This window comes from Rhizobium sp. PDO1-076, assembly GCF_000247475.1.
Classification (GTDB): Bacteria; Pseudomonadota; Alphaproteobacteria; order Rhizobiales; family Rhizobiaceae; genus Allorhizobium.
This window is the reverse complement of sequence record NZ_AHZC01000133.1, coordinates 1-48,409: the sequence shown is the minus strand read 5'-3', so window position 1 is coordinate 48,409 and position 48,409 is coordinate 1. Positions and strand designations below refer to the sequence as shown.

The window sequence follows — 48,409 nt, the reverse complement described above, 5'->3', positions numbered from 1 at the left end:
GGCGACATGGGCCGTGGCGGCACTTTCCATATCCAGCACCTGCGCCTCGAAGGTTTGGAAGGTGAACTCGCGGAAAGCGGCATTGTCGACAAAGGCCGATCCCGACACGCCATTGCCGCCAACGACAACCTTCGGCTGGTGGGAGAGGCATTTGTCGGCGCCGGCGCATTTTTCCAGAGTCACGCTCCCGGCCACCTGACGCGCCGTCTCCAGCAGTTTGCCGTCGACCGGGAACCAGAATCGATCTTCCGGTTCAGTAGAGCCTTCGCGCACCACTTCGCTCTCATTGGGGTGGATCATGCCGAAATTCGGAAACTGCGTATCCAGGAACGGCGGAATGGCGAACGTCCCCTTTTGCGTCTCCCGGGCAAAGATAGCCTCGAGATATTGTCCCCATTGGCCGCTGACGACGACATCGCCGATCGACAGCTTGGGGTCGACACCGCCGGCAATACCGGAGAAAACGATCGTCGTGATGTCGAAATAGTCAATTGCCTGCTGGGTGGTCATGGCGGCATTGACCATGCTGACGCCGCTCAAGAACAGCACGACATCCTTGCCAGCCAGCGAACCGGTGACGAAGCGCCGGCCATTGACGACATGCTCCTGCGGGTCTTGCAGCACCTTCAGTAGTACCAGCCATTCCGGCTCGAAGGCCGACATGACCGCAATGCGCGGCTTGTCGTCGAGCCGCGGGGCAGCCGTTGCCCCAGGAGTAGCGGCGCTCAAAAGTCCGAGCGCCGTCACGATAGAACCAATCAATCTCATGGAAAATCCTCATTTGAAAACAAGGACTTTGAAAGCAATAAGCATGCCAATCATTGTTGATGATTACGATCTACAAGTCGACATCGCCGGATAGGACGATGCATCCGCCGACCCATGGGTCCGTCCTGACGACACCGCTTCTCAGAACGGAATGTCGTCATCCAGATCGCGCGAAAAGCCGCCCGACGGGGCACTGGAGCCACGACCGGCCGAGCCGCCGCCACGCGGTGCCGAAGGCGCCGAACCGTAGTCGTCATAACCACCGCCTGAACCGCCAAAGTCGCCACCGCGCGATGCACCGCCGCCGGCGCTGTCGCCGCGACCACCGATCATGGTCAAAGTCGAGTTGAAGCCCTGCAAGACAACTTCGGTCGAATAACGATCCTGGCCGCTCTGGTCCTGCCATTTGCGGGTCTGCAACGCGCCCTCGATGTAAACTGTCGAACCCTTCTTCAGATACTGCTCGGCAACCTTGCACAGGCCCTCGTTGAAGATGACGACCGTGTGCCATTCGGTCTTTTCCTTGCGCTCGCCGCTGTTCTTGTCGCGCCAGGTTTCCGATGTGGCAATTCTCAGGTTGGCAATCGGCCGGCCGTCCTGGGTCCGGCGGATTTCGGGATCGGCACCGAGATTGCCGATCAGAATGACCTTGTTGACGCTACCAGCCATGACACTCACCTTACTGCCGCGCCGCCGCGGCGTTCAAAATCCAATCAAATGCCACCATATCCCATTCTGCGGGGACGATGGGGCGTGGAGGAACCGTCATCCACAAGGAAAAATGTTCTTTATTTGTTCTATTCTTTCGCTAGGATGCTGTCAACAGAATCGAATTGTCATCCCGCGATGACGGCAAGTGCTCGACACGCGCCGTCGTTAGACTACATAAGGACAGTCCTCCTCCCGGGATCTCCTGTCCACTGTCCGATCCGAGCCATTTGCCATGTCCGAACTGAAGACCATCTCCATCCGCGGCGCCCGCGAGCACAATCTCAAGGGCATCGACCTCGACCTGCCGCGCAACAGCCTGATCGTGATGACCGGTCTGTCGGGCTCCGGCAAGTCGTCACTCGCCTTCGACACGATCTATGCGGAAGGGCAGCGGCGTTATGTCGAGAGCCTGTCGGCCTATGCCCGCCAGTTCCTCGAGATGATGCAGAAGCCGGATGTCGACCAGATCGAAGGCCTGTCACCGGCGATCTCGATCGAGCAGAAGACGACCTCGCGCAATCCGCGCTCGACGGTCGGCACGGTGACCGAGATCTATGACTATATGCGCCTGCTGTTTGCCCGCGTCGGCGTGCCCTATTCGCCGGCGACCGGCCTGCCGATCGAAAGCCAGACGGTCAGCCAGATGGTCGACCGGGTGCTGGCCTATGAGGAAGGCACGCGTCTGTTCATCCTGGCGCCGATGATCCGCGGACGAAAGGGCGAGTATAAGAAGGAACTCGCCGAACTGATGAAGAAGGGCTTCCAGCGCGTCAAGATCGACGGGCAGTTCTACGAGATCGCCGACGCGCCGACGCTGGACAAGAAATACAAGCATGACATCGACGTGGTCGTCGACCGCGTCGTCGTCCGTCCGGACATTGCCAGCCGCCTGGCCGACAGCCTGGAGACCTGCCTCAGGCTTGCGGACGGGTTGGCGGTTGCCGAATTTGCCGACAAGCCGCTGCCGCCGGAAGAGACGTCCGCGGGCGGTTCGGCGAACAAGTCGCTGAACGAGACGCATGAACGCGTGCTGTTTTCGGAAAAGTTCGCCTGCCCGGTCTCAGGCTTCACCATTCCGGAAATCGAGCCACGGCTGTTTTCGTTCAACAACCCGTTCGGCGCCTGCCCGACCTGTGACGGCCTGGGCAGCCAGCAGAAGATCGACGAGGCGCTGATCATTCCCGAGACGCAGCGCAAGCTGAACGACGGCGCGATCGCGCCTTGGGCCAAGTCGGCCTCGCCCTATTACAACCAGACTCTGGAAGCGCTCGGCAAGGCCTTCGGTTTCAAGCTGACCGCCAAATGGGCGGACCTGCCGGAGGCGGCGCAGAGGGCGATCCTGCATGGCACGGAAGACAAGATCGACTTCCACTATGCCGATGGTGCCCGTTCGTACACGACGACCAAAACCTTTGAAGGCATCGTGCCGAACCTCGAACGGCGCTGGAAGGAAACCGACAGCGCCTGGGCGCGCGAAGAGATCGAGCGGTATATGTCGGCGGCCCCCTGCCCGGCCTGCAAAGGCTTTCGGCTGAAGCCGGAGGCATTGGCTGTCAAGATCAACGGGCTGCATATCGGCCAGGTGACCGACATGGCGATCCGCAATGCCGGCGCCTGGTTCGAAGTGCTGCCGGGTAAGCTGACCGATAAGCAGAACGAGATCGCGGTGCGTATCCTGAAGGAGATCCGCGAGCGGCTGCGCTTCCTCAACGATGTCGGGCTCGACTATCTCAGCCTGTCGCGCAATTCCGGCACGCTGTCGGGCGGCGAAAGCCAGCGTATCCGGCTGGCATCGCAGATCGGTTCAGGTCTGACGGGCGTGCTCTATGTGCTCGACGAGCCGTCGATCGGCCTGCACCAGCGCGACAATGCGCGTCTGCTCGAAACGCTGAAGCATCTGCGCGACATCGGCAATACGGTTATCGTCGTCGAACATGACGAGGACGCCATCCTGACGGCCGACTATGTCGTCGACATCGGTCCTGCCGCCGGCATCCACGGCGGCCAGGTCATCGCGAAAGGTTCGCCGAAGGACATCATGGCGAGCCCCAAATCGCTGACCGGAAAATACCTGACAGGCGAACTCGGGGTAAAGGTGCCCGAACAGCGCCGCAAGCCGAAAAAGGGCCAGCAGATCAAGGTGGTTGGTGCCAAGGGCAACAACCTGAAGAATGTCACGGCGGCGATCCCACTCGGCGTCTTTACCGCCGTCACCGGCGTGTCGGGCGGCGGCAAGTCGACCTTCCTGATCGAGACCCTGTATAAGGCGGCCGCGCGTCGCGTCATGGGCGCGCGCGAAAACCCGGCCGAACATGAGCGGATCGACGGTTTCGAATTCATCGACAAGGTGATCGACATCGACCAGTCACCGATCGGCCGCACGCCGCGCTCGAACCCGGCGACCTATACCGGCGCGTTCACGCCGATCCGCGACTGGTTTGCCGGTCTTCCGGAGGCAAAGGCGCGCGGCTATCAGCCGGGTCGTTTCTCGTTCAACGTCAAGGGCGGCCGCTGCGAGGCCTGCCAGGGCGATGGCGTGATCAAGATCGAGATGCACTTCCTGCCGGACGTCTATGTCACCTGCGACGTCTGCCACGGCAAACGCTACAATCGCGAAACGCTCGACGTGCATTTCAAGACGAAGTCGATCGCCGACGTGCTCGACATGACGGTCGAGGAAGGCGTCGAGTTCTTCCAGGCGGTGCCGGCGGTGCGCGACAAGCTGCAGGCGCTGTTTGATGTCGGGCTTGGCTATATCAAGGTCGGCCAGCAGGCCAATACGCTGTCAGGCGGCGAGGCACAGCGCGTCAAGCTGGCCAAGGAACTGTCGAAGAAATCGACCGGCCGCACCCTCTACATCCTCGACGAGCCGACCACCGGCCTGCATTTCCACGATGTCGCCAAGCTTCTGGAAATGCTGCAGGAGCTGGTCGATCAGGGCAATTCCGTCGTGGTCATCGAGCACAATCTCGAGGTGATAAAGACGGCCGACTACATCATCGACTTCGGCCCCGAAGGTGGCGACGGCGGCGGCGAGATCGTCGCCCAGGGCACGCCGGAAGAGGTAGTGAAGGTCGAAAAGTCCTATACCGGCCAGTTCCTCAAGGAACTGCTGGAGCGGCGGCCGATGAAAAAGGTGCAGGCGGCGGAGTGAAAGCGGCGCTTACCAGAGGCACTCGACGTCGAATACGTTGAATGCCTTGTCGGCGGTGACAAGCGTGAGGCTTTCAAGTTTCGACTGTGCGGCGAGCAGGCGATCGAAGGGATCTTTATGATCTCCGGTCAGTTGGCCGGCAAGGAGAGCGTGGGATGGTTCAACCGGTAGCAGGACGAAACGTTCGGCCATGACATATGTGACGAAATCGGCGCAGAGCGTGCCCACTTCCGGCCACTTGCCAAGGCGATGCTTGGTTGCGATTTCGAAAGCGGAGACTGCACTGGCGGCGACCTCATTGTCGCCGTTGGTAAGAGCCGCGCGTGCCGCAGCGCTGAGACGAGGATCATCCATCAGCCACCAGACCAGTGCGTGTGTGTCGAGCAGATATTTCATTGGCCGTTGTCGCCGGGGAACGAATATTTGCCTTCCCAGGCGGCCAGTTCGTCATCCGACATCGGCTCAAGAAACAGGCCAGAGGGGATCTTGCCGCGCAAATGTGCCAGTGCGCCGGCCTTGCGTGGCGGATTTTTCCTATCGGCCGCTGTCAGGGGCACGAGTTTCGCAACCGGTTCATCACCGCGTGCAATGACAATTTCCTCTCCGGCCTCAACGCGGGCAAGGAGTTTTGAAAGTTCCGTCTTGGCCTTGTGAATGGTGACAACCGTCATCGCTCGCTCCATGGCAACATCTTTAAATTAGCTAATTGCTTAGCTAACTTCAATGGGAGGCATTTGATGACCCAATCCGGCACAATCCGCACCGGTATCGGCGGCTGGACCTTCGATCCCTGGGAGGGCACGTTCTATCCGGAGAAACTTGTCAAGAAGAAGCAACTGGAATTTGCCAGCCGCGAACTGACGGCGATCGAAGTGAACGGGACCTATTATTCCAGTCAGAAGCCGGCGACATTTGCCAAATGGGCGTCCGAAGTGCCGGACGGGTTCGTATTTTCCTTGAAGGCGAGCCGGTTCTGCACCAATCGCAAGGTGTTGGCCGAGGCCGGCGAATCGGTCGGCAAGTTTCTCAATCAGGGGATAGCGGAACTCGGCCCGCATCTCGGGCCGATCCTCTGGCAGTTCATGGGCACGAAGAAGTTCGAGCCCGACGACTTCGAGGCCTTTCTCGCCCTTCTGCCGAAGACATTGGACGGATTGCCGCTGCGCCATGTGGTCGAGCCGCGGCACGGCTCTTTCCAGGTGCCGGAATTCATCGATCTTCTGACAAAATACAATGTCGCGGCCGTTTGCGCCGACCATCACGATTATCCGATGTTTGCCGATCCGACGACGGGCTTCGTCTATGCGCGGCTGCAGAAGGGCAGCGATGACATTGCCACTTGCTATCCGCCCGAAGAGCTTGACGCCTGGGCTGAGCGATTGAAGATCTATGCGGCCGGCGGCATGCCGGGGGATCTGCAAAAGATTGCGCCACAGCACAAGATAAAGGCGGAGCCACGCGAGGTGTTTGCCTTCTTCATCACCGGCGGCAAGGTGAATGCACCCACCGCGGCACGCAAGATGCAATCCCTGGTCGCCGAGAGCTAGAATACTCGTATTCATCTGCAAATTGTGACATTGGCGAATCTGGACTAGGCTCGGTCGCAGAGTCGCCGTCATCCGTCAGGAAATGGTCGACAGTGTGTGAACATGGGGATGTGCGGACCAGCCCTCATGGCTCTTATCCGGTCTCGGGGCGTTTCCATGTCAGGCATAGCAGTCTTCATCAATCTGGCAGGCGCGGTCGCGTTGCTGCTCTGGGCGACACGCATGGTGCGGACCGGCATCGAGCGGGCCTATGGCGGCGTGTTGAAGGACAAGCTGCGGCTGGCGGTCGGTAACCGGTTTTCGGCGGCCTTTGCCGGATTCCTGTTTGCTGTGGCATTGCAGAGCGCGACCGCCGTCGCCCTGATCATCGCCTCGTTCACCGCTGCCGGCTATGTCACCGCGGCGATCGGCATCGCCACCTTGCTGGGTGCGGATTTCGGTTCGGCGTTTGTCGTGCGCATCCTGCGCTATGACCTGTCGCTGCTGGTGCCGATTCTCTTGCTGCTTGGCACGATCGCCTTTCGCGCCTCGGAAGAGCGCCACTGGCGCCAGCTCGGTCGGATCCTGTTTGGTCTCGGCCTGCTGCTACTGTCGCTGAAACTGATCGGCCAGGCGTCGGATCCGCTGCGCAGCAGCCAGATCCTGCCGGTTCTGTTCAATTACCTGGCGAGCGACTGGATCAGCGCCTTCCTGCTCGCCGCATTGCTGGCGTGGTCATTCCACTCCAGCGTCGCCGCGGTGCTGCTTGTCGCGTCACTGGCCGACAAACATCTGCTGCCGGACGCGTTGATCATCCCGCTGGTGCTAGGGATCAATTTTGGCGCGGCCGTGATCGCGGCGCTGCTGACCAAGAACGCAGAGGCCAACGCGCGTGTCGTGCCACTCGGCAATGTCGTCATTCGCGGCCTGATGACACTTCTGGCGCTAGCGCTGCAGTTCATCTTCCAGATCGCACCCGGGCAGCTTGCCGTTCATCCCGGCGACGCCGTTGTCATGGCGCATCTGGCAATGAATGGCGCGGTTCTGGTGCTCGGCCTGCCCTTTGCGGCAGTCGTCGCCAGGCTGCTAGAACGGTTTCTGGAGCCGACCGCCGGACAACCGGCCAATGACGACCGACTGTCCGCCCTGAATTCGGCCGATCTACTGCATCCGCAACAGGCGATCAGCAATGCCACGCGCGAAGTGCTGACCGTCTGCGACAAGACGGAGATCATGCTGAACAGCATTTTCGAGCTTTACGAACATTGGGACATAAAAAAGACCCAGCGGATCGAGGCACTCGACGACCAGATCGACACGATCCATCGCGACATCAAATTCTATCTGGCCCGCATTTCGCAAACGGCGCTGGACGAACAATCGGCCGAGCAATGTCAGAGCCTGCTTGGCGCGACGATCAAGATCGAGCAGGCGGCCGACATCATTTCGCAGAACATGCTGACCCGGGCGCGCAAGAAACACGAGCGCAATGCGGCGTTTTCGGCCGAGGGCTGGGCGGAGCTGTGTGCCATGCATCACGAAGTGGTGCAGAACGCCCATCTGGCATTCAACCTGCTGGTCAACCGCAATGTCGAATATGCCCGCCAGCTCGTGGCGCGCAAGGAGGTCGTTCGGCAACTGGTCAAGGCCAGCGAGGAGCAGCATCTGCAGCGCCTGCGTCAGGGCAATGCCGCGAGCTTCGAATCCAGTTCGCTGCACATCGACACGATGCGGGATCTGAAAGAGATCAATTCGCTGTTCGTCTCGATCGGCTATCCGCTGCTGGAGGGAGAAGGCCTGTTGCGCGGCAGCCGGCTGCTCTGAAGGCATTCCGTTGGACGGGTGTGCCGGCCGCGACCTCTTTTGCGTAAAACCGGTATGCAGCTTGTCCGGGTTTACACCAAGCCTACGTTAGCGGCCGGACAGAGGCGGCCAAGTCTTCCGCCGTCATCCCTGACCCGGCGTGAAACGCTGCCTCGCCGTGCAGGTACACGCCGGCGCTGGCCGCTTCGAAAGCGGGCAGGCCTTGCCCCATCAGCGCAGCAATGATGCCGGCCAGCACGTCGCCGGAACCGGCCGTTGCCAGTTGCGGCGGTGCGGTCTCGTTGATCGCGGCGCGGCCATCCGGGGCAGCGATCACCGTATCGGCCCCCTTGTAGACCACGATCCCGCCCAACTCGCTGGCAGCTGTGCGGGCCTTCTCGACCTTGCCGGCCGGCATTGCCGAAACCTCGGGAAACAGCCGGACAAACTCCCCCTCATGCGGGGTGACGACGAGGCGCGTCCCGCCATCCGAAAAGGCGGTGCGGAGCGTCTTCACATCGTTGCGGAACGCCGTTATGCCATCGGCATCCAGGACGACCGCTCGCCCATAGGCACCGAGAGAAAGGGCGTAGGTTCGGGCTGCGGCAAAGTCGCCGAACCCCGGGCCGAGCACAAATGTCGTTCGGCGCGGATCTTTCAAATAGCTTTCAAGATCGGCTTTGCCGTTGATTTCCTGCAGCATGATCGCCGTCAGATGCGCGGCGTTGGCAGGCAGTGCGCCGGCTGGCGATGCCACGGTGACGAGCCCTGCCCCGGCCTTCAGCGCTGCCACGGCCGACAGACGCGCCGCGCCAGTCGCCGTTGCGCCACCGGAAAACACTGTGAGATGGCCGCGGCGGTATTTGTGGTCACCGGCGGCCGGTGCCACCTGGTGGTTTTGCCAGAGCGATGGGCCATTGACAAAGAGCCGCTCGGCCTCGGCATCGACCAGACGCCTCGGAATACCGATGTCAAACACCTCGATTGCGCCGCACAGCAGGCGGCCAGGCAAAAGCAGGTGACCGGGCTTTCGGGTCATGAAGGTCACAGTCGCAGTGGCCTGCAAAGCGGCACCACGGACAAGGCCGGTCATGCCGTCAACGCCGGACGGTAGATCGACCGCCAGCACCGGAAGCCTTGCCTCGGTTAGCCGCGCCACCAGTTCGGCCATGTCCTGCGGCACATCACGGGCAAGGCCGGCACCAAATACGGCGTCGATGATCACGTCGCCCGGATCCGGCGCATAGGACGACAAGGGCTGCGATGGCAATGATGCCGCGGAATAGGCTCTTGCTGCATCCCCCTTGAGGGCTGAAGGATCACCGAGATGGTGGACCGTGGTGGACGCACCGGCACGCACAAGTGCGGCTGCTGCGACATAACCATCGCCGCCATTATTGCCGGGACCACACAAGACGACGAAGCGCAAAGCGGCCGGGAAGAGACGCAAAGCGCAAGCCGCGACCGCCTCGCCGGCACGTCGCATCAGCCCATAGCTTTCCATGCACGATGCCGCTGCCGCGTCGACGCGGGCCATGGCCGAGGGGCTCAGAAGGATTTCTGCAGGTTGCACTGTCATGCATAACGTTAAAGCAGAATTTTCAGCGCAAACCTAGCGGTACAAAAATAGGCAGAAACAAAAGCCCACAAAATAAGCAATTGCATACTTCATGATCACAGAAACTTAAAATTCCGCAATAGCGTCGGCATGTTAGCGAAAAAGCCAAAAAAGAAAAAATCGAGACAAAATCCAGATTGGGGACGAATTGGGCTGGCTTTTCCGGTGAAATTGCGGGAGATTTGCTCCGCCGGGTGGAGGAAGCAGCAAAATCTGCGAAATTCTGGCGAAGACTGGCACGTTCCGTGCATTCTACCTGGCGGGCGGGACTAATCCTGCCGCAATGAGGGAAGCGGAGAGAAATTTTCTCATGAAAAAGATCGAAGCGATCATAAAGCCGTTCAAGCTCGACGAAGTGAAGGAAGCCCTTCAGGAAGTCGGTCTGCAGGGCATCACTGTCACCGAAGCCAAGGGCTTCGGACGCCAAAAGGGCCATACAGAGCTCTATCGCGGCGCCGAATATGTGGTGGACTTCCTGCCTAAGGTGAAGGTCGAGGTGGTTCTGGCGGACGAAAACGTGGAAGCCGTTATCGACGCGATCCGCAATGCCGCGCAGACCGGCCGGATCGGGGACGGAAAAATCTTCGTGTCGAACATCGAAGAGGTCGTTCGTATCCGCACAGGCGAGACCGGCGTCGACGCCATCTAACTACGGCCCGGCACCTAGGGAGGTCGGGCTTAAATCGTCATCTCACGCGAGGAAAACAATAAAATGACGACCGCAAGCGATATTCTCAAGCAGATCAAAGACAATGACGTGAAGTTTGTCGACCTGCGCTTCACGGACCCAAAGGGCAAGCTGCAGCACGTCACGATGGACGTGATCTGCGTTGACGAAGACATGTTCGCCGATGGCGTCATGTTCGACGGCTCTTCGATCGGCGGCTGGAAGGCGATCAACGAATCCGACATGGTTCTCATGCCGGACCCTGATACGGTCCATATGGACCCGTTCTTCGCTCAGTCGACCATGGTCATCATCTGCGACATTCTCGACCCGGTCTCGGGCGAAGCCTATAACCGCGATCCGCGCGGCACCGCCAAGAAGGCCGAAGCCTATCTCAAGGCATCGGGTATCGGCGATACTATCTTCGTTGGTCCGGAAGCCGAATTCTTCGTCTTCGACGACGTCAAGTACAAGGCTGATCCCTACAACACAGGTTTCAAGCTTGATTCCAGCGAACTGCCATCGAACGACGACACCGATTACGAGACCGGCAACCTCGGTCACCGTCCGCGCGTCAAGGGCGGCTATTTCCCGGTTCCGCCGATCGACAGCCTGCAGGACATGCGTTCCGAAATGCTGACCGTTCTCGGCGAAATGGGTGTGGTCGTTGAAAAGCATCACCACGAAGTGGCTGCTGCCCAGCACGAACTCGGTATCAAGTTCGACGCGCTGGTGCGCAATGCCGACAAGATGCAGATCTACAAGTATGTCGTGCACCAGGTCGCCAATGCCTATGGCAAGACGGCGACCTTCATGCCGAAGCCGATCTTCGGCGACAACGGCTCGGGCATGCATGTGCATATGTCGATCTGGAAGGACGGCAAGCCGACCTTTGCCGGCGACGAATATGCCGGCCTGTCGGAATCGTGCCTGTATTTCATCGGCGGCATCATCAAGCATGCCAAGTCGATCAACGCCTTCTCCAACCCGTCGACCAATTCCTACAAGCGCCTGGTCCCGGGTTATGAGGCTCCGGTTCTGCTCGCCTACTCGGCCCGCAACCGCTCCGCTTCGTGCCGCATTCCCTTCGGCTCCAACCCGAAGGCCAAGCGCGTCGAAGTCCGCTTCCCGGATCCGATGGCAAACCCGTATCTGGCCTTCGCAGCGATGCTGATGGCCGGCCTCGACGGCATCAAGAACAAGATCCATCCGGGCAAGGCCATGGACAAGGATCTCTACGACTTGCCGCCGAAGGAACTGAAGAAGATCCCGACCGTCTGCGGCTCCTTGCGCGAAGCCCTGGAAAACCTCGACAAGGATCGCAAGTACCTGACGGCCGGCGGCGTGTTCGACGACGACCAGATCGATTCGTTCATCGAACTGAAGATGCACGAAGTGATGCGCTTCGAAATGACGCCGCATCCGGTCGAATTCGACATGTACTACTCGGCCTGATTGGCCACCCGTTGATACCCGAAGACGCCGGCGATTGGTTCGCCGGCGTTTTTTTTGTTGCCACGACGCCACTCGCCGATTGCTGAATTATCTTACGTAACGTCATATAAATTACGTTAGGTGAGCGCTGCCGCGTTGCCGACCTCAATATCAAGAGACAGACGGCCCATGCCGCACACCACATCGCCGCCGCCTCGCCTGATCGACTGGACGCTGTTTCTGCTGGCGCCGGTCTTCTTCTCGTCGAACCTGATCTTCGGTCGCGGCATTACCGGCGATATTGCGCCTTACACAACCGCTTTCTTGCGCTGGGCCGGATCGGCGCTGATCATGTTTCCGTTTGTCTGGCGCGAGCGCCAGATCTGCCTTGCGTTTCTGCGCCACCACACCGCGCTGTGGCTGGCGCTCGGCATTCTGGGCATGGGTATCTGTGGCGGCGTTGTCTACTGGGCCCTGACGCTGACGACGGCCTCCAACGCGACGCTGATCTACACGACGTCTTCACTGTTCATCATTGTCTTCCAATGGCTGTTTCAGGGCCGAAGAATCAGCCTGATCGAGTTTGCCGGCATGATGATCGCTTTTGCCGGTGTCGCGGTGATTGTGCTGAAGGGCGACCTAGCCGCCCTGCTGAATCTGAGCTTCAACATCGGCGATCTTGCGATCCTGGCTGCGGCCATCGCGTTTGCGCTCTATTCGCTGCTGCTGCGCAACCCGGCCGTCAGGGCCATGCCGCCGCTGCCGCTGTTTGGCCTGCTCGCCCTGTCTGGTGCGATCGTCCTGGTTCCGCCTTGCCTGCATGAAATCTTCACCGGCGGGCTGTTGCCGGATACGCCGCTCGACTTTGCCAAACTTTCCGGAATCATCCTGTTTGCCTCGCTGGCCGCCTTCTATTGCTTCCAGCACGCCGTGCAGGTTTTCGGTCCGGGCATAGCCGGAATGACGCTCTATCTGATGCCGCCGACCTCGATCGTCATGGCTGTGATCTTTCTCGGCGAAAGCTTCGAAAGCTACCATATGACGGGGATCGTTCTGGTCATGGGCGGGCTGGTTCTGGCAACCGCATTCGGGCGCAAACCGAGCGGAGCTGCAGTCGGCAAAGACGAGAACTCTTGATTGTCCGTGTTTCCATCCCAAATATATACGGGAAAGGAAGTGAGCCCATGAAACAACGAAGCGCTAAATTTGGTATCGGAGATGTCGTACGGCACAAGGTCTTCCCGTTCCGTGGCGTGATCTTCGACGTTGACCCGGAGTTTGCCAATTCCGAGGAATGGTGGAATGCGATCCCGGCGGAGGTGCGTCCGAACAAGGACCAGCCCTTCTACCATCTGCTCGCGGAAAATTCGGAGACAGAATATGTCGCCTATGTTTCCGAGCAGAACCTGGAGCCGGATGGAAGCGAAGAGCCTCTGAGAAATCCGCATATCCAGCAGATCTTCGACAAGGCGCAGGCCGGGCACTACAGACCGAAGGCCAACTTCACGCACTGACGAGACGCGGTATCCGACTATCTCCTCCCAGGCATAAAAAAGCCCGCGTCCTTGGACGCGGGCTGATCTTTTTGCCGATTCGAAGACTGTATCAGTTGCCCTGCTTGGCAGCGTTCTGGGCGTCGGTGATCGCCTTGTTGCGCTCTTCCTGCTTCTTCTGCATGGCTTCCTGCAGCAGACGCTGACGCTCGTCGGCCTGCGACTGGGACATCGCCTCGCCATCGAAAGCGCCGGTGAAACCTTCCAGCGGGATCTTGATCGGGTTCGGCGCGCGGCGGAAATTGATCGAGGTCAAGACGACTTCGTTGCCCTTCTTCAGGCTAGCGATAAGCGCGTCGGTGAGCGGCATTTCAGCCGTGCAACGATCCGGCAGGCAGACGGTGTAATCGAGCTTGACGCCCTTGGCACCATCGATCTGCATGAGAATGCCCGGCGGGATCAGACGCGCGGTCGGCACTGTTACCTGCATCAGCTTGCGGTTGACCTTGCCTTCGACCGTGATCAGGCCAACGGCGGTGATCAGTTGGCCGCTTGCGGCGACCTGCTGGTTCTGCACCACGCAGACGTCGGACTCTTCCTGCTTGGCGCAGGTCTTGAACCACTTGGCGGGGGCCGCAGCCGGAGCCGCTTCCTGCGCCTGCGCGACAGCCGGCATGGCAGAGGCGCTGAGCGTGAGAGCGAGGGCAGACACGACAGTCCGCGTTGCTTTGTTGAAAGTGAACATCATTCGAATTCCGTCTCCTGAAAACCCCTGTCGCGCGGACTTTGCGCCGCGTCGTTCACCGGTCGTGCTGGCCGTCACCTGTCGTTCAAATGAGGCAAATACATGACCTAGCGATCTGGCTCACCTGTTACATCGCGACGGCTGGAATATCCAGCTTTTCTTTGAAGCAACGGTAATACCTTCTCGGTTATTCGCACCGCGATGTGTTGGATTTGTGGTGACTGTGCTAGCTTCCCGGCGTTTGCAGATTCTTGCCGGAGGACCACACATTGCGTCGCCTTGCCCTCAGCCTGCTGTTCCTGCCCTTCTGTTCGCTTGCGCAAGCCGAGCCGCTGCACGGGATCGCCATGCATGGTGAGCCGGCGCTCAGCGCCGACTACACGCACTTTCCTTACGTCAATACTGAGGCGAAGAAGGGCGGAAAGGTCAATTACGGTGTCGTCGGCACATTCGACGCGCTGAACCCTTTCGTGCTCAAGGGCATGCGCACATCGGCACGCGGCGTCTGGGATCCGGAATTCGGCAACCTGCTCTACGAACCGCTGATGACCCGATCGTCCGACGAGCCGTTCACGCTGTATGGCCTGCTCGCCGAGACGGTGGAATGGGACGAGGCGCGCAGCTTCGTCCAGTTCAACCTCAATCCCAAGGCGCACTGGAACGACGGCAAGCCGGTCACGCCGGAGGACGTGATGTTCACCTTCGAACTGCTGCGCGACAAGGGCCGTCCGCCGTTCAATTCACGGCTGGCGGTTGTCGAAAAAATGGAGAAGGTCGGAGAGCATGGCGTCAAGTTCACCTTCAATGACAAGGCCAATCGCGAAACGGCGCTGATCTTTGCCTCGTCGACACCAATCCTGCCGAAACATGCCGTCGATGCCGCGACCTTCGACCAGACGTCCCTCACCGTTCCGGTCGGCTCCGGTCCCTACAAGATCAAAGACATCCGCGCTGGCGAGAAGATCACCTGGACGCGCGACCCGAATTACTGGGGTAAGGATATCGCCTCCAAGGTCGGATTCGACAATTACGACGAGATCAGCGTCAGCTATTTCCTGCAGGAATCGACGCTGTTCGAAGCCTTCAAGAAGGGTGAGATCGATGTCTATCCAGAGGGTGATGCCAATCACTGGCTGCGCGCCTATGACTTCCCGGCGGTAGAGAAGGGCGACGTCGTCAAGGAAGCCTTCAAGCCCGGCCTGCCATCCGGCATGCTCGGTTTCGTGTTCAACACCCGCCGGCCGATCTTTGCCGATGCAAAGGTCCGCGAAGCGCTGTCGGTGGCCTTCGACTTCGAATGGCTGAACAAGACGCTGTTCAGCGGAGCCTTTAGCCGCACGCAGAGCTATTGGCAGAACTCGGCGCTCGGCGCCTATGGCAGTGCCGCCGATGACCGCGAGCTTGCACTGCTCGGGCCGGCGAAGGACAGGATCCCGGCAAAAATCCTATCCGGCACCTACACGCTGCCGAAGACCGACGCGTCGGGCGGTGACCGCAAGGCGCTTGGTCAGGCGGTCAAGCTGTTCGCCGAGGCTGGATACCGGATCAAGGGCGGCAAGATGCTGGATGCCAGCGGCAAGCCGCTCGCCTTCGAGGTCATGACCCAGAACGAGGGCCAGGAAAAGATGGCAATCGCCTATCAGCGCACCCTGAAACTGATCGGCATCGACATGGCGATCCGGACTGTCGACGATGCGCAGTATCAGGCGCGGTCGAACAATTTCGACTATGACATGATCATCAAGGCCTACACGTCGTCGCTGTCGCCGGGCGCCGAGCAGCCGAACCGCTGGGGTTCAGCCTCAAGGGATGCGGCCGGCAGCTTCAACTATGCGGGCGTTGCCGATGCGGATATCGACCGGATGATCGAGGCTTTGCTGCAGGCGCGCAACCCGGACGACTTCACGGCGGCCGTCAGGGCCTATGACCGGTTGCTGGTTGCCGGTCACTATGTCGTGCCGCTCTATCACATCGGCGAACAGTGGGTGGCCCGGTGGAAGCATATCGGCCGGCCGGAGGCGACACCGCTATATGGCTACCAGCGCTCGGTCTGGTTCGACGCGCGGGCGCAGTAATCTCACGCGGACATGCAATGGAAACCGCCGGATCCGGCTTGACGCGGACCGGCGGTTGTCTATTGCAGACACTGAATTTTCGACGGCTTCTTCCCGAAAGGACATACATCATGGACCGCATCACCATCGACCTCGTTTCCGACGTCGTCTGCCCCTGGTGTTTCCTCGGCAAGGCAAGGCTGGAACTGGCCATCGCCGAGGTGCAAGACGTCGTCAGCATCGATATCAACTGGCGGCCCTACCAGCTTAACCCCGACTATCCGCCGGAAGGCGTCGATCATCAGGTCGAGCTGGCCAAGAAGCTTGGCGGCAAGGCGCGGATGGACGCTGCCCATGCCGAACTGAAGGCGCTGGGCGCCGAAGTCGGGATCGCGTTCAACTTCGACGCCATCAAGGTCGGCCCCAATACGCTGGATGCGCATCGCCTGATCCACTGGGCGAGCCAGGAAAGCCGCGAAGTGCAGGGCCGCATCGTTGACGGGCTGTTTCGCGCCAATTTCGAGCAGGGTCGCAATGTCGGCGATGCGAAAGTGCTGGCCGATATTGCCGAGGAAGCGGGCATGTTGCGCTCGGTGGTCGAGACGCTGCTGTCCGGCGATGCCGATGTCCAGCACGTGCTCAGCGAAGTCGAGGCGGCCAAGCAGATGGGCGTCAATGGCGTGCCGTTCTTCATCTTCGACCAGCAATATGCCGTCAGCGGCGCGCAGCCTGCAGCCGAACTTGCCAACGCGATGCGCGAAATCGCCAAGGCCAAGGCAGAGGCCCTGCGCAATCTGAATTGACGCAGGAAGCGAAGCAACTTATCCCGGTGAGAGCTCTTCCTCCCCGGGATTTTCACCTTGTCTTCCGATACAACATTCAAAGGCGTCATCCTCGCCTTCATCTGCTTTGCCGCCTATGCATTCAGTGACGGCTCGATCAAGCTGGTCGATGGCCGGGTTTCGCCGTTTCTGGCCGGCTTCATCGGATCAAGCTTCGGCGTTTTCGCCATTCCCTTCCTGATGAAACGCGGCGACCATTGGCTGGATCTGGTGCGCACCACCAACTGGCCGCTCTGGTCGTTGCGTTTCGTCTGTTCGGCTGTCGGCACGATCGGCAGCATCATCGCCTTTACCCAGCTGAGCATGGCCGAAGCCTTCTGCTTGATCTTCCTGCTGCCGTCGTTTGCGACGATCATGTCGGTGATCTTCCTGAAAGAGCAGGTCGGCATCAAGCGCTGGAGCGCCGTGCTGATCGGCTTTTTCGGCGTTCTGGTGGTGCTGCGACCCGGTTTTCGCGAATTGCAGACCGGCCACCTGGCAGCGCTTGCCTCCGGCTTTGCCGGCGCCGTGACCATCATCATCTTCCGGGCGATGGGGCCCAAGGAGAAGAACATCTCGCTCTATGGCGCAGGCCTGCTCGGCAGCGTGCTGATCTGTGCCGTCGTTGCCGTGCCGAGTTTTCAGATGCCGTCATCCGGCGACTTCGCCCTGCTCGCCGCCTTCGGCACGCTTGGCGCAGTCGGCAACGTCCTGATGATGCTGGCCTCGTTTTATGCCCCGCCCGCCATCGTCGGGCCGATCCAGTACAGCCAGATGCTCTGGGCGATCCTGCTCGGCTATCTGGTGTTCGGCGACAAGGTCGATGGTTTCATGGCGGTCGGCATCGCGCTGATCGTAGGGTCCGGACTTCTGACGCTGACACGCGAGCGCAAACGCGGAGTCGCCCTGCCCCCGTCCGTTGCCGGGAAAAGTGAAGCGGCGCTGGCGATCAAGCCGGAAGAGGGTGATTGAACGGAGGGCAGAATGGACTTGCCAGTCGAGAGTGAGGTTGAGTTTGTGGTGCGACCTGCGGATTTCGGCGACCTGCCGAAGCTTCTGCTGCTTTATCGCGACCTCAATCCCGACGATCCTGAGCTCGCGCTGCATGAAGCCGAATCCAAATTTGGTTTACTCCTGCGGATCACCGGCAGCGCGATCTTTATTGGCCTGCTGGATGACGAGATCGTCAGCACCGCAACGGTGGTCGTTGTTCCTAACCTGACGCGCGCCGGTCAACCTTACGGATTGATCGAGAACGTCGTGACGGCCAAGGCCAAACGCGGACGAGGCTACGGCCGCAAAACGCTGTTGCAGGCGGTCGCCACTGCCTGGGATCACGGGTGTTACAAGGTCATGCTGCTGACGGGATCCAGCAGACCGGAAACGCACAATTTCTATCGGTCGGCCGGCTTCGAACAGAACAAGACCGGTTTCCAGATGCGTCGGATCGCAGCTCGGCGCGACTGAACTCCGAACACACGGCTTGCTCAGCTCTTCGCCAACTCCGCCAGTTGCGTCATCACAACCGCAGCCCCCGAGAGCCGCTTGTCCGGTGTGGGCAGGTCGCGGGTCAGGAAGACGCTGTGGTCTGGACGGATTTTCGCCATCGTGCCCTGCTTGGCGATATAGCCGACCAGTGCTGCCGGATTGGGGAACTGCTTGCCGCGGAACTGGACGACGACGCCCTTCGGGCCAGCTTCCAGCTTTTCGACATTCGCCTTGCGGCACAGCGCCTTGATATAGACGACCTTCAGCAAATGCTGAACCTCGACCGGCATGGGTCCGAAACGGTCGATCATCTCGGCACCGAAGCCGTCGATGTCGTTCAGTTCGGTGATCTCGCCGAGACGACGATAAAGGCCGAGGCGCAGATGCAGGTCCGGCACATAGTCGTCCGGGATCATCACCGATGTGCCGACCTGGATCTGCGGTGACCAGCCGGTATCATGGACCTCGTCGACGCCCTTCACTTCGGCGACCGCCTCCTCCAGCATCTGCTGGTAAAGCTCGAAGCCGACTTCCTTGATATGGCCGGACTGTTCCTCGCCCAGCAGGTTGCCGGCGCCGCGGATGTCGAGGTCGTGGCTGGCAAGCTGGAAACCTGCGCCAAGCGTGTCGAGCGATTGCAGGACCTTGAGGCGGCGTTCGGCGCTGCCGGTCAGTACCTTGTTGACCGGAAGGGTCAGCAGCGCGAAGGCGCGGACCTTGGAGCGGCCGACGCGGCCGCGGATCTGATAGAGCTGCGCCAGGCCGAACATGTCGGCGCGATGCACGATCAGCGTATTGGCTGTCGGTACGTCGAGACCGGATTCGACGATCGTGGTCGACAGCAGCACGTCATAGCGGCCTTCGTAGAAGGCGTTCATGATGTCTTCGAGTTCACCAGCCGCCATCTGGCCATGAGCGATCGCCACTTTCAGTTCCGGCACGTCCGAATCGAGGAAGGCCTTGATGTCGGCAAGATCGGCGAGACGCGGGCAGACATAGAAACTCTGGCCGCCGCGATAGTGCTCGCGCATCAGGGTTTCGCGGATGACCAATGGATCGAAGGGCGAGATGAAGGTGCGCACCGCCATGCGGTCGACCGGCGGCGTGGTGATCAGCGACAGTTCGCGCACGCCTGTCATGGCGAGCTGCAGGGTACGCGGGATCGGAGTGGCCGAGAGGGTCAGGACGTGCACGTCGGACTTCAGCTCTTTCAGCCGCTCCTTGTGCTTGACGCCGAAATGCTGCTCCTCGTCGATGATCAGCAGGCCGAGATTGGCAAAATTGACGCCAGCCCCGAGCAAAGCATGGGTACCGACGACGATATCGGTCTTGCCGTCTGCCACTTCCTTCTTGACCAGGTTGAGTTCCTTGGTGCCGACCAGGCGCGACGCTTGCTGGATGCGGATCGGCAGGCCGCGGAAGCGTTCGGTGAAGGTCTTGAAATGCTGGCGGGCCAAGAGCGTGGTTGGCACGACGACGGCGACCTGGATGCCATTCATCGCTGCGACGAAGGCGGCGCGCAGGGCCACTTCCGTCTTGCCAAAGCCGACATCGCCGCAAATCAGCCGGTCCATCGGGCGGCCCTCGCCAAGATCGGAGCGCACGGCCTCGATGGCGTTCATCTGGTCTTCCGTCTCGTCATAGGGGAAACGGGCGGCGAATTCGTCGTAGAGGCCCTCCTGGGTGGTCAGGACCGGGGCCGTGCGGGTCATACGTTCGGCGGCAATGCGGATCAGGGCACCGGCCATGTCGAGCAGGCGCTTCTTCAGCTTGGCCTTGCGCATCTGCCAGGCGCCACCGCCGAGCTTGTCCAGCGGAACTTCGGTGCCTTCGCCGCCGAAACGCGACAAAAGATCGATGTTTTCGACCGGCAGGAACAGTTTGGCCTCGTCGGCATATTGCAACTCGAGGCAGGCATGTGGTGCACCGGCAGCCTCGATCGTTCTCAGGCCGATGAAGCGGCCGATGCCATGTTCGGCGTGCACGACGATCGAGCCTTCGTCGATGCTGGCGACTTCAGAGATGAAATCGGCGCCCCGCTTGCGACGCTTTGAACGACGGACCATGCGGTCGCCGAGAATGTCCTGTTCGCCGACGATGATCAGGTCGCCGGCTTCGAAGCCACCTTCGAGGCTGAGCACGGTGGTGCCGGCCTCGCCCTTCTTGAGGGTAGCCATATCCTTGAGGGCGGCCACGGGTTTGAGCTTTTCAAGGCCGTGTTCGTTCATCACCTGCAAAAGGCGATCGAGCGAGCCTTCCGACCAGCCGGAAATCAGCACCTTTGCGCCGGCTGCCCGTTTGTCGGCGATATATTTGACGGCCTGAGTGAAGACGTTGACGCGCTTGGCGTCCTCGCCATCCTCGGTCGCGGCCGCAGCCTTCGCCCAACGCGGTGACGGGCGGGCTTCGACCTCGATCACCGTGCGGCTCTCGCCGCCATGTTCGGCAAAGGGTGTGATGCGGATCGGATCGAAGGCATCGAGGTTGCGGCCGAATTCGGCAGCGCCGAGATACAGACGCTCGGGCGGCACGGGCTTATAGGGTGTTCCCTGCGACAGGTGGCCCTTGCCCGGCGTCGCGCTGTTGAGGCGCGCCTCGTAATAGTCGCGGATCAGCTTGGCTCGCTCTTCGGCCGCCTCGCGCACGGTATGGTCGGTGACGATGCGGAAGCCCTTGAGATAGTCGAAGGTGGTTTCCAGATGATCATGAAACAGCGGCAGCCAGTGCTCCATGCCGGCATAACGGCGGCCTTCGGAGACGGCGGCATAGAGCGCATCGTCCCGTGTGGCGGCGCCAAACAGCGACAGATAGTTCTTGCGGAAGCGGCCGATCACCTCCGGCGTCAGCGTCACTTCGCTCATCGGGTTGAGGTCGAGCGAACGGATCTGGCCGATGGTGCGCTGGGAGGCCGGGTCGAAGGAACGGATGCTCTCCAGCGTGTCGCCGAAGAAATCGAGGCGAACAGGCTCTTCGGAGCCGGGCACGAAGACATCGAGGATGCCGCCGCGCACGGCGAATTCGCCGACTTCGCGCACGGTCGCGACGCGGTCGAAGCCGTTGCGCTCGAGACGCGCGGCGATGTCGTCCATCTTCAACGTGTTGCCGGGTTTTGCCGAGAAACCAAGGCTGTCGATGATATCGGCGGGCGCCACCTTCTGCAGCATGGCATTGACGGTGACGAGCACGATCGCCGGATGCGGCTTCAGATAGAGCGAAATCAGGCCGGTCAGCGCCGAGAGGCGACGCGCCGAGACATCGGCCGAAGGCGAGACGCGGTCATAGGGCAGGCAATCCCAGGCGGGCAATGTCAGCACCGGGATTTCCGGGGCGGCAAAGCTGAGGATCTGCTCGATGTTCTGCAGGCGCTGGCCATCGGAGACGACATAGGCGACAGGCCGGCCTTCGCGGGCAAGTTCGGCGAGGATGAAGGCATCCATGCCATCGGGCACATGCGACAGGGTCAGGGCAGATTGCGCCTTGGCGATCCGCTTCACATCGATCAGGGACATGTTGGACTACTTTGCGAGCGTTTCGGCATTGACCGGCGAAAAATCGGGGCGAAGGGCGGCGATGCGCATGAAGAGTGGCGTCCGGAAGCGCTCGGGGATGGGCTCGGCGCCGGTGACCCATTTGACCAGATCATTGTCTTCCTCGGCCATGATCAGCTCCAGCTCGTCGAGATCGGCGTCCGGCAAGGTAGCGATTTCTGCTTCACAGAACTGACCCAGCATTAGGTCCATTTCGCGGATGCCGCGATGCCAGCAGCGGAACAATATCCGCCGACGGCGCGGATCAAGCTCGGCACTGCTCATGATCAAACCGGTCATCGGCACATTCCTTCCTGTTGATGGGCCTCTATAGAACTAAGTGGAGCAATTGTCAGCTTGCCAAGGCGGCATTTTGCGGGGCATTTTGCCGGCATCATGCGCCCTACCCTTCTTGATCCCCTGTTCGCCTCCGTTGCCTCGCTTGCCGGCGTTGGCCCCAAGCTTGCCCAGCTTCTCGCAACCCTGATGGGACGCGAGGATGCCGAGGATACGCGCGTCGTCGATCTACTGTTTCTGGCGCCGCACCGGCTGATCGACCGGCGCCACCAGCCGGGCATCGCGCTGACTCAGCCGGGCGCGCTGGTGACCGTGACGGGACGGGTCGACCGGCACCAGCCGCCACCGCCCGGCAAGAGCAACCTGCCTTACCGGGTCTTCCTGCATGACGAGACGGGCGAACTGGCGCTGACCTTCTTTCGCGCCAAAGGCAACTGGCTGGAAAAAGTCCTGCTGATCGACGAGATCGTCATGGTGTCGGGCAAGGTCGACTGGTTCAACGGCCGCGCCTCGATGGTCCATCCGGATTTCATGGTCAAAGCCAGCGAGGCAGAAAACCTGCCGCTGGTCGAGCCCGTCTATCCGCTGACGGCGGGCCTGTCGCCGAAAGTGCTGCGCAAATCGATCGAGGCCGCCGTCGAGCGCATGCCGGACCTTGCAGAGTGGATCGATCTACCGCTTTTGCAGAAACAGGGATTTGCCAGCGTCAAGGATGCTCTGATCGCGCTGCATCATCCGCGTGATGAAAAGGATATCGACCCGCAGGCACCGGCAAGACGACGGCTCGCCTATGACGAATTCCTTGCCGGTCAAGTGTCGCTGGCTCTGGTCAGGCAAAAGCTGCGGCGAATTCCGGGCGTGCCGATCAAGCCGACGGGGCTGTTGAGCGACAAGATCCGCGCGACACTGCCGTTTTCCCCGACCCAGAGCCAAGTCACGGCGATTGCCGATATCCTGAAAGACATGAGTTCGGATACCCGCATGCTGCGGCTCCTGCAGGGCGATGTCGGCGCGGGCAAGACGCTGGTGGCGCTGTTTGCCATGTCGGCCGCTGTCGAAAGCGGCGGCCAGACCGTGCTGATGGCGCCGACTGAAATCCTGGCGCGGCAGCATCACGCGACACTGTCGAAGCTTGGCGCATCAGCCGGATTGCGGATCGAGGTCCTGACCGGGCGGACCAAGGGCAAGGAGCGCGAGGCCATTCTGGAGCGGATCGCGTCGGGCGAAGCGCAGATCGTCATCGGTACCCATGCGCTGTTCCAGGACGCGGTGTCCTACAAGAACCTGACACTCGCCGTCGTCGACGAGCAGCATCGGTTTGGCGTGCATCAGCGCCTGCGCCTGACCGCCAAGGGCATCACGCCGCATATGCTGGTGATGACCGCGACGCCGATCCCGCGCACGCTGGTGCTGGCGGCCTTCGGCGACATGGATGTGTCGAAACTCACCGAAAAGCCGGCCGGGCGCAAGCCGATCCAGACGGTCACCGTGCCGACGGAACGGCTTGAGGATGTGATCGAACGGCTGCGCGCGGCTATCGCCGAGGGCAAGAAGGCCTACTGGATCTGCCCGCTGGTCGAAGAGACCGAAGAAAGCGAACTGATGTCGGTGGAGGAGCGCCATTCGGTGCTGTCGATGATGATCAAGGCGCCGATCGGCCTGGTGCATGGGCGCATGAGCGGGCCGGAAAAAGACGCCGCAATGCTTGCCTTCAAGAATGGCGAAACGCGGTTGTTGGTGGCCACCACCGTGGTCGAAGTCGGCGTCGACGTACCGGATGCGACGATCATGGTGATCGAACACGCCGAGCGCTTCGGCCTTGCCCAGTTGCACCAGTTGCGCGGCCGGGTCGGGCGCGGCGACGAGGCGTCGAGCTGCATCCTGATGTACAAGGGCCCATTGGGCGAAAACGGCAAGGCGCGGCTGTCGATCCTGCGTGACAGCGAGGACGGGTTCCTGATTGCCGAGGAAGACCTGAAGCTGCGCGGCGAAGGCGAATTGCTCGGCACGCGGCAATCTGGCACTCCGGGGTTTAAGATCGCCAGTCTCGAAGCACATGGCGACCTGCTGGAGATCGCCCGGAAGGATGCAAGTTATCTGCTGGAGCGTGATCCGGAACTGACGTCAGCGCGCGGCGAAGCGGTGCGGACGCTGCTCTATCTGCATCGCCGCGACGAGGCGATCCGGTTCCTCAGGGCTGGGTGACCTGCGGCTGGGTGACCGGGGGCTCGGCGACCGGGTTTTCCGGCTGCGGCGTCCAGTTGGGCGTCACCAGACCGGCCGAAATCAGCAGCTTGATGCCCTCTTCCGGTGACATTTCGAGCAGTTTGACCTTGCTTCGCGGCACGAAGATCAGGAAGCCTGCGGTCGGGACCGGGGTCGGTGCCATGAACACCGCAATCATTTCCTCGCCATCCTCGTTGAGTTTGGCGGCGATCTCACCCTTGGCATCGGTGGAGACGAAGACCAGAGCCCAGCTTCCGGGGCCGGGAAACTCGATCAGCCCGACCTTCTTGAAGGAGCTCGACTGCTCTTTCAACACCGTCTCGAAGATCTGCTTGGTGCTTTTGTAGACCGTGCGGACCAGCGGCATGCGATGCAGTACCGATTCGCCATAGGCGACGATCGAGCGACCGATCAGGTTCTTGCCGAGGAAGCCAATCAGGGTAATGGCGAACAGTGCAAGCAGCAAGCCGGTGCCGGGAATGGCGAACTGTATATAGTTTTCCGGGTTGTAACGGTCGGGAATATAGGGCTTTACCCAACTGTCTGCCCAGCGGATGAAGGTCCAGGTTAGCCAGATGGTGATCGTGACCGGTGCGCAGATGATCAGACCCGTCAGGAAGTTGTTCCTGAGCCGTGTCGCAACCGAAATCGTATCAGAATTTTCAGTCATTAACCGCCGTTATTGTGCAGTGCCGTAAAAGCCCGGATGGAAGGCGACAATGCCCAAGGCGTCCGGACCATGCAAGAGCAAAGCCTGGAAATGTCCGGGCGGAACGTCGGGAAGCACGAGACCGTGATCCAGACGGAAACCGAAGCGGTGATAGTAAGCCGGATCGCCGAGCAGGACGCAGCCGGCAGCGCCGAATGAGCGCAGCCGATCCAGTCCCTCGGAGACGAGACGCGAACCAACTCCCTTGCCTTGATGCGCCGGCGCGACGCTGATCGGGCCGAGGCCGTACCAGCCTTCGTCTCCGCCAGAAAGCGATACGGGCGAAAAGGCGACATGCCCGACAATCGCTCCAGCCTCCTCGGCCACCAGCGACAGTGTCAGCGCACCGGCTTCGCGCAACCGTTCGATAATCAGCGGCTCGGTCTGGTCGCTATAGGGCATTCCGGCAAAGGCAGCGGCGGTAACAGTGCCAATGGCGGCCTCGTCACCGGCGCACTCTGCCCGAATGATCATTCCACAGTGACCGATTTGGCCAGGTTGCGCGGCTGGTCGACATCGGTGCCCATGAAGACGGCCGTGTGATAGGCAAGCAACTGGATCGGCAGGGAGAAGACCATCGGCGAGATGATCTCGGCGACATTCGGCAAGACGATCGTCGCCATGGTCTCCAGCTTGGAGGCGGCCGCCCCCTTCTCGTCGGTGATGAAGATGATCCGGCCACCGCGGGCCGCCACTTCCTGCATGTTCGACACGGTCTTTTCGAAGAAACGATCATGCGGCGCAATGACGATGACCGGCATGTTCTCGTCGATCAGTGCGATCGGACCGTGCTTCAACTCGCCGGCGGCATAACCTTCGGCGTGGATGTAGGAAATTTCCTTCAGCTTCAGTGCGCCTTCCATGGCCAGCGGATAGCTGGTGCCACGGCCGAGATAGAGCACGTCCTTGAACTTCGCGAGATCGCGCGACAGGGCTTCGATCTGCGGCTGGATGCTGTTTAGCACCTGCGACATGATGCGCGGCATTTCGGCCAGATGTTTGACCAGCTGCTTTTCTTCGGCCTCAGTCAGCGTGCCCCGGGCACGACCGGCCGCGATCGACAGGGAGGCGAGGACTGCCAACTGGCAGGTGAAGGCCTTGGTCGAGGCGACGCCGATTTCCGGGCCGGCCAGTATCGGGAAGATGGCATCGGCTTCGCGGGCAATCGTCGATTCCCTGACATTGACCACGGCGCCGATCTGCAGGCCGTTCTCGCGGCAGTAGCGCAGCGAGGCCAGCGTATCGGCGGTCTCGCCGGATTGCGAGATGAAGAAAGCCGCCTGATCCTTGGACAACGGCATTTCGCGGTAGCGGAATTCCGAAGCGACATCGATCTCGACCGGCAGGCGGGCATAACGCTCGAACCAGTATTTGCCGACGAGGCCAGAGAGATATGCGGTGCCGCAGGCCGACATGGCCAAGCCACGCAGATTGGCGAAGTCAAGCTCGCCCTCGAAAGGCTTGATCTTGTTGGCAGCAAAATCGACATAGTGCGAGAGGGCGTGGGAAATCACCTCCGGCTGCTCGTAGATTTCCTTTTCCATGAAATGACGATGGTTGCCCTTGTCGATCATGTAGGCGCTGGCCGAGGAAATCTGGACCTGACGGTCGACCGGATTGCCGTCGAGATCGAAGATATGCGCTCCGCGCGCACCGATCACCGCCCAGTCGCCGTCCTGCAGATAGGCAATGCGGTTGGTAAAGGGCGAAAGCGCAATCGCGTCGGAGCCGAGGAACATCTCGCCATCGCCGAAGCCGATTGCCAGCGGCGGACCAGAGCGCGCCGCCATGATGGTCGAGGGATCATCCTTGAAGATCACGGCGAGCGCATAGGCGCCGGTCACCTGACGCAGCATCTTGTGCATCGCTTCCCGGCGGCCGAGGCCGTCGCGGATATATTTCGCCAGAAGTTGCGCAACGACTTCGGTGTCAGTCTGCGTCGCAAAGGTTGCGCCTTCGGCGGAGAGTTCGTCCTTGATCTCGGAGAAATTCTCGATGATGCCGTTGTGGACGACGGCGACGCCATCGACGAAATGCGGATGAGCATTGGTTTCGTTGGGAACGCCGTGGGTTGCCCAGCGGGTGTGGGCAATTCCGATATTGCCGGCCAGCGGCTCGGCAGCCAACTTCGTCTCGAGATTGAAAAGCTTGCCTTCGGCACGCCGACGCTCGAGCGTGTTGTCATGGATCGTTGCAACACCGGCAGAATCATAGCCGCGATATTCGAGCCGCTTCAATGCATCGACGAGGCGCGCCGCAACCGGCTGGTTACCGACAATACCAACAATACCGCACATGAAACTCTCCGTCTGGCGTCAATAATTTGCGTCAGTCCTACCGGTTTTGCCGGAATGCGCAATCTTCGGTGAGGTCAAATTGCATTTCGTAACGTAACGCAATGCAGCAATGGTGAACGCATTGCGATACAAGACTTAGTTGCCGGCCTTCTTTGTTGCCTTGATCGCTAGGTTCTTCTCGCGAATCTTCACGGCGCCGCCGGGCTTCATCTCCTGCCGTGAGCGGCCGAAGGCCAGTGCATCAGCCGGCACATCCTTGGTGATGACACTGCCAGACGCGACCAGAGCACCATCGCCGATGGTGACTGGCGCAACCAGCGACGAGTTGGATCCGATGAAGGCGCGTTCGCCGATCCGCGTCTCGTGCTTGTTGACGCCATCATAATTGCAGGTGATCGTGCCGGCGCCGATGTTGCTCTCGGCACCAACAAAAGCATCGCCGATATAGGTCAAGTGGTTGACCTTGGCACCCTTGCCGATCTCGGCCTTCTTGACCTCGCAGAAATTGCCGACCTTGGACCCCTCGGCCAGATTTGCACCGGGGCGTAGACGCGCATAGGGACCTACCGTGGCGCCGGTCGCGACGTAGGCACCTTCGAGATGCGAGAATGCATGGATGACGGCCCCACCCTCGACGACGACACCTGGGCCGAAGACGACATTCGGCTCGATTAGCGCATCCTGGCCGATCTGGGTATCGTGGCTGAGGAAGACGGTTTCGGGGGCAATCATGGTGACTCCGGAGAGCATCAATTCATGGCGGCGACGCTCCTGCCAGAGGCGTTCAATGACTGCAAGTTCGGCGCGGTTGTTGCAGCCGGTGAGTTCACTTTCCGGTGCATCGACGGCAACGGCCCGGCCACCGAGCGAACGGGCGATCTCGACGAGGTCGGTCAGATAATATTCACCCTTGGCATTGGTGTTGCCGATGCGCGACAGGAGGTCGAGTGCCTTGCGGCCATTGATGGCCATCAGACCGCTGTTGCACCAGGTGACGGCACGCTCGGCGTCGGTTGCGTCCTTTTCCTCACGGATCGCCACCAGCTCACCGTCTTCAACCAGCAGGCGTCCATAGCCGGTCGGGTTTAGCGTATGAAAGCCGATGACGGCGACATCCGCACCATCGGCCAGCGCCTCGCGTGCAGCCAGGAGCGGTCCAGGCGTAATCAGCGGCACATCACCGTAGGCCACCAAAATCTCGTCATAGCCGCGCGCGATCGCGTCGCGGGCCATCAAGACGGCATGGCCGGTGCCCAGCCGCTCAACCTGCAGGACACTCTCCACGGTCATGCCGTCGAGGCTGCCCGCCTTTGCCACCCGCTCGGCGTCCCGCCCGACGACAAGGGCGACGTCATTGATGCCGGAGGCGGCAATGGAGGCCATGACATGGGCGATCATCGGCCGTCCGGCCACCGGATGAAGCACCTTCGACATGGAAGATTTCATCCGGGTGCTGTCGCCAGCGGCAAGAATGACGGCGAGACATCTGCGTGCCATGAAAAACTCCGGGCGTTGCTGCAATGAAATTTCACTAGCGAGCCGCTCTCGTGGCCGCAAGCTGAAAAGCAGTGCCGGTCAGGAAGTGTGCACCCGTTCGACCGCATAAATCGCACTTCGCCGACCAAGCTGAACGACGTTTTCCATCGCCGCCCTTGCCGCATCCACATCGCCGCGCTCCACCGCCTCAACGATTGCCATATGGGTATCGCGCATTTCGGCATCTCGGTTCGGCACGGGCGGCTTCAACGCCAACGTAAACGCTCCTTCGAGCGCCGCGCGAATGAAGCCGACCATGCTTTCCATGAACGGGTTTCCACCGACGAGCAACAGGAGCAGATGGAAACAGAGATCGGCTTCCACCTGGGACTGCCAATCGAATTCCGGAGAACCGAGCTTTGCCGCTAAACTGCGCAATTCGGCACAGTCTTCGGCCGTCGCCCTCTGCGCCGCGTAAGCTGCCGCCGCAGGTTCCAGCAACAGGCGAATGTCATAGAGTTGGTCGATAAATACCGCCGATACGCCACTGCTGAAATGCCAGCGCAGGACGTCCTCATCCAGCAGGTTCCAATAGCACTGATCTGTTACACGGGTGCCGATGCGCGATTTCGCCACGACCAGGCCCTTGGCCGCCAGCGTCTTCATCGCCTCGCGCAGGACGGACCGCGAAACCTCAAAACGCTGCTGCAGTTCCGGGTCGCCAGGCAGAACATCGCCGACGGCAAATTCACCAGCGACGATCGCCAGGCCAAGCTGCTCGACGACCCGGGCGTGGTTCGTCCGTGGCTTCGAGGCCAATAACCAGCCGGCAATCGCTTCCTTGCGCATGCCTGTGCTCCCTTGTGTCTTTGCGATTCGCTACGTTCTGAAGGCTTCTCGTAGCAATGCACACCATCCGCAAGGTCAGTATCTTAGCATTTCCGTATTTTTGTATATCCACAACAAAGAAAGGGCGCCGAGGCGCCCTTTCCGTGATCTCAACGGCAAAGTCCGACCGATTATTGCGGCAGCTTGTCGTCTACACCTTCAATGTAGAAGTTCATGCCGAGAATGGTGCCGTCGTCGGCCGACTCGCCATCCTTCAGCCACGGCGTGCCATCCTGCTTGTTGATTGGGCCCGTGAAGGGCTTCAGTTCGCCTGCCTTGATCTTGGTCATGGTGTCTGTTGCCATCGCCTTGACGTCGTCCGGCATATTGGTGAACGGCGCCATGGTCAGGATACCGTCCTTGAGACCATCGAAAGTCTGCTGGCTGGCCCAGGTGCCGTCGATCACGGCCTGAGTGCGCTTGATATAGTAGGCGCCCCAGGTGTCGACGATTGAGCTGAGCTGGGCGGTCGGACCAGCGGCAATCATGTCAGACGCCTGACCGAATGCCTGGATGCCGCGTTCCTGTGCAACCTGCATCGGTGCCGTGGTGTCGGTATGCTGGGTCAGGATGTCAACGCCCTGGTCGATCAGCGCCTTGGCTGCGTCGGCTTCCTTGCCGGGGTCGAACCAGGTGTTGACCCAGATGACCTTCAACTTGAATTCAGGGTTCACTGTACGCGCACCATGCAGGAAGGCATTGATGCCGCCCACCACTTCCGGGATCGGGAACGACGCAATGTAGCCGGCTACACCCTTCTTCGACATCTTGCCGGCGATCTGGCCGTTGATGAAGCGGCCTTCATAGAAGCGCGAGTTGTAGGTCGCGACATTGGCCGCTGTCTTGTAGCCGGTCGCATGTTCGAACTTCACGTCCGGGAATTTTTCGGCAACCTTCAGCGTCGCATCCATGAAGCCAAACGAGGTGGAGAAGACCATCGCGCAGCCGGAACGGGCCATGCGCTCGATGGCGCGCTCGGCGTCTGGTCCTTCCGGAACGCTTTCCAGGAACGGCGTCTCGATCTTGTCGCCGAAATGGGCCTGCAGTTCCTGGCGGCCGATGTCATGCGCCTGGGTCCAGCCGCCGTCGGTCTTGGTGCCGACATAGACGAAGCAGATCTTCGTCTTGTCCTGGGCGGAGGCCGGTGCTGCGACCGCAGCAAGCGCTGCTGCCGAGGCGGCAAGCGCGAGGAGAAATTTCTTCATGATGTACCCCTGTCTGGTTAGATTGAAGCTTTTGTTTTCGTTTAACGATCCGGCACGAAGGGCTTGCCCAGGGACGCCGGTGTATTGATCAGCGTCGTGCGCCGATTATGGGAGATAATGATCAGGACGACAATGGTCGCGGCATAGGGTAGCGCCGAGAGAAACTGCGAGGGAAGACCGATGCCGAAGGCCTGGGCATGCAGCTGGCCGATGGTCACGGCGCCGAAGAGATAGCCGCCGGCCAGCAGGCGCCAAGGCCGCCAGGCGGCAAAGACGACCAGCGCCAGCGCGATCCAGCCGCGACCGGCAGACATGTTTTCCACCCATTGCGGTGTGTAGACCAGCGACAGCTGGGCGCCGGCAAGACCGGCACAGGCGCCGCCGAACATGACCGCGAGATACCGCGTGCGGATGACCGGCAGGCCCAGTGTATGGGCCGAACCATGGCTGTCGCCGATGGCACGCAGTTTCAGGCCGGCACGGCTCTTGAACAGGAACCAGTTGACCCCGACCACCAGGGCGATCGACAGATAGAAGATGATGTCCTGCTTGAAGAACAGCGGCCCGACAATCGGGATGTCGGCCAGCACGGGAATGGCGATCGGGGCCAACTTGACGCCGGGCACGCCGACCAGGCTCTCGCCGACCATGCCGGAGACGCCCAGGCCGAGAATGGTCAGGGCGAGGCCGGTGGCGACCTGATTTGCCACCAGGGTGAGCGTCAGGAAGCCGAAGAGCAACGAGAAGGCCGCCCCCGCCGCAACACCTGCCAGAACGCCGATGAAGGGAGAGCCGGATGCCTGGGCTGCGGCAAAGGCGCAGACGGCGCCGATGATCATCATGCCTTCGACGCCGAGATTGAGCACGCCTGAGCGCTCGGTGACCAGTTCGCCGAGCGCAGCGATGACCAGCGGCGTCGAGGCGGTGATGACGGTCAGCAGGATCGCTTCAATAATCATGATGCGCTCCTGCCGGCAAGCTTGCGGCCACGATCAAAGACGATGCGCACCTTGTAGAGAATGAGCGTGTCGCAGGAGAGCACGAAGAACAGCAGCAGCCCCTGGAAAACGCGGGTCACCTTGTCGGAAACGCCGATCGACAGCTGCGCGCCCTCACCACCCAGATAGGTCAGTGCCAACACCAGCCCCGCGGCGACGATGCCGAGCGGATTGAGACGTCCGAGGAAGGCGACGATGATCGCGGTGAAGCCATAGCCGGGCGAGATCGACGGCTGCAGGTGGCCGATGGAGCCGGAGACTTCGGAAATGCCGGCGAGACCGGCCAGTGCACCGGAAAACAACATCGAGAACCAGACCATGCCGCGCGAGGAGAAGCCGGCAAAACGCCCTGCCCGCTCGGACTGGCCGAGGACGACGATCTGAAAGCCCTTCAGCGTGTAGCGCATCATCAGCCAGACGGCGACCGCGGCAATCAGCGCGAAGGCAAAACCCCAATGGGCGCGGCCGGACGAGGAGAGGATTTCCGGTAGCACGGCTTCGCTGACAAAGCTGCGGCTCTGCGGGAAGTTGTAGCCGCCCGGATCACGCCAAGCGCCGCGCACCAGCCAGTCGAGGAAAAGCTGGGCGATATAGACCAGCATCAGGCTGGTTAGAATCTCGTTGGTGTTGAACCGGGTCTTGAGCAGTGCCGGAATGCCGGCATAGGCGGCGCCACCCAGCGCGCCCATGACCATCATCAGCGGAAGCAGCAATGGCGAATGCCATTCGTAGAAGACGATCGGCAGAAGCGAACCGGTGATCGCGCCGACGGTGAACTGGCCTTCTGCGCCGATATTCCAGTTGTTGGAGCGGTAACAGACCGAGAGGCCGACAGCGATCAGGATCAGCGGACCGGCCTTGATTGCCAGTTCATGCAGCGACCAGACCTCGAGAAGCGGTTCGATGAAAAAGCTGTAAAGCGCAGAAACAGGATCCTTGCCGAGCAGCGCAAACATGATGCCGCCAAAGACGACCGTAAGCGCCAGTGCCAGCAAGGGCGACACAATGGCAAACAGCGCCGACTGGCGCGGGCGGCGTTCAAGTTCAATGCGCATGCGCTGTCTCCAAACCATGCATGCCACCCATGAGGATGCCGATCTTTTCACGGTTCATGCTGCCGGCCGGATGGGCCTGAGACAGTTTTCCCTCGGAGATCGCCGCAATGCTGGTCGCCACTTCAAAGATTTCGTCGAGATCCTGGCTGATCACCACGACCGCCGAACCACTCTTGGCGAGATCGACCAGCGCCTGGCGGATACGGCTTGCCGCACCGGCATCGACACCCCAGGTCGGCTGGTTGACGACCAGTACGGACGGCTGGCGGTCGAGTTCGCGCCCGACGATGAATTTCTGCAGATTGCCACCCGACAGCGAGCCTGCGGCTGGATCATCGCCGCTCTTGCGCACATCCATCATTTCCGAAATGCGGCGTGCCGCCTGTTGCACGAGGCCGTGGCGAATCAACCCAAGTTTTCCGCCGGCGAGGTAAGCCTTGCGATCGGAGGCATTGCGCGACAGGAACAGGTTCTCCGAAAGGCTCATCGCCGGCACGGCGGCATGGCCATGACGCTCCTCGGGAACGAAGCCGGCGCCGAGCAGACGGCGTGCATTGATGCCGAGGCGGCCGACGGATTGGCCGCGAATGCGGATCGAATCGGCGCTTTCGACCGGATATTCGCCCGACAGCGCATCAAACAGTTCACTCTGTCCATTGCCGGCAACACCGGCGATCGCCAGAACTTCGCCGGCACGCACCGTCATCGACACAGACTTGAGCGGCATGGCAAAGGGTGAGCGAGGGCTTACCGACAAGCTTGTGACTTCAAGCTGCAGGGCGCCGTCGGCCGGCGGCTCGACTTTTTCGACGCCGGCAACCTCGGCACCGACCATCATGCGGGCGAGCGAAGCTGGAGTTTCCTGGCGCGGATCGCAGACGCCGGTAACCTTGCCATGACGCAGGACAGTCGCCCGGTCGCAAATGCGCTGAACCTCTTCCAATCTGTGACTGATATACAGAACCGAGCGGCCTTCGGCCCTCAGCTTGAACAAGGTCTCGAACAAGCGATCGGCTTCCTGCGGCGTCAGAACCGATGTCGGCTCATCAAGAATGATCAGCTTGGGATTTTGCAGGAGGGCGCGAACGATCTCGATGCGTTGGCGTTCACCGACCGACAGATCGGCAACGTGGGCGTCGGGATCGAGCGGCAGACCATAGGCGATCGAGAGTTCGGCCGCCTTCTTCGACAGGTCCGCAATTGAGATCTTCTCGTCGAGCGACAAAGCGATGTTTTCCGCAACCGTCAGTGCTTCGAACAGCGAAAAATGTTGAAACACCATGCCGATGCCAAGACGGCGGGCCGCTGCCGGATTGGCGACCAGCGTGTCTGTCCCCTGCCAGGAAATCGAACCCGCCGACGGGGCGAGGATGCCGAACAGCATCTTGACGAGGGTGGATTTTCCCGCGCCATTTTCGCCGAGAAGCGCGTGGATCTCACCGTGGCCGATATCGAGATCGATGCCGTCGCAGGCCTTGAAGCTGCCGAACAGCTTGCTGAGGCTACGCACGGACAGAAGCGGCAATTCGCCTGTCGATTGGTCGTTCGCCACATGTCCCCCTTGCATTGCCAAGCTCCCAGGCCGGGTCTTGCGCCCGGTCCGAAGCTCAATTCATAACCGGTTTGCCGCGCCGCACAATATATAGGCAGGAGTTTTTTTTGGTTTTGCGCAGGCAAGGTTGCAGCACTAGTCTGCGGAGCGTCCAAGGCTCGGGAAAAACTGCAGGATTCCGCCGATCAGGTAGAGATAAAGACCCGTGATAACCGTGCCTGCAACGACCCAGGACGGGGTGTCGAAATGCAACAGAAGCGCATATCCGCCAAAGGCGCACCAGAGCAGAAACACCACCATGTTGAGCCCACGCAGTCGTTTGACGCGGACCGGATGAAGGAAATAGATCGGCAGGAAGGTCAGGAAGACCGAGACCAGAACAGCAACAAGCGCCGTTGTCGCGCTCGCATCGATAACGAAGAGCGTAAAGACCAACATGTTCCAGACCACGGGAAAGCCTGAGAAGAAATATTCATCCGTCTTCATGCCCATGTCGGCGTAATAGATCGCGCTGGAAACCACGATCAGGCCGGCGGCGACGAAGGACCAGGGTTCACCGATCATGCCACTCTGATAGAGGGCAAATGCCGGCAGCAGAACATAGGTGACGTAGTCGATGATATTGTCGAGCGTATCGCCCGACCAGTTGGGCAGCACTTCCTTGACGCGTACCTTGCGCGCGATCGGGCCATCGATGCCGTCGACCAGAAGCGCCAAGCCAAGCCACCAGAACATATCGACGAAGCGATGTTCAGCCGCTGCAACCACGCCCAGAAAAGCCAGAAATGAACCCGACGCGGTCAGGATGTGGACCGAAAACGCGCGGATTTCCGCGTAGGGAACCCGTTTGTAATTGAAGATCTTCATCCCTGCTCCAAGCTATCAGCCGTCCGGTGACCTCGGTATCCGATGAAATCCTGTCATTTGCAACAGAGGACAGAAAATGCGGCCGGTTTTACCGCAAAAACAACGACCGCGCCAAGACAAGCATGGACGGACGGACTGCGCCAAAACGGCCCATGGATTTCGCCGGCCAAGCGCTCTAAATAGCAGATGAGTTTTCCTGATTGGACGCGAAGACCATGAAACACTACGACATCGCCATCATTGGTGCTGGCCCTGCCGGCCAGATCGCCGCCATCGCCATGGCGCGCGGCGGCCGGCGCGTGGCGCTGATCGGTCCGCAGCCCAATGGATTGGACCGGCGAACCACCGCGCTGATGCATCAATCGCTGACGATGATGGAGCGCCTCGGCCTCTGGACCGACCTGCGGAACGAGGCGGCAGCACTGTCGACGATGCAGATTATCGACGGGACAAAGCGCCTGCTGCGCGCGCCGACGGTTGCCTTCCGCAGCGCCGAAATCGACCTTCCGGCCTTCGGCTTCAACATTCCGAATGCCGCGCTGGTTGCAGCGCTTTCGCAGGCCGTTTCGACGGAACCGATGATCGAGCGCTTTTCCGTGGCGGCAGACGCGATCGAGATCGCCGAGGATCTTGTGAGCGTGAGCCTGCCGAAGGACGAGATCATCACGGCGGACTTCGTCATCGGCGCCGATGGCCGCAAGTCGAAAACCCGCGACAGCGCCGGCGTCGGGGTAAAGACCTGGTCCTACCCGCAGACGGCCGTGGTATTGAACTTTGGCCACACGCTGCCGCACCAGAACGCCTCGACCGAGTTCCACACGGAATCGGGTCCATTCACACAAGTGCCTCTGCCGGGCCTGCGCTCCAGCCTTGTCTGGGTCGTTACACCCACCGAAGCCGAGCGCCTGCTCGCCCTCGATACGGCTGGCCTGTCGGCAGAGGTGGAAAGCCGGATGCAGTCACTGCTCGGCAAGGTGACCGTTGAAGATGGAGTTCAGGCGTGGCCGCTGTCGGGTATGACTGCCAACCACTACGGCCGGAGCCGCGCGGCCTTCATCGGCGAAGCAGGTCATGCCTTCCCGCCGATCGGTGCACAGGGGCTCAATCTCAGCCTTCGTGATATTGCAGCGCTCGAAGACATCCTGATCGACCGCAACGGCGATCAGATCAAGGCCACGGCCGGTGATCGCTTCGACCGCAAGCGGCGGCTCGATATTTCCAGCCGGACCGTCAGCGTCGACCTTTTGAACCGCTCGCTGCTCTCTGGCCTGCTGCCGGTGCAGATGATGCGGGCGGCGGGCCTGCAGGTGCTGGCAAGTTTTGCACCGCTGCGCAATCTGGTCATGCAGGAAGGCGTGGCACCCGGTCGCGGACTGAAAAGCCTGCCGCACGTGTTACGGGAAAAGATCCGGCGGTAAGACGCCACTCTTGATCGCAAACAGCAGCGCTGAGACGGAAAAAACCGAGATCACCGTGGTGATCAGGATCGTTGCCGAGGCACGCTCCTGCCAGACGCCATACTGTTGGCCGATGACGAAGACATTGGTGGCTGTTGGCAGCGAGGCAAGCAGGATTGCCGTGTAGAGCCAGAGCGGATCGAAATTGCCGACGAAGCTCAAGACGACATAGACCAGGATCGGATGCAGCACGAGCTTGATCGGCACGATATAGCCGATCTCGACCGGGATGCGCTTGAGCGGCCGCAACGCCAAGGTCACGCCCATGGCAAACAGCGCACATGGTGCGGCTGCCTGCGCCAGGTAATCGATCAGCCTTTGCAGGGCGACGGGTGGTTCGAAGGCAAAGGCCGCGGCGACGAAGCCGACCAGTGTTGCGATGATGAAGGGATGCGTGACGATCTTGCGCGCCACATCGAGCGCCAGATGCAGGAGCGGCCGCCTGTCGCCGCCGGCAAAGGCCATCAGGGCCGGAGCCGCGATGAAATGCGCTGCATTTTCAAAGCAGAAGACCAAGGCCACCGGCACGGCCGCCTTCTCACCAAAGGCAAGCAGCGCCAGGCCGGGCCCCATATAACCGATATTGCCATAACAACCGGCCAGCGCCTGGACGGTGCATTCGGCAACCGTGTTGCCGCGGATGTAGCGGCCGATGGCAAAGACCAGCACGAAGATCGTATAGGTGGACGCAAGGGCGGCGGCGATGAAATCCACGCGGGTGAGTTCTTCGATCGGCGTGCGTGAGACCAGCTTGAAGAACAGGGCCGGCAATGTGACGTAGATCACGAAAAAATTCAGCCAACCGAGCGCACCGGCGGAATGGTCGGCAACCTTGCCGGACACATAGCCGATCAGGATCAGTCCGAAAAAGGGCAGCACCAGCGCGACAATGTCAGCCATCGGCAAAGTCTCTCTTCCTATCGCGCCGTCCCGTCGCTTGCATGGCCGGCGCTTGCATGGCGGCGCCTTCCTCGGCAAGCAGGCATGAGCCTGATCGGGACTTAGCCGATTTGCGACAGGATTGGAAAGGTTTGCTGAAACCAGATGGCCATGTCGGAAATGTAGCCGAAGATGAAGGCAAGCCCCGTCGCCACCAGCAATCCGCCCATAATCTTCTCGACCAGGCCGAGATGGTGGCGGAAACGCGCCAGGAATCGCATGAAGGCACCGGAGAAACCGGCCGCTATCCAGAATGGCACGGCAAGCCCGAGGGAATAGATGGCGAGCAGAAGCGCGCCGTCACCCACCGTCTGCTTGGAGGCCGCGACGCCGAGGATCGCCCCGAGGACCGGACCGATACACGGGGTCCAGCCGAAGGCAAAGGCAAGCCCCATGACATAGGCGCCCGACAGGGTCGCCGGCTTGCCGCCGCCCGCGAATCGCATTTCGGACGACAGGAAGCCAAGACGGAAGACACCGAGGAAATTCAGGCCCATGACGATGATGATGGCGCCGCCGATCTTGGCGAGCAGGTCGAGATGTTGGCGCAACAGGCCGCCAATGGTCGAGGCACCAGCGCCGAGCGCGACGAAGACCGTGGCAAAGCCAAGGGTGAAGACGAGCGATGTCAGGAAAACCGTGCGGCGGGCGGCGGCATTCTGCGTCTCTTCACCGGCACGGAACTGATCGACGGAAATGCCGGCCATGTAACAGAGATAGGGCGGCACCAGCGGCAGAACACAGGGCGAGAGAAAGGACAGAGCTCCCGCCAGAAGCGCGCTGACGAAAGAAATCTCGGCGATCGACACACGCAACTCCACAGTGAATGAAATTCGGCAAACGGATTGGCGCCTTTCCTATCCGGCAGAAAGGGGGCTTGCCAATCACCTTTGCGTTCGTTGCGACAAAAGGACTTTTTCATTGCGGAGAACGCATTTTTCCGGTTGACCGGATGGAGTCGCCTGCCTATGTTCCGCGCACTTCCAAAGGCGGGGCACAAACCCTGTATGGAGGAGCGTGGCTCAGCCAGTTTGAGCAATGATTTTTAGACTGCTTGATGCGGTTTATGGTCGGAATGTCGCGCGATGGACATGGTGTGAGAGGCTAGCTCAGCTGGTAGAGCAGCGCACTTTTAATGCGCGGGTCGTGGGTTCGAGTCCCACGCCTCTCACCACTTCCCAACTTCGCCCAGTCCCAATCATCAGATCAGTGTGTTCGGCTCAGGCCGTTGCCGTGAAGACGCTATAGCATCCGGTTCTCCGCCGGATGGCTGGCGGCATTGCCGTTTCACCGCTGGACCAGACCGCCATGGCCGTGTAGTCCGATCTCAGTGTTTCGACCCCCACATTACGCCCATTGCTCCTGAAGTGCAAAAATCCATGGCTCATATCCGCGCGCCAAAAACTGAGAGATCAGATCCCGTACACCCGATTGAGTGTCAGGAGGCGATGGAGGATGCCTTTCTCGACATGGTCAATCGCGGTGTCAGGGCGGGATGGGATGTCGAGCAGGTGATATCGGCCGTGATCGAGCTTGCCGATACGCAGATGGTGCTGCGTCAGGAGGATGCGCGGCTGGAGGGCACGCTGCGGCGCATGCGCAAGGATCCGACCTTGGCGGAACTGGGAGTGATCGCTTTTTTCGGCGTCGTCGGCATCGCCGTTCTGGCGACCTTCATCCTGAGCATTTTCATGTGAATACAAACGGATCGGTGCAAACGGCCGCCGTTCGAACCTTACCAATTATTCACTGGGGTTTTGTCGCGATCCGTGGAAAAACCGCAACCAGAAGCGGCAGGCCGCCCGGCAATTGATTTCAATCAAGATGAAAACTGCGGGAAGCGGCATCCTCTCCGCGCAACAACATGACAATGGTGCCTTCGTGACGATCGACACAGACAGCCGCTCCAAAGACCCTGGCCCGAATGTAGAGGAGCTGAAGGCGCTGATCGGCGCACCGCGTGGAAAAAAACCTCGCTGGATCCTCAAGATTGTCACGCTGCTGCTCATCGCGGGTGCCGCCTATGGCATCTATGCACTGACGACGCGCACTGCGTCCTATACCTATGCCACCGCCGAGGTGAAAAAGGGCGATCTCACCGTGATGGTCACCGCCACGGGTTCGGTCGAACCGACAGTGCAGGTCGATGTGTCGAGCGAGCAGTCCGGCACTGTGCGCGAGGTGCTGGTTGCGGAAAACACCCAGGTGACCAAGGGCGAAGTGCTGGCGCGGCTCGACACAGACAAGCTGACGGCGGAACTGAAAGGTTCGGAAGCAGCGCTGGCGGCGGCGAAAGCCAGTGTTTCCAAGGCTGAAGCCGACCGACTGTCTGCCAAGGTAAGCCTCGACCGGCAAAAGGCGCTGGTCACGAGCCGTGTATCGAGCCAGCAGGATCTGGATTCGGCAATCTACAACTATGACGCTGCAGAGGCGACCAAGGCGAGTGCCGAGGCCAATGTGCTTGCTGCCGAAGCCACGCTCGAGCAGTCGAAGCTATCGCTGAGCAAGGCGACCATCGTCTCGCCGATAGACGGGATCGTGCTTGCGCGCGACGTCGATCCCGGTGCGACCGTCGCTGCCTCCCTGGAGGCACCGACCCTGTTCACGCTGGCCGGCGATCTGCGGGAAATGGAACTGCAGGTGTCGATCGACGAAGCCGATGTCGGACAGGTGGCCGTCGGTCAAACGGCGACATTCACCGTCGATGCCTTCCCAGATCAACGGTTTCCGGCGGAAATCACCTCGGTGCGCTATGCCTCGGAGACCGTCAATGATGTCGTGACCTATAAAGGAATCCTATCGGTGCGCAATGAAGACATGGTGCTGCGCCAGGGCATGACGGCGACGGCCGATATCGTGGTGAAGGCGCTTTCCGGACAGCTCCTCATTCCCAACGCAGCGCTGCGCTATTCGCCGCCGGTTGTCGCCACCCGCACAGGTGGTGGCAGCGGCATCTTCAGCCTGTTCCGCCCACCGCGCATGGGCTCGCTAACCACCGCCCAGCCAACCGGCAGCGAACGCACGGTCTGGGTCCTGCGCAATGGTATGCCTGCCGCCGTCAATGTCGAGATCGGAGCCAGTGATGGTCAAAACACTGTGCTGGTGAAAGGCGATATAATCGAAGGCGATCAACTGGTGACCGATTCCACCGAAAAGAAGAGCTGAGGACGCCCCATGGCCCCGGCTCCCCTGATCCAGTTTCGCCAGATCTCCAAGCTCTATGGGCGCGGCGAGGCCACGATCCGCGCCCTGGACAGCCTTGACCTGACGATCGAGGCGCATGAATTCGTCGCCATCATGGGTCCATCGGGTTCGGGCAAATCCACCGCGATGAACATTCTCGGCTTCCTCGACGTGCCAAGCTCGGGCCAGTATCTGTTCCAGGGCATGGAAACGACCGGGTTTGACCGATCGCAATACACCTTGCTGCGTCGGCACATGCTCGGCTTCGTCTTCCAGGGTTTCAACCTGCTGGCGCGCACCTCGGCTGTGGAAAATGTGGAATTGCCGCTGATCTATCGTGGCATGGATGCGCGAGAGCGGCGCAAGCTGGCGCTCGAGGCGCTAGCCCAGGTCGGCCTTGCTGGCCGCGAGAACCACACCACACAGGAATTGTCCGGCGGACAGCAACAACGCGTCGCGATCGCACGCGCCATTGTCACCAAACCGGCAATCCTGCTGGCAGATGAACCCACCGGCAATCTCGACACCCGCACCAGTCGCGAAATCATGGACCTGATCACGTCGCTGAACCGGGATCGTGGGATCACCGTGATCATGGTCACGCATGAGGATGACATCGCGGCCTACGCCAAGCGCACCCTGCGCTTTGTCGACGGGCATCTTCAGTCCGACAGCAAGACAACGGAGGTGGCGGACGATGTTCACTGAGACGATCAAGCTTGCGCTTCGCGCCATCACACGCAACCTGCTGCGATCGTTCCTGACCGTGCTTGGGGTCGTGATCGGTGTTGCAGCTGTCATCGCCATGGTGACGATCGGCAATGGTACGACCGCACAGGTGACGTCGGAAATCTCCAAACTCGGGACCAATCTCCTGTTTGTCCGCCCCGGCCAGTTCGGTCCCGGTCGTGCCAGCGCCGATGCGAAGAAGTTTTCCGAGCGCGACGTCGAAGCCATCCGCGACCAGATCAGCGGATTGCGGGCTGTCGCCGGCGTCAACCAATCGAGCCAGACGGTGATTTTCGGCGGAGAGAGCCGGGCAACAACCATTGTGGGCACGGTCGGCGACTATCTTGTTGCTCAGGACTGGACGCTGGCAACCGGCCGTACCTTCCTGGCCTCGGAAGAACGCGGTGGACAGGCGGTCTGCCTGATCGGGGAGACTGTGCGCTCCAAGCTGTTCGGCTCGACGCCGGCGCTAGACCAGACTATCCGAGTCGACAATGTCGCCTGCGAGATCATCGGCACGCTGTCGAAAAAAGGCCAGAGCGGCATGGGCAGCGACCAGGACGATGTTGTGATGATGCCGCTCAAGGTGTTCCAGCGGCGAATCGGCGGATCGCAGGATGTCTCCAGCATCATGCTGTCGGCCGAAAACGGCGTCTCGACCTCAAAGGTACAGGCCAGCGTCGAATTGTTGCTGAGGGAGCGTCGCAAGATCGTTGCCGGGCGCGAAGACGATTTCAGCGTCAACGACATGACGCAGATGGCGGCCACCCTGACCGGTACGACAACATTGATGACCGGCCTGCTCGGCGCCGTGGCGGCTGTTTCGCTGCTCGTCGGTGGTATCGGCATCATGAACATCATGCTGGTTTCGGTAACCGAACGGACGCGCGAGATCGGTATCCGGCTGGCGATAGGCGCAGTGGAAAGCCAGGTGCTGATGCAGTTTCTCGTCGAGGCCGTGACGCTCTCCGTGTTTGGCGGCGTGGTAGGCATAGTGCTGGGGCTTACGATCGCCTATACGGCCGTCAGCCTGATGTCGGTGCCGTTTGTCGCCAGTCCGTCGATCGTTCTGCTGGCCTTTGCCTTCTCGGCAATCATCGGCATGGTCTTCGGCTATTTTCCAGCGAGACGCGCAGCGCAGTTGAACCCGATCGAGGCTTTGCGGCACGAATAATGCCATAAATTCCAAACCTCGTTCCAGGCGGGATCAACGCAGACCGCGGGCTTGATATATTAGCCTTGCTTGCCATTGCATCTGCGACATGCAACAGCTTGGTATATCAGTGGAGCGCGCATGCAGAAAAAAAGCCCCTCGCAAAGCCACCTCGCCTATCTGGAGCTTGAACGGCAAATCGTCATGCTAAGGCTCAAGCCGGGTGCTACGGTCAGCGAAAGGGAACTGATCGAGGCCTCTGGTTTCGGGCGCACGCCGGTCAGGGAGGCCATTCAAAAACTCGAATGGCAGGGTCTGATGTTGATCCGTCCGCGTGTCGGGCTACAGATCTCCGAGATCAAACCCTACGATCATCGCGCAATCATGGCGGTTCGCTTACGCCTCGAACCCTATGCCGTACGGCTTGCGGCCGAATCTGCCAGTGCCGAGGTCAAGTCCGCCCTTGTCGAGTGCGCCACCGCCATGACGACCGCGGCGACTGCCGGCGATTTCGATGCCTTCCTCAGGGCCGACAAGGTTTTCGACGTGCTGATCGAGAGCGCCTGTCCGAACTGTTTCCTGACCACCGCGCTTGCGCCGCTGCAGACGCATTCGAGACGCCTCTGGTACAGCACCGCGACCGTGGAAAAGATGGACCGGTCGGTGGCGCTGCATGTCGCGGTGATCCGCGCTATCCAGCAGGATAAAAGCGTCGAGGCTGAACGCGCGACGGCCAACCTGATAGGCTACCTCAGCGAAAACTGACGCCTTCCTCTGACACGCTTTATTGAAAACGCCCGGACAAGCCGGGCGTTTTCGTCACAGTCATTAAGGTTTCGAACTCAGCCGACGAAGGCGCGCTCGATGACGAATTCGGCTGGCTTGTTGTTCGCGCCTTCGGTCAGGCCTGCCTTTTCAAGGATCGCCTTGGTGTCCTTCAGCATGGCTGTCGAGCCGCAGATCATGCCGCGGTCAATCGCCGGGTCGAGCGCCGGCACACCGAGATCGGCAAACATCTTGCCGTTTTCCATCAGGTCGGTGATACGGCCCATGAACGGATAGTTTTCGCGCGTCACGGTCGCATAGTGCTTCAGCTTGTCGCCGACGAGTTCTGCCAGGAATTCATGGTTCCTGATTTCCTCGACAAGGTCGAAACCGTATTTCAGTTCGGCAACGTCGCGGCAGGTGTGGGTGAGGATGACTTCCTCGAACTTTTCATAGGTCTCCGGATCACGGATCAGGCTGGCGAATGGCGCGATCCCGGTACCGGTCGAAAACATATAGAGCCGCTTGCCGGGGGTCAGCGCGTCGAGCACCAGCGTGCCGGTCGACTTCTTGCGCATCAGGACCTTGTCACCCGGCTGGATCCGCTGCAGGTGCTGGGTCAGCGGACCATCCTGAACCTTGATCGAGAAAAATTCGAGTTCTTCGTCCCAGGACGGGCTGGCAATGGAATAAGCCCGGTAGATCGGCTTTCCCTCAACCATCAGGCCGATCATGGCGAATTCGCCCGAGCGAAAGCGAAAACCCGCCGGCCGGGTCATGCGGAAGCGGAACAGATGGTCGGTATAATGCGTCACGCTCAGGACCGTTTCGGCATAGACGCCGTCGGGTACGATCATTTCGGCATTGTCGGTCTTCACAAGAGCATTCATAGGCTGTCGGTCCTATCGTTCGGTCGCGTGGGGCAGCCTATAAAGCAGACTTCGCCATTCCACAATTCAGCCGGCATGCAGTTTTTGCAGCCATGGGATGCCTGAAAGCAAAGGCAGCGTCCTTGACCCCGGTCAAATCGCCACCATCACATAGGCTATTTATTATGTTTCAGGCGCCGGTCGAGCCGATCCGACGCCAGCTAAAGCCGGCAACCGTCTTGGAAGACCGGGCCGTTGGCTGATATTGCTGGGCAACGCCCATCAGACAGTGTTCGTCCAGCCGTTTCAACGCGGTCTCGTTGGTCACGGCAAAACTGTCAAAACCGGTGCGCAGCATCAAGGGCACCTGATCGATCAACACGTCGCCGACGGCACGCAATTCACCCTGATAGTCAAGGCGTTCGCGCAGCAGGGCGGCATGGCTGAAACCACGACCATCGCTGAAGGCCGGGAAGGCAATGGCAATCAGCGCAATGCGGTCGAGATACGGTTCGAGCTTTTGCACGTCATCGGCCGGCGCGACCAGAACACCCAAGCCACCTCCATTTGTCTCGGCTGCCGCGGCAAGAAAGGCGTCGAGGGCATAGATCGGCGTTTCGCCCTCGCCGGCCTTCACCTCGTCGGTTTCGATGACCCAGGCATCCTTGGCGACGAAACCGGTTTCTTTCCAAATCTTGGTCATGGTCTCAATCATCCTTACGCGGCTTCCGCCGTCGCGCCGTAGAGGGCATCCTTGAACGGCTTTGGGCCGACGCGACGATAGGCCAGAAGGAAGGTTTCCTTCGGATCAAGCCGCAGGCCGAGATAGGTGTCGACGATGGTCTCGATGGCGTCGGTCACCTTTTCCGGCTCGAAGCCGCGGCCGATGATTTCACCGATAGACGAGTTCTCGTCACCGGAACCGCCGAGCGTGATCTGATAGAGTTCGGCACCCTTCTTCTCGACCCCCAGAAGGCCGATATGGCCGACATGGTGATGACCGCAGGCATTGATGCAGCCGGAAATCTTGATCTTCAGTTCACCAATTTCAGCCTGGCGAGCCTGCGAGCCGAAGCGCAGCGAAATTTCCTGGGCCACCGGGATCGACCGAGCATTGGCCAAAGCGCAGTAGTCCAGGCCCGGACAGGCAATCATGTCGGTGATCAAACCGGCATTGGCGGTGGCCAGACCTGACTTTTCCAGTGCCTGATAGACCGGGTAGAGATCGCCCATGGCAACATGCGGCAGGATCAGGTTCTGCTCGTGGCTGACGCGGATCTCGTCAAAGGCATAACGTTCGGCGATATCGGCAACCAGATCCATCTGGGCATCCGATGCATCACCCGGCGTGCCGCCAATCGGCTTCAGGGAGATGGTGACCATGCCGTAGTCAGGATGGCTGTGCGGCTGGACGTTCTGGCCAACCCAAGCTGCAAAGGCTGCGTCAGCCTTCTTGGCGCGGGCAAGGGCCTCCCAGCCTTCGGCACGATCGGCAAGTGCCGGCGGCGCGAAATAGGCTTCGATCGACCGGATATCGGCCTCCGGCAACTTCAGTTCGCTGTCGCGGATCTGGTCGAACTCGGCCTCGACCTGACGGGTCAGTTCCTCGGCGCCGGTTTCATGCACGAGGATCTTGATCCGAGCCTTGTACTTGTTGTCGCGGCGGCCATTGAGGTTGTAGACGCGGACAATCGCCGTGACATAGGTCAGGAGGTCAGCTTCCGGCAGAAAGTCGCGGATCTTCTTGGCGATCAGCGGCGTGCGGCCCTGGCCACCGCCGACATAGACGGCAAAGCCGAGTTCGCCCGCTTCGTTCTTCTTCAGGTGCAGGCCGATGTCATGCACCTGGATGGCCGCACGGTCGCTCGGGGCGCCGGTAACAGCGATCTTGAACTTGCGCGGCAGGAAGGAAAACTCGGGATGCAGCGACGACCACTGGCGCAGGATCTCGGCGTAGGGGCGCGGATCGGCGACCTCGTCAGCGGCAGCACCGGCAAAATGGTCGGCCGTAACGTTGCGAATGCAGTTGCCCGAGGTCTGGATGGCGTGCATTTCGACGCTGGCAAGCTCGCTCAGGATATCAGGCGTGTCGGACAATTTTGGCCAGTTGTACTGGATGTTCTGGCGGGTGGTGAAATGGCCATAACCGCGATCATATTTGCGGGCGACATGGGCGAGCATGCGCATCTGTTTGGCGTTCAGCGTGCCATAGGGAATGGCGACGCGCAGCATATAGGCGTGCAGTTGCAGATAGACGCCGTTCATCAGCCGAAGCGGCTTGAAGGCATCTTCGGCCAGTTCTCCCGAGAGGCGGCGGTTCACCTGGTCGCGAAACTGCTCTACGCGCGCCGAAACGAAAGCGTGGTCGAATTCATCGTAACGATACATGTCTTACCTCAGGCCTCAGGCGGCGATGAATGCGGGGTCGGCATAACCATGACCCTCGGCATAAGCAATGGTGGGACCCTCGGCGCGGATGCGTTCACGAAGGCGCAGCGGACGCAGAAGGCCGTCTTTCTCTTCGATATCGATGATGTTGACATCGACAACGAGATTGCTGGCGAAAGCCTGCTTGCCGGCGACTTCCAGTGCCTCGACAGCTTCCGCATGGCGCGCGACAAACGCATCCTGCAGACGTTCGGTCCACTGGCCGCTGGCATCAAGCCAGACAGCGATCCCGTCGGTCAGCCGATTGGCGGTCAAGACTTTGTCAGCCATGGTCAGTTCCTCACGCTTTCAAGTTCAGCCGACTGGCGCGCTCCGAGTGGTTCGGAACGGCTGAAGTCGGCGCCGGCGACAGCGTCGCCGATGATTACCATTACCGGCCCGGTCAGCTCCGTTCGAGCCTCCAGTCCGGGCAATTCCCTCAAGGTGCCATGCATCCGCCGACTGTCACGCCGGCCGGCATTCTCCACGACTGCGACCGTCGTATCCTCTGCGAGGCCGGCGGCCATCAGCCGTTCCGCGACGGAAGCAGCAACTGTCCGACCCATATAGACGGCGACCGTTGTGCCCGACAGCGCAAGACGGGCCCAGTCCGGCAAAATATCACCATTGAGATCGTGACCGGTGGTGAAGACCAGCGAGGACGATACACCGCGCAACGTCAGCGGCAGCTCAAAATCGGCAGCCGCGGCGAATGCCGAGGTCACGCCAGGGACAATTTCATAAGGGATCCCGGCATCGCGTAGCGCCGCCATTTCCTCCCCTGCCCGACCAAAGATCAGCGGATCGCCGGATTTCAGGCGCACCACGCGCTTTCCCTCGCGACCGAGTTCGACGAGCAGATCGTTGATCTCGTCCTGCGATTTGGAATGGCAGCCTTTGCGCTTGCCGACCGGAATACGGTCGGCATCACGCCGGCCCATATCGACCACTTCACGCGGCACAAGTGCGTCATAGACGATGACATCGCATTCCATCATCAAACGGTGCGCACGCAGCGTCAGCAGATCTTCAGCACCCGGACCGGCGCCGACCAGGAACACGCGGCCCTCCACCCCGGATGCAGCAGTCGCTCGCAACAGTCGCGTAGCCTCGCGGCGGGCCTGGCTGACATCATCCGCCTCGACCGAATCGGCGACCTTGCCCTTGAAGAAATCACGCCAGAAAAGACGGCGAGCCACGCCACGGGGCACCAACCGATCGACCGCACCGCGGTATGAATTGGCCAGACGACCCAGTTTGCCCAGCGAACGGGGCAGCAGCCGATCGATATCGGCACGAATCATCTGCGCCAGAACAGGCCCAACGCCCTCTGTACCGATCGCCACTGCGATCGGAGCGCGATTGACCAGAGCAGGCGTGTAGAAGTCACAATAGTCGGGCTGATCAACGGCATTGGCGGGGATGCGCGCATCACGCGCGGCCGCGACGATATCGCGATCGAGCGCTGCATCGCCGGTGGCAGCAAAGACCAGCTTTGCGCCGTCAAC

43 protein-coding genes and 1 tRNA gene are annotated in these 48,409 nt (G+C 60.7%); 19 read left to right on the top strand and 25 right to left on the bottom strand.

The window, feature by feature from the left end:
* Both PDO_RS09785 and PDO_RS09780 read right to left on the bottom strand, forming a co-directional pair.
* A partial coding sequence (locus PDO_RS09785) for a 5'-methylthioadenosine/S-adenosylhomocysteine nucleosidase (protein WP_007601067.1) occupies positions 1-768 on the bottom strand: 768 nt, incomplete at its 3' end.
* 141 nt (positions 769-909) lie between these two features.
* Positions 910-1,437, bottom strand: a complete 528-nt coding sequence (locus tag PDO_RS09780) for a single-stranded DNA-binding protein (protein ID WP_007601065.1) — start codon at positions 1,435-1,437, stop codon at positions 910-912.
* A gap of 274 nt (positions 1,438-1,711) precedes the next feature.
* On the opposite strand from PDO_RS09780, the gene uvrA reads away from it, so the two are divergent.
* On the top strand, positions 1,712-4,633 hold the full coding sequence (gene uvrA, locus PDO_RS09775) for an excinuclease ABC subunit UvrA (protein WP_007601064.1): 2,922 nt from the start codon (positions 1,712-1,714) through the stop codon (positions 4,631-4,633).
* A 9-nt stretch (positions 4,634-4,642) separates the two neighbouring features.
* On the opposite strand, the gene PDO_RS09770 is transcribed toward uvrA, so the two are convergent.
* Together PDO_RS09770 and PDO_RS09765 are read right to left on the bottom strand one after the other, a co-directional pair.
* The gene (locus PDO_RS09770) at positions 4,643-5,029 is read right to left on the bottom strand and encodes a type II toxin-antitoxin system VapC family toxin (RefSeq protein ID WP_007601063.1); all 387 of its coding nucleotides are present in this window, start codon (positions 5,027-5,029) and stop codon (positions 4,643-4,645) included.
* Positions 5,026-5,304 (bottom strand): type II toxin-antitoxin system Phd/YefM family antitoxin, encoded by a 279-nt coding sequence (locus PDO_RS09765; RefSeq protein WP_007601062.1) that lies wholly within the window; start codon positions 5,302-5,304, stop codon positions 5,026-5,028. The genes PDO_RS09770 and PDO_RS09765 overlap by 4 nt, the downstream gene beginning before the upstream one ends.
* Before the next feature lie 66 nt (positions 5,305-5,370).
* Here PDO_RS09765 and PDO_RS09760 point away from each other — a divergent pair, with 66 nt between their 5' ends.
* The gene (locus PDO_RS09760; protein ID WP_007601061.1) at positions 5,371-6,180 is read left to right on the top strand and encodes a DUF72 domain-containing protein; all 810 of its coding nucleotides are present in this window, start codon (positions 5,371-5,373) and stop codon (positions 6,178-6,180) included.
* A gap of 156 nt (positions 6,181-6,336) precedes the next feature.
* Positions 6,337-7,983, top strand: coding sequence for a Na/Pi cotransporter family protein (locus PDO_RS09755; RefSeq protein WP_037073252.1), 1,647 nt, complete (start codon positions 6,337-6,339; stop codon positions 7,981-7,983).
* Between the two features lie 82 nt (positions 7,984-8,065).
* On the opposite strand, the gene PDO_RS09750 is transcribed toward PDO_RS09755, so the two are convergent.
* A complete protein-coding gene (locus PDO_RS09750) occupies positions 8,066-9,541 on the bottom strand; it encodes a bifunctional ADP-dependent NAD(P)H-hydrate dehydratase/NAD(P)H-hydrate epimerase (protein WP_037073251.1) in 1,476 nt (491 codons plus the stop codon).
* Between the two features lie 349 nt (positions 9,542-9,890).
* Here PDO_RS09750 and PDO_RS09745 point away from each other — a divergent pair, with 349 nt between their 5' ends.
* From PDO_RS09745 to hspQ, 4 genes are all read left to right on the top strand, one after another.
* On the top strand, positions 9,891-10,229 hold the full coding sequence (locus PDO_RS09745) for a P-II family nitrogen regulator (protein WP_007601055.1): 339 nt from the start codon (positions 9,891-9,893) through the stop codon (positions 10,227-10,229).
* A 63-nt stretch (positions 10,230-10,292) separates the two neighbouring features.
* Entirely contained in the window at positions 10,293-11,702 is a 1,410-nt protein-coding gene (gene glnA, locus PDO_RS09740; protein ID WP_007601052.1) for a type I glutamate--ammonia ligase, read from the top strand.
* Between the two features lie 168 nt (positions 11,703-11,870).
* The gene (locus PDO_RS09735; protein ID WP_007601050.1) at positions 11,871-12,818 is read left to right on the top strand and encodes a DMT family transporter; all 948 of its coding nucleotides are present in this window, start codon (positions 11,871-11,873) and stop codon (positions 12,816-12,818) included.
* Positions 12,819-12,865: 47 nt separating this feature from the next.
* Complete coding sequence (gene hspQ / locus PDO_RS09730) at positions 12,866-13,195, top strand: heat shock protein HspQ (RefSeq protein ID WP_007601048.1); 330 nt, start codon at positions 12,866-12,868, stop codon at positions 13,193-13,195.
* Between the two features lie 91 nt (positions 13,196-13,286).
* On the opposite strand, the gene PDO_RS09725 is transcribed toward hspQ, so the two are convergent.
* Positions 13,287-13,922 carry an invasion associated locus B family protein gene (locus PDO_RS09725; protein ID WP_007601046.1) on the bottom strand — a complete coding sequence of 212 codons (636 nt, stop codon included), beginning with the start codon at positions 13,920-13,922 and terminating at the stop codon, positions 13,287-13,289.
* A gap of 266 nt (positions 13,923-14,188) precedes the next feature.
* On the opposite strand from PDO_RS09725, the gene PDO_RS09720 reads away from it, so the two are divergent.
* The 4 genes from PDO_RS09720 to PDO_RS09705 all read left to right on the top strand — a co-directional run bounded on the left by PDO_RS09720 (position 14,189) and on the right by PDO_RS09705 (position 18,261).
* The gene (locus PDO_RS09720; RefSeq protein WP_007601044.1) at positions 14,189-15,994 is read left to right on the top strand and encodes an extracellular solute-binding protein; all 1,806 of its coding nucleotides are present in this window, start codon (positions 14,189-14,191) and stop codon (positions 15,992-15,994) included.
* Positions 15,995-16,104: 110 nt separating this feature from the next.
* Entirely contained in the window at positions 16,105-16,776 is a 672-nt protein-coding gene (locus PDO_RS09715) for a DsbA family oxidoreductase (RefSeq protein ID WP_007601041.1), read from the top strand.
* A 57-nt stretch (positions 16,777-16,833) separates the two neighbouring features.
* Positions 16,834-17,766, top strand: a complete 933-nt coding sequence (locus PDO_RS09710; RefSeq protein WP_007601036.1) for a DMT family transporter — start codon at positions 16,834-16,836, stop codon at positions 17,764-17,766.
* A gap of 12 nt (positions 17,767-17,778) precedes the next feature.
* Positions 17,779-18,261, top strand: a complete 483-nt coding sequence (locus PDO_RS09705; protein WP_007601035.1) for a GNAT family N-acetyltransferase — start codon at positions 17,779-17,781, stop codon at positions 18,259-18,261.
* Between the two features lie 20 nt (positions 18,262-18,281).
* Here the strand turns inward: PDO_RS09705 and mfd are convergent, their stop codons facing one another.
* Both mfd and PDO_RS09695 read right to left on the bottom strand, forming a co-directional pair.
* On the bottom strand, positions 18,282-21,791 hold the full coding sequence (mfd, locus tag PDO_RS09700) for a transcription-repair coupling factor (protein ID WP_007601034.1): 3,510 nt from the start codon (positions 21,789-21,791) through the stop codon (positions 18,282-18,284).
* Positions 21,792-21,797: 6 nt separating this feature from the next.
* Positions 21,798-22,109, bottom strand: coding sequence for an FAD assembly factor SdhE (locus PDO_RS09695; RefSeq protein ID WP_007601033.1), 312 nt, complete (start codon positions 22,107-22,109; stop codon positions 21,798-21,800).
* Between the two features lie 96 nt (positions 22,110-22,205).
* Between PDO_RS09695 and recG the strand changes: the two genes are divergently transcribed.
* Positions 22,206-24,311 (top strand): ATP-dependent DNA helicase RecG, encoded by a 2,106-nt coding sequence (recG, locus tag PDO_RS09690; protein WP_007601032.1) that lies wholly within the window; start codon positions 22,206-22,208, stop codon positions 24,309-24,311.
* On the opposite strand, the gene PDO_RS09685 is transcribed toward recG, so the two are convergent.
* The 10 genes from PDO_RS09685 to pcsA form a co-directional block, all read right to left on the bottom strand.
* A complete protein-coding gene (locus PDO_RS09685; protein ID WP_007601031.1) occupies positions 24,298-25,002 on the bottom strand; it encodes a DUF502 domain-containing protein in 705 nt (234 codons plus the stop codon). The genes recG and PDO_RS09685 overlap by 14 nt on opposite strands.
* 9 nt (positions 25,003-25,011) lie before the next feature.
* Positions 25,012-25,515, bottom strand: a complete 504-nt coding sequence (locus PDO_RS09680) for a GNAT family N-acetyltransferase (RefSeq protein ID WP_007601030.1) — start codon at positions 25,513-25,515, stop codon at positions 25,012-25,014.
* The gene (glmS, locus tag PDO_RS09675) at positions 25,512-27,338 is read right to left on the bottom strand and encodes a glutamine--fructose-6-phosphate transaminase (isomerizing) (protein WP_007601028.1); all 1,827 of its coding nucleotides are present in this window, start codon (positions 27,336-27,338) and stop codon (positions 25,512-25,514) included. The genes PDO_RS09680 and glmS overlap by 4 nt, the downstream gene beginning before the upstream one ends.
* A gap of 135 nt (positions 27,339-27,473) precedes the next feature.
* Positions 27,474-28,835, bottom strand: a complete 1,362-nt coding sequence (glmU, locus tag PDO_RS09670; protein ID WP_007601026.1) for a bifunctional UDP-N-acetylglucosamine diphosphorylase/glucosamine-1-phosphate N-acetyltransferase GlmU — start codon at positions 28,833-28,835, stop codon at positions 27,474-27,476.
* Positions 28,836-28,913: 78 nt separating this feature from the next.
* The gene (locus tag PDO_RS09665) at positions 28,914-29,663 is read right to left on the bottom strand and encodes a FadR/GntR family transcriptional regulator (protein ID WP_007601024.1); all 750 of its coding nucleotides are present in this window, start codon (positions 29,661-29,663) and stop codon (positions 28,914-28,916) included.
* A 170-nt stretch (positions 29,664-29,833) separates the two neighbouring features.
* Complete coding sequence (locus PDO_RS09660; protein WP_007601022.1) at positions 29,834-30,907, bottom strand: BMP family ABC transporter substrate-binding protein; 1,074 nt, start codon at positions 30,905-30,907, stop codon at positions 29,834-29,836.
* Between the two features lie 41 nt (positions 30,908-30,948).
* Positions 30,949-31,869, bottom strand: a complete 921-nt coding sequence (locus PDO_RS09655) for an ABC transporter permease (protein ID WP_037073247.1) — start codon at positions 31,867-31,869, stop codon at positions 30,949-30,951.
* Positions 31,863-32,960, bottom strand: a complete 1,098-nt coding sequence (locus PDO_RS09650; RefSeq protein WP_007601018.1) for an ABC transporter permease — start codon at positions 32,958-32,960, stop codon at positions 31,863-31,865. The genes PDO_RS09655 and PDO_RS09650 overlap by 7 nt, the downstream gene beginning before the upstream one ends.
* Positions 32,950-34,527 carry an ABC transporter ATP-binding protein gene (locus PDO_RS09645; protein WP_007601017.1) on the bottom strand — a complete coding sequence of 526 codons (1,578 nt, stop codon included), beginning with the start codon at positions 34,525-34,527 and terminating at the stop codon, positions 32,950-32,952. The genes PDO_RS09650 and PDO_RS09645 overlap by 11 nt, the downstream gene beginning before the upstream one ends.
* A 120-nt stretch (positions 34,528-34,647) precedes the next feature.
* Positions 34,648-35,379, bottom strand: coding sequence for a phosphatidylcholine synthase (pcsA, locus tag PDO_RS09640; protein WP_007601016.1), 732 nt, complete (start codon positions 35,377-35,379; stop codon positions 34,648-34,650).
* 215 nt (positions 35,380-35,594) lie between these two features.
* On the opposite strand from pcsA, the gene PDO_RS09635 reads away from it, so the two are divergent.
* On the top strand, positions 35,595-36,797 hold the full coding sequence (locus tag PDO_RS09635; RefSeq protein ID WP_007601015.1) for a UbiH/UbiF family hydroxylase: 1,203 nt from the start codon (positions 35,595-35,597) through the stop codon (positions 36,795-36,797).
* Here the strand turns inward: PDO_RS09635 and PDO_RS09630 are convergent.
* Both PDO_RS09630 and PDO_RS09625 read right to left on the bottom strand, forming a co-directional pair.
* Positions 36,774-37,736, bottom strand: coding sequence for an AEC family transporter (locus PDO_RS09630; RefSeq protein WP_007601014.1), 963 nt, complete (start codon positions 37,734-37,736; stop codon positions 36,774-36,776). The genes PDO_RS09635 and PDO_RS09630 overlap by 24 nt on opposite strands.
* 101 nt (positions 37,737-37,837) lie before the next feature.
* Positions 37,838-38,584: a cytochrome c biogenesis CcdA family protein gene (locus PDO_RS09625; protein ID WP_007601013.1), complete on the bottom strand. Its 747-nt coding sequence runs from the start codon at positions 38,582-38,584 to the stop codon at positions 37,838-37,840.
* Positions 38,585-38,873: 289 nt separating this feature from the next.
* Here PDO_RS09625 and PDO_RS09620 point away from each other — a divergent pair.
* From PDO_RS09620 to PDO_RS09595, 6 genes are all read left to right on the top strand, one after another.
* Positions 38,874-38,949, top strand: a tRNA-Lys gene (locus tag PDO_RS09620).
* 274 nt (positions 38,950-39,223) lie between these two features.
* Positions 39,224-39,472, top strand: a complete 249-nt coding sequence (locus PDO_RS09615; protein WP_007601012.1) for a hypothetical protein — start codon at positions 39,224-39,226, stop codon at positions 39,470-39,472.
* Positions 39,473-39,662: 190 nt separating this feature from the next.
* Positions 39,663-40,940 carry an efflux RND transporter periplasmic adaptor subunit gene (locus PDO_RS09610; protein WP_037073257.1) on the top strand — a complete coding sequence of 426 codons (1,278 nt, stop codon included), beginning with the start codon at positions 39,663-39,665 and terminating at the stop codon, positions 40,938-40,940.
* A gap of 9 nt (positions 40,941-40,949) precedes the next feature.
* The gene (locus PDO_RS09605) at positions 40,950-41,666 is read left to right on the top strand and encodes an ABC transporter ATP-binding protein (RefSeq protein ID WP_007601010.1); all 717 of its coding nucleotides are present in this window, start codon (positions 40,950-40,952) and stop codon (positions 41,664-41,666) included.
* Positions 41,656-42,861: an ABC transporter permease gene (locus PDO_RS09600; RefSeq protein WP_007601008.1), complete on the top strand. Its 1,206-nt coding sequence runs from the start codon at positions 41,656-41,658 to the stop codon at positions 42,859-42,861. The genes PDO_RS09605 and PDO_RS09600 overlap by 11 nt, the downstream gene beginning before the upstream one ends.
* Positions 42,862-42,981: 120 nt before the next feature.
* Entirely contained in the window at positions 42,982-43,605 is a 624-nt protein-coding gene (locus PDO_RS09595; protein ID WP_007601006.1) for a GntR family transcriptional regulator, read from the top strand.
* A gap of 77 nt (positions 43,606-43,682) precedes the next feature.
* On the opposite strand, the gene PDO_RS09590 is transcribed toward PDO_RS09595, so the two are convergent.
* The 5 genes from PDO_RS09590 to cysG all read right to left on the bottom strand — a co-directional run.
* A complete protein-coding gene (locus PDO_RS09590; RefSeq protein ID WP_007601004.1) occupies positions 43,683-44,495 on the bottom strand; it encodes a ferredoxin--NADP reductase in 813 nt (270 codons plus the stop codon).
* Between the two features lie 169 nt (positions 44,496-44,664).
* The gene (locus tag PDO_RS09585) at positions 44,665-45,177 is read right to left on the bottom strand and encodes a DUF934 domain-containing protein (RefSeq protein WP_007601002.1); all 513 of its coding nucleotides are present in this window, start codon (positions 45,175-45,177) and stop codon (positions 44,665-44,667) included.
* Positions 45,178-45,191: 14 nt separating this feature from the next.
* Positions 45,192-46,862, bottom strand: a complete 1,671-nt coding sequence (locus PDO_RS09580) for a nitrite/sulfite reductase (protein ID WP_007601000.1) — start codon at positions 46,860-46,862, stop codon at positions 45,192-45,194.
* 15 nt (positions 46,863-46,877) lie between these two features.
* Positions 46,878-47,192: a DUF2849 domain-containing protein gene (locus PDO_RS09575; protein WP_007600998.1), complete on the bottom strand. Its 315-nt coding sequence runs from the start codon at positions 47,190-47,192 to the stop codon at positions 46,878-46,880.
* Between the two features lie 2 nt (positions 47,193-47,194).
* A partial coding sequence (cysG, locus tag PDO_RS09570; RefSeq protein ID WP_007600996.1) for a siroheme synthase CysG occupies positions 47,195-48,409 on the bottom strand: 1,215 nt, incomplete at its 5' end.

Coding starts and splice junctions, on each gene's coding strand:
- PDO_RS09780 (WP_007601065.1), bottom strand. CDS start 1,437: ATGGCTGGTAGCGTCAACAAGGTCATTCTGATCGGCAATCTCGGTGCC.
- uvrA (WP_007601064.1), top strand. CDS start 1,712: ATGTCCGAACTGAAGACCATCTCCATCCGCGGCGCCCGCGAGCACAAT.
- PDO_RS09770 (WP_007601063.1), bottom strand. CDS start 5,029: ATGAAATATCTGCTCGACACACACGCACTGGTCTGGTGGCTGATGGAT.
- PDO_RS09765 (WP_007601062.1), bottom strand. CDS start 5,304: ATGACGGTTGTCACCATTCACAAGGCCAAGACGGAACTTTCAAAACTC.
- PDO_RS09760 (WP_007601061.1), top strand. CDS start 5,371: ATGACCCAATCCGGCACAATCCGCACCGGTATCGGCGGCTGGACCTTC.
- PDO_RS09755 (WP_037073252.1), top strand. CDS start 6,337: ATGTCAGGCATAGCAGTCTTCATCAATCTGGCAGGCGCGGTCGCGTTG.
- PDO_RS09750 (WP_037073251.1), bottom strand. CDS start 9,541: ATGACAGTGCAACCTGCAGAAATCCTTCTGAGCCCCTCGGCCATGGCC.
- PDO_RS09745 (WP_007601055.1), top strand. CDS start 9,891: ATGAAAAAGATCGAAGCGATCATAAAGCCGTTCAAGCTCGACGAAGTG.
- glnA (WP_007601052.1), top strand. CDS start 10,293: ATGACGACCGCAAGCGATATTCTCAAGCAGATCAAAGACAATGACGTG.
- PDO_RS09735 (WP_007601050.1), top strand. CDS start 11,871: ATGCCGCACACCACATCGCCGCCGCCTCGCCTGATCGACTGGACGCTG.
- hspQ (WP_007601048.1), top strand. CDS start 12,866: ATGAAACAACGAAGCGCTAAATTTGGTATCGGAGATGTCGTACGGCAC.
- PDO_RS09725 (WP_007601046.1), bottom strand. CDS start 13,922: ATGATGTTCACTTTCAACAAAGCAACGCGGACTGTCGTGTCTGCCCTC.
- PDO_RS09715 (WP_007601041.1), top strand. CDS start 16,105: ATGGACCGCATCACCATCGACCTCGTTTCCGACGTCGTCTGCCCCTGG.
- PDO_RS09705 (WP_007601035.1), top strand. CDS start 17,779: ATGGACTTGCCAGTCGAGAGTGAGGTTGAGTTTGTGGTGCGACCTGCG.
- mfd (WP_007601034.1), bottom strand. CDS start 21,791: ATGTCCCTGATCGATGTGAAGCGGATCGCCAAGGCGCAATCTGCCCTG.
- PDO_RS09695 (WP_007601033.1), bottom strand. CDS start 22,109: ATGACCGGTTTGATCATGAGCAGTGCCGAGCTTGATCCGCGCCGTCGG.
- recG (WP_007601032.1), top strand. CDS start 22,206: ATGCGCCCTACCCTTCTTGATCCCCTGTTCGCCTCCGTTGCCTCGCTT.
- PDO_RS09685 (WP_007601031.1), bottom strand. CDS start 25,002: ATGACTGAAAATTCTGATACGATTTCGGTTGCGACACGGCTCAGGAAC.
- PDO_RS09680 (WP_007601030.1), bottom strand. CDS start 25,515: ATGATCATTCGGGCAGAGTGCGCCGGTGACGAGGCCGCCATTGGCACT.
- glmS (WP_007601028.1), bottom strand. CDS start 27,338: ATGTGCGGTATTGTTGGTATTGTCGGTAACCAGCCGGTTGCGGCGCGC.
- glmU (WP_007601026.1), bottom strand. CDS start 28,835: ATGGCACGCAGATGTCTCGCCGTCATTCTTGCCGCTGGCGACAGCACC.
- PDO_RS09665 (WP_007601024.1), bottom strand. CDS start 29,663: ATGCGCAAGGAAGCGATTGCCGGCTGGTTATTGGCCTCGAAGCCACGG.
- PDO_RS09660 (WP_007601022.1), bottom strand. CDS start 30,907: ATGAAGAAATTTCTCCTCGCGCTTGCCGCCTCGGCAGCAGCGCTTGCT.
- PDO_RS09650 (WP_007601018.1), bottom strand. CDS start 32,960: ATGCGCATTGAACTTGAACGCCGCCCGCGCCAGTCGGCGCTGTTTGCC.
- PDO_RS09645 (WP_007601017.1), bottom strand. CDS start 34,527: ATGCAAGGGGGACATGTGGCGAACGACCAATCGACAGGCGAATTGCCG.
- pcsA (WP_007601016.1), bottom strand. CDS start 35,379: ATGAAGATCTTCAATTACAAACGGGTTCCCTACGCGGAAATCCGCGCG.
- PDO_RS09635 (WP_007601015.1), top strand. CDS start 35,595: ATGAAACACTACGACATCGCCATCATTGGTGCTGGCCCTGCCGGCCAG.
- PDO_RS09630 (WP_007601014.1), bottom strand. CDS start 37,736: ATGGCTGACATTGTCGCGCTGGTGCTGCCCTTTTTCGGACTGATCCTG.
- PDO_RS09615 (WP_007601012.1), top strand. CDS start 39,224: ATGGAGGATGCCTTTCTCGACATGGTCAATCGCGGTGTCAGGGCGGGA.
- PDO_RS09605 (WP_007601010.1), top strand. CDS start 40,950: ATGGCCCCGGCTCCCCTGATCCAGTTTCGCCAGATCTCCAAGCTCTAT.
- PDO_RS09600 (WP_007601008.1), top strand. CDS start 41,656: ATGTTCACTGAGACGATCAAGCTTGCGCTTCGCGCCATCACACGCAAC.
- PDO_RS09595 (WP_007601006.1), top strand. CDS start 42,982: ATGCAGAAAAAAAGCCCCTCGCAAAGCCACCTCGCCTATCTGGAGCTT.
- PDO_RS09590 (WP_007601004.1), bottom strand. CDS start 44,495: ATGAATGCTCTTGTGAAGACCGACAATGCCGAAATGATCGTACCCGAC.
- PDO_RS09585 (WP_007601002.1), bottom strand. CDS start 45,177: ATGACCAAGATTTGGAAAGAAACCGGTTTCGTCGCCAAGGATGCCTGG.
- PDO_RS09580 (WP_007601000.1), bottom strand. CDS start 46,862: ATGTATCGTTACGATGAATTCGACCACGCTTTCGTTTCGGCGCGCGTA.
- PDO_RS09575 (WP_007600998.1), bottom strand. CDS start 47,192: ATGGCTGACAAAGTCTTGACCGCCAATCGGCTGACCGACGGGATCGCT.